Here is a 55,851-nt window from a genome sequence, read left to right as displayed (position 1 = left end):
AACCCGAGCCAGGGTTCCACCGGGTGGTTCAACGCACGGAGATGGGAGTACTGCGGGGACCGATAGTTGGTGGCTCAATGGCGAACATTAAACGCCGTTCCATGGATACGGCAACGAAAGAGTTCGTAAATTTCACTGTGAAGCACGGCACACATTCGTACATCGCCACATGCCTTGACGTGCATTGATGCAGTCGTAGAGTGCCCTGTCATGACGCCTTGACAGGAGATGGCCACGGGTAACGATCTGGGTCGCCTAACGACAAAAGACCACGCTTTCGCGTGGTCTCGAGTATTTGTCCGCAGCACACCTTCGTACCGCATTCGGCAATTCCAAGGCCGCTTATTACGTAGCGGCTACGTAGATAACGGGCTGATCACCCGTGGTGCGGTGGAACTTGCGACCGTAACCAATCGTCGGTGCCGGAGCCGCGTGAACCCTCGCCGCGTTCGTCACCGGTGGTCTCCGGGAGAACATCGCCAAAGATCCTCGCCAGTCGCGCCGCCTCGGCCGCTTTCCGTCGCAACTCCTGCGCCGAAGCCGGTTCCCGGCCCTGATCATCGGGGCCGGGAACCGCGTCGCGAGGGTCGGATGTCATTCGTCCAGACCGGACAGTTCGCCGATCACCTTGCTGGCCAGCGGGCCGAGGGTGGCCATGCCGTCGCGGACCGACGCGCGCGTGCCGGGCAGGTTCACCACCAGGGTGCTGCCGGAGATGCCTGCCACGCCGCGGGACAGGCCGGCGTCGAGCGAGCCCGCCACCCGGCCGGACGCGCGCAGCGCCTCGGTGATGCCGGGCAGTTCACGGTCGAGCACCTGCGTGGTGGCCTCGGGGGTGATGTCGCGCGGCGACATGCCGGTGCCGCCGACCGAGATCACCAGGTCGACACCGCCGATCACCGCGGTGTTGAGCGCGTTGCGGATCTCGACCTCCTCGGCCTGCACCGTCACCGAGGCGTCGACGAGGAAGCCTGCCTCGTTGAGCAATTCGGTGACGAGCGGGCCGAGCGAATCCACGCCGCCATGAGCCGTCCGATCGTCGACGACAACAACCAGTGCGCGCCCTGCCACGGGAGCATCGATGTCCATGGTCATCACCGTAGCGCCTACGCACGACAGGTTTGCGTTCGAACGCATCATCGGCCGCCTTCCGCCGCCGCGGCGGTGAGCGTGACCTCGACGGTCTTGGAGTTACCGCCCTGTTCGTCGGTGTAGGTCACCTTCACCTTGTCTCCTGGCTGATGTGAGCGGACGGCGGCGATCAGCGCGTCGCCGGAGTCGATGGGACGGTCGTCGAGGCGGGTGATGACGGCGCCCGCGGGGATGCCCGCCTTGGCGGCGGGGCCGTCGGGGGTGGCCTCCAGTACACGCGCGGCGGTGTCCTGCGGGCGCAGTTTGATGCCGATCTGGGCATAGGTGGCATGGCCGGTCTTGATCAGTTCGTCGGCGACCCGGCGCGCCTGATCGACCGGGATCGCGAAACCGAGGCCGATCGAACCGCTCTGGGTGCCGCCCGCCGCCTCGCCGCCGAGGCTGGCGATGGCGGTGTTGATGCCGATCAGCTTGCCCTGTCCGTCGACCAGCGCGCCGCCGGAGTTGCCCGGGTTGATCGCCGCGTCGGTCTGGATCGCGTCGATCACCGGGTTCACCTGGCTCGGCGTGCCCTCGCCGCTGGTCGAGACCGGGCGATTGAGAGCCGAGACGATGCCGGTGGTGACCGTGCCGGCCAGGCCCAGCGGCGAACCGATCGCGATCACCGGCTGGCCCACGGCCAGACCCTCGGAGGTGCCGAGTTCGATCGGGGTGAGGCCGGTCTTGCCGCTGACCTTGATCACGGCCAGGTCGGATACCGGATCCGCGCCGATCATGGTGGCCGGCGCGGTGCTGCCGTCGCTGAACACCACTTCCATCTTCGCCGAGGCACCCGCGCCCGCGGCGACGTGATTGTTGGTGAGGATCAAGCCGTCCGTGGACAGCACGACCCCGGAACCTTCGCCGGACGCGCGATTCCCCGCGACCTTGATCATCACGACACTGGGCAGCACCCGCTGCGCCACCGCCTGCGTGGACCCGGCGGGCGCGTTGGCGACATTGTTGACCGCGGGCTTCGGCGCCTCGAGCGCGTTGGTCACCGGCGCGGGACCCGAGTCGACGGCGAGCACTCCGACAACGCCACCGACACCACCGCTGACCAGAGCCAGCGCCGTCGCACCGGCGATCAGCCCGAGCCGCAACGGCTTTCGCTGCGGCGTCGGCGCGGGACCGAAGGCCTGGGGCGGCGCGCCGTGCGGCGGCTGACCACCCTGCGGCGGCCGGCCACCTAGCGCCATGGGGCCGCTGTAGGGCGCGGAACTCCCGAAGGGCGCATGGTCGCTGTGGGCCTGCTGTCCGCCGAAGGGTGCCTGCCCGCCGTGGGGCTGGTCGCGGTAGGGCGGCTGGTCGCCGAAGCCTGGCGCCTGCCCCTGCTGCCCGGCCGGCGGACCCGACTCGGCGGGATGGCCCGCGTCGCCCGGTCCGGTAGCGGCGGGCCGGTCAGCAGGGTGCTGGGGATCGTCGGTCATGGTGTCTGTCTCCTCACGCTTGCAGACCAGCTTCCTGACGGCTACTGAGAGGCGGCTGAGATCGGACTATCAGTTCCCCGTGACTCCCGCGATCACTCGGCGGCGGAGTCGTCGAGAACGGTCGGTGCCTCCCCCGGCAACACGATGCGCACCAGGGCGCCGCCACGATCGGAGGTGTCCACCGCGATGGTGCCGCCGTGTTTGGTCACCACCTGCTTGACGATGGCCAGCCCGAGGCCGGAACCGGGCATCGAGCGCGAGGCGGTCGTGCGGTAGAAGCGTTCGAACACCAGCTCACGTTCACCGGTGGGGATGCCGGGGCCCGCGTCGCCGACGGCCAATTCGAGAAGTCCCGGACCGGCCGGGCGCATGCTGATCCGCACGACCGCGTCGGGCGGACTCCACTTGGCCGCGTTGTCGAGGACGTTGAGGACGGCCCGTTCCAGCCCCGCCTCGTGCCCGTAGACGAACCAGGGCGCCAGATCGGCCACGAAGGTGATCCCCACCCGTCTGCGGCGCGCACGCTCGAGCGCACGCTCGGCCACCTCGCCGAGATCCACCCGCTCGTACACGGTTTCGGGGGCATCCTCACGGGCCAGGTCGACCAGGTCGCCAACCAGTGTCGACAGCTCACCGATCTGGGCGACCACATCGGCGCGCAATTCGGCCATGTCCTCGTCGGGCAGCCGGGGCGCGCCCGGCCTGCCCGAGGCGATGAGCAGCTCCATGTTGGTGCGCAGCGAGGTGAGCGGTGTCCGCAGTTCGTGGCCCGCGTCGGCGACGAGTCGGCGCTGACGATCGCGTGATTCGGCCAGCGCCCGCAGCATCGTGTTGAAACTCTCGGTGAGTCTGGCCAGTTCGTCGTCACCGGTCACCGGGATGGGCGTCAGGTCGTCGGTGCGGGCGACGCGCTCGGTGGCCGCGGTGAGCCGGGCGATCGGGCGCAGACCGGTGCGGCCCACCGCGGTTCCGGCGGCGGCGGCGAGCACGACGCCACACGCGCCGACCACGAACAGCAGCCAGGCCAGCTGATCGAGCACCTCACGGGTGCGGTAGAGCTTCTGCGAGATGATCAGCGTCGCGCCGCTGTGCGTGCGCGCGGCGAGTACCCGCTGGTCACCGACGGTGCGCAGCGAGGAATTGATCTTGCCGTCGGCCACCGCGAGCTCCTGGGCGCCGACCGGCGGAATCGTCTGCTGGGGTGGCATATACGGCTTGTGACCGGCATAGATCAGCGCGACGCCGACATCGTTGGAGAACAGCCCGGCCAGCACGATCGACTGGAAACCGGCGGTCTCGAAATTGTTGTTGATCATCGTCGCCGCCCTGGCCTCCAGCTGGGCGTCGACATCGGCGTAGAGCGCGCGCGCCACCATCGCGTAGGCGGCGATCGAGGTGACCGCGACCGCGATCAGCACCACCGACGCCGCCAGCAACGTCACCCGCCAGCGCAGGGACACCGAGCGGGTGAGCGGGGTCGGCGGACGCATCTCGCTCGCGTCCAGCGGCCTGCCGAGAACGGCGACCGCGGGTTCCTTGTGTGCCATCTCGCCCGCCTACGGAGGGGTCTCGCGGAGCACGTAGCCGACGCCACGCACCGTGTGGATCAGTCGTTCCTCGCCGTCGGCCTCGGTCTTGCGGCGCAAATAGCCGATATAGACCTCCAGCGCGTTGCCGGAGGTCGGAAAGTCGTAGCCCCAGACCTCTTCGAGGATTCGCCCGCGAGTGAGCACCCGGCGCGGATTGGCCATCAACATCTCGAGCAAAGAGAACTCGGTGCGCGTCAGACTGATCGCGCGTTCGCCGCGCGAAACCTCGCGGGTGACCGGATCCAGCGACAAGTCAGCGAACACCATCGCTTCCGACGCTTCACCGGGATCGGGCGTTCGACGACGCAGCAACGCCCGTAAACGCGCCAGCAATTCCTCCAACGCGAAAGGTTTCGGCAAATAATCGTCGGCGCCCGCGTCGAGCCCGGCCACGCGTTCGGACACCGAATCGCGCGCGGTCAAAACGAGAATCGGCAGATCGTCGCCCGTGCTGCGCAGCCTCCGGCACACTTCGAGGCCGTCCAGGCGCGGCATCATGACGTCGAGAACCAGCGCATCGGGCCTGGCCGCGGTCACTTTTTCGAGTGCGTCCAGACCATCGACGGCCAGGTCGACGGTGTAGCCGTTGAAGCTCAGTGACCGGCGCAGTGATTCCCGCACCGCGCGATCGTCGTCGACTACCAGAATGCGCATGTGCTGTAGTTTGCCGTGACCGACTGAGAACGTACTGAGAGGGTTCGGCGCGCCGAACGTCGTGTTCTCGGCGACGTGTGTTGTAGGTCTTGACAAACCTCAACGAATCGTCGTTGTGTCAGCGCATATTCGGCGAATTACAGACCGCGTGGCCCGGATTGCCGATGCCCACTCGGCACGGTATCTTTCCTGCGGTAAAAGAAGACCTCCAGTTGGTTCTGCGCTCGCATCGCTCCGCGACCTCCCCGCGCGGGCCGGGGTCACACGTGGAAGCAGAGGCAACGCACGCGGATGGAACCTGCATCGCGCTCCTGGCAATTCAGCCTGTCCAACTGGTCGGTTACGCGCAAGGTCGGTGTGGTGCTGGTGCTGCCGGTGATGCTCGCGACCACCTTCGCCGTGCTGCGGATCAACAACGAACTGCAGACGATGACGCAACTGGGCGCGGCCACCGAACAGGCCACCGTCATCCGTCCCGTCGTCAAATTCGCCACCGCGACCGAACAACTCGCCGTCGCCGCGACGGCCAACTGGGGTGCGATCGCCGACCCCCAGACCGACGCCGCGCTCACCACCTACGACCAGGCGCTCGCCGAGGTGCAGAGCGCGCTGCGCTCGGCCCGCATCGATCCGGGTGTCGCCAGTGAACTCACCGCGGCCACGACCACCGGCGCCACCCTGCGCAACACGGTGCGCGGCGGCTCCCCCGCGATGGTCGGCGAGCAGACCGACGAGATCGGCGAACGGATCGGCAACGCGCTGTCCAAGACCCCGCAGGTCGAGGACTTCGTCGTACAGCGCTACTTCCTGCAGCTGACCGCGCTGCACCAGGCCCGCCGGGTCCTCACCCGTGAGCGCACCCTGGTCGTCTCGCCCGAGTCGGGTCGCAGCCAGAGCGCGCGGTCGAAGATGCTCGTCGAGCTCGGCTCCGAAGCGAACATGATCAAGACCTACGGGATGATCCTGCCCGAGCACGCGGGCAGCCAGGCCGCGCTGCTCGACGCGGTGCAGACCCGGATCAGCGTGTTCAGCCAGAACAACGGCGATCCGACCACCAACGCGGCGGTGCTCAACACGCTCCAGGTGAGCGCCGACACCTACGCCTCCACGATCTCGGCGCTGCTCGACAACATCGACCACACCCTCGACAGCAACACCGCGACCGCCCAGACCGGCGCCCTGCGCGAGACCACCCTGGTGCTCGGCATGCTGCTGGCGGGCCTCGCGCTCGCGCTGGCCGTGGCCCGCACCCTGGTGGTGCCGGTGCGCAGGCTGCGCCGCGACGCGCTCGAGGTGGCGCACGTGAAGCTGCCCGACGAGCTGGCCGTGGTCCGCAGCGGCGGGGCGACGCCGGAGATCATGCCGGTGGGTGTGCACTCCACCGACGAGATCGGTCAGCTGGCCCGTGCCGTCGACGAGATCCACGAGCAGGCGCTGAATCTGGCGGGCGACCAGGCCCGCCTGCGGCTGCAGATCGGCAACATGTTCGAGACGCTGTCGCGGCGCAGCCAGTCGCTGGTGGAGCAGCAGCTCGCGCTCATCGAGGAACTCGAGCACGACGAGGACAACCCCTCGCGCCTGCAGACGCTGTTCCGCCTCGACCACCTCGCCACCCGCATGCGCCGCAACGGCGACAACCTGCTGGTGCTCGCGGGCACCGTGCTGCGCCGTGGTCATCTGCCGCCGGTGCCGCTGTCGGACATGCTGTGGAGCGCGGTCTCGCAGGTGGAGGACTACCAGCGGGTCGAGATCGGCAATGTGCCCGACGGTGTCGTGGCCGGTGAGTCCGCGGTCGATATCGAGCACCTGCTCGCCGAGCTCATCGACAACGCGCTGCGCTACTCCCCGCCGAGTACGTCGGTGGCGGTCATCGTCGGCCGGGCGGTCGACAGCGGCTACCTGATCGAGATCACCGACCGCGGTCTCGGCATGTCGGCCGACGATCTGCAGACGACCAACGACCGGCTCGCCTCCGGCGGTGAGGTCACCATCGAAACCGCCCGTCGCATGGGTCTTTTCGTGGTCGGCAGGCTCGCCAAGCGGCACACCATCACCGTCAGCCTGCGCCGCACCAGCGGTGCGGCCCCGCAACCCGGCATCACAGCCAGCGTGCATCTGCCCAGTGCGCTCGTCGCGCCGTCGCCGCCCATGGCGTCGGGTCCGCCCACCGGGCCGAACCCGATCGTGCCCGCCGGGATCGGGCCGTACGCGCTGACTCCGGCCGATATCACCGGCCCGAATCCGATCATGCCGACCGGACCTCGCCCCTTGGTTTCGCTCGACGCCGTGACCGATCTGGACCTGCCTGCCTCACCGCTTCCCGCGCTGCCGACGTTCGCGGGCCCGAATCCGCTGGTCCCGACCAATGGTGCAGGCACGCCCATAACCCCGCTGAGCAGCGTCGGTCTCCCGCAACGCGTTCCGGCCGCGGTACCGCCGCCGCCTCCGGCACCGGTCACCGTCGAACCCGACGAGGACGCGGCACCGGCGGGCCTGTGGGCAGAACACGATCACGATCACGACACCGACGATCTCCCGGTGTCGACCGATCCGCCGGCGCCCGCCCCCGACTCGTCGCCTTTCGGTCTGCCACAGCGCATCCCCGCGAGCGCGCTGGCCGAGCTCGCCGCGTCGTCCGCACCGGCCCCGACCCAGGAACCGGAACCGGCGCCGCGTCCCATCGACGTCGACCCGATGCCGACTACGAGCACCCGCTTGCAGCCGGTTTCCGGACCGGCACCGACCCCGATCTACCAGCGGATGGTCTCGGAGTGGCTCGTTGAACCCGCCTCCGCCCCTACCGAACCCGGTAGCGGCAACGGCGCGTCGTGGAGCGCCCCCGGCGACGCGGGCTGGTCGGCCGCCGCCGAGGCGGACCACCCACCCACGTCCTCGCGAACGAGCGGCGGGCTGCCGATTCGCAAGCCGGGCGCTCAGCTCGTCCCCGGTGGGCTCACTCCCGCGGAGGAAGCGGGCGCGCGCGACCCCGAGGAGATCCGCAACAACCTGACCCGACATCTCAGCGGCGTCCGTAGCGGCCGTGCCGAGATCCAGTACAACGACGGAGGCCTCGAATGAGCAACGCGCACCCCACAGACGAGAATCTGAACTGGTTGGTCGCCCGCTTCACCCGCGACGTACCCGGCGTCTCGCACGCGGTGCTCGTCTCGGCCGACGGACTGCTCCAGGCGACCAGTCCCCATCTACCCGCGGATCGCGCCGAGCAATTGGCCGCTGTCACCGCCGGTCTGGCCAGCCTGTCGATGGGTGCCGCGCACCTGTTCGACGGCGGCAAGGTGATGCAGTCGATCGTGGAGATGCAGCGGGGCTATCTGCTGGTGATGAGCGTCGGAAACGGTTCGCACCTGGCGGTTCTGGCCAACAAGAGCCACGACATCGGCCGCATCGGCTACGAGATGGCGTTGCTCGTCGACCGGGTGGGCTCGGCGGTTACCGCCACCGCCCGCTCCGCCGGCTGAGGTGAGATGTCGAGCCCTTACGGATCCGATCATCGGCCGACTACCCGGGTCAGGCCCTATGCCCTGACCTCCGGCCGCACCGAACCCGCGATCGCGCTGCCCTTGGAAGCGGTCGTCGAAACGGTTTCTTATACAGCGCACAACGACTGGTCCGCAGGCGATTTGCGGATCGAAATCGTGCGTCTTGCCACACATCGGCTCTCTGTCGTCGAGATTGCCGCATACCTTGGTCGCCCACTGGGTATGGTCCGGGTGATGATCGGTGATCTCGTAGTGGGCGGGATTCTTCGAGTGCATTCGACGCTGACCGAACAGGCGAGCTACGACGAACGCCGATCACTGATGGAGAGGACTTTGCGTGGACTCCGTGGCCTCTGATGGCATGCGCGCGCCGGCACAAGAACAACGGGTCGCGTCGACCAAGATCGTCGTGGCCGGCGGATTCGGCGCCGGTAAAACGACTTTCGTCGGTGCGGTGTCGGAGATCGTGCCGCTGCGCACCGAGGCGATGGTGACCCATTTCTCCGACGGCATCGACGATCTCGCCGAGACGCCGGAAAAAGAGACCACCACCGTGGCCATGGACTTCGGGCGCATCGTGCTGCCCGGAAACCTGGTGCTCTACCTGTTCGGCACCCCGGGCCAGAAGCGATTCTGGTTCATGTGGGACGACCTGATCCGTGGCGCCATCGGCGCGGTGGTGCTGATCGATACCCGCAGGCTGGAAGACAGTTTCGCCGCCGTCGACTTCTTCGAGGCGCGCGGGCTGCCGTTCCTGATCGCGGTGAACCGCTTCCCCAACGCGCCCCGCTTCCCCATCGCCGAACTGCGCGAAGCGCTCTCGGTGCGCGAGGGCATCCCGATCGTCGACATCGACGCGCGCAACGCCGTCGAGGTCCGTCAGGCACTGGCGGCGGTGACCGAATACGCCATCGCCCAGCTCGAGCCGCAACAGTTCGAAGGAGCGGGCAGGCGTGCCTGATCTGCTCGCCGCGACCGGTGCCGAGACATTCGCGCACGGCACCGGGATCGCGTGGCTCGCGCTCGACCTGTCGGCGCTCGGCGCGCTGGTGTCGTTCGCCTGCGTCCGGCATGCGAAGTACTCGATCCGGTTCCGGCTGATCTGGCTGACGATGGCCGCGGTCTCGCTCGGCGGGGTCGGGCTGTGGCTGGCGAATTCCGTCGCGCTGCTCGCGATGCGGGTGAACGAGAGCATCATGCGGTACAACGTCGCGCTCGGCGCGGCGGCGCTGGCCATCGCGGTGGTCGGCGTTCTGGCCGGATTGCTGATCAGTGGCCGGACCCCGCAGGTGCCGCGGCTGATCATCGGCGGGCTGACGATGGGGTTGAGCGTTGGACTCTCGACGTATCTGACCCTGGACGCGCTCGCCGTGCAGGGCACCGTCGACGAGTCGCTCGGCCTCATCGGGGTGTCGGTGCTGGTGTCGATGGCGCTGTGCACCGCGACCCTGTGGGCGTCGCAGGTGGTCCGGCGGGTGCCGATGCGGGTGCTGGTGTCGGTGCTGTTCGCGCTCGGCGTCGCGGCGGTGTACTACACGGCCATCGCCGCGCTGAACTTCTCGATCGATCCGGGTATCCGGACACCGGCCGGGATGCCGCTGTTCGACCTGGTGTTCCCGATGTTCGTGATCGGTGCGCTCGGCCTGACCGTGCCGATCACCGCGGTGCTGGTGGCACCGGATCGGCGCGATGTCGCGGCTCCGGTGCGTCAGCCCGTTCCGGCCCGGTGAAGGTAACCAGCTAACGTCCGGTTTGTCGGAATCTTTCCGGTCTTCCGCCCCGCTGATCCGAGCTCTCGCAACCTGCGGCGAACTGCCGCGAAAACCGCCTCTGAAGTGGCGATGAGCGGGTTCCCCATACTCGGGGAACCCGCCCTCCCGCACGAGAGTACAGACCTGTGCGGGACTCCGCATCAGTGGTTCGGGAATTTTCTTGTGGCGAAAAACAAACCGAGAGTTGGTAATTCGACCGTCAGCAAACTCTCCGCAAGCCCTGGAATACACCCGTGCCAAGTGGTGCGCGCCACATGGTTAACGGGGCGGTTGCCCCACACCCTCCTACAGGGCCCTGAACAGGCATAACAGCGCCGGAGTAAGTCCCCTGGACAGGGGGCAGCGCAGAACGAACCGCCGAGCACCCGGAAGCTCACCACGTGGTGCGCCAACCGAGTTATGGTCGCTGAAGGGCGCATTCGTCTCGCCCGGCACATCCAAGGTTCGTTCGAAGGAGTTCGTATGGCCGTCAACGTGGTGCTCGACAAAGTCCTCGACAAGGAATTCGAGAACAAGACGCTCGCCGAAATTCTCGCCGCGCCCCCGTCGGCGCTGGCCGGCCTCACCGAGGCGCACGACAAGCAGTTGCTCGAGGCGCTGAAGATCAAGACCATCGCCGACCTGGGCAACAACAAGTTCTTCCAGCTCGCCGCGGCCCTCGTGGCGCTGGCCGAGCAAGAAGGATGAGACGGGCCGCACACCCGCGACAGTAGAGACGACAATGGCCTGCCGGGCGGTTCCGGCAGGCCATTGTCGCCTCAGAGCCGGGCGGGGTCGATCATGCCTTTCCGTACCGCGTTGACGATGCGGCGCGGGACCCGGTACTCGACACCACCCACGGTCACCGGGACCAGTTGTGGCACTTCCGCTTTCCACTGTGCGCGTCTGCTGCGCGTGTTCGAGCGCGACATTCTGCGCTTGGGGACCGCCATGACTCAGCCTTCCTTGCCTGCGCGCGAGCGCTTTCCGTACTTGCGCTCGAACTTCTCGACCCGGCCCTGGGTGTCGAGGTTGCGGGCGGTGCCCGTCCAGAACGGATGCGAATCCGAGGTCACGTCGACGAGCATCAGCGGGTAGGTGTTCCCGTCGGCCCATTCGATCGTACGGTCGCTGGTCGCGGTCGACCTGGTCAGGAACTGTTTCCCGGTGCTCGCGTCCTCGAACACGACGGGGTGGTAGTCGGGGTGGATGCCCGCTTTCATGCCGTTTCTCCTCTCGGGTTTGTGCGCTCGCTCGCCGAGGCCGTTGCCTCGGTGGGATCGGCGCAGGGATCTTGGTGCCAGTCGCCGAAGGGGTCCCCCCACAACGCGACTCGTTCCGGCGCCCGGTCGACGAGCAGCAGTTCGTCGTCCTCGACCAGTGCCCAGTGCAGGGCGTGCCGGATCTCGGTGGGGTCGGCGTCGTGGGCCAGGATCACCAGCGAGACATCGCGGTCGCCGAACCGCGCGTCCCAGCCCAGCGCGCCCATCGCCCGCCGATCAGGGTCGGCGGCAGCCTGTTCCTCGGCGCTCATCGCGGCCAGCCAGCGACCGGCGCCGCCGACCCGAAGTCCGCCACCGGCCGACTCGAGCCAGACCACGTGATCGGGCTGGGTCGCCAGCCAGATCCGGCCGCGGGCGGTGACCACGCCGTCGAGGAGTACATCGAGGGCCTCGTGCAGCCGCTCGGGATGGAACGGCCTGCGCGCGGCGAATTCGACGATCGAGACGCCACAGTCGGTGCTCAGCGGCGGCTGCCCGCGCAACAGCGGTGCGTGCGCGTCGAAGATCCGGCCGCGGCGGGAGTCCGCGGGCACGCGAGTCAGCAACGCACCGATCTCGATGGCGTCGAAGCCGGATGGTTCGGGCAGCCAGGCGACCGGCGCGGCGGGCGCGAGGCGGGCGAGCACGGCCGCCAGCCGGTCGTGGTCGAGCGCGTCGGCGCCCGCGGTGAGTACCACCAGCGCGTCGGCGAAGTCGACCTGGCCGACGGCCACCTGCGCGACCGTGCGCTCGTCGTCGGCCGAGGCGAGCCCGCGATCGGCCAGTACCTCGTCGCCGGTGGCGTCGGCCAACCACTGCTGACCGTCCAGGCAGGTCAGCACGGCTTCGATCCGCACCGTGCGGCCCGCGGGCCCGTCGACGCGATCGGCTACTCCGCTGACCTCGACATGCTCGATCGCGTGGCACAGCGCCTCCGCCTCGATGCCCGGATCCAGCGCGAGCACGATCCGCTCGACATGGTCGCGCGTGGCGAGCGTGCACAGCATCGGCAGCAGATCGGCGCGCAGCGTGCACGACACGCACCCGTGCGCCAGTTCGAGCACCGTGGTGCTCACGGTGCCCGCGGTCCGCACCGTGCGCCGCACCACGCCCTCACGCAGTTCGGCGAGGTCGTGATGCACCACCACGGTGCCCGGGTCCTCGCTCAGCGTCGCCGCGATGTGCTCGACGCCGCCCATGGCGGGTCCGGAGAAGCCGGCCAGCAGCACCACGGGCGTTCTCCGGTCTGACTGGTCCAGCACCCGATACCCCTTTCGACAATGATTTTCATTTACCTCAGGGCGACTGTACAGTGCGGAATAATCATTGTCGAAAATGGTTGTCATAACCATGGAAGGAGGTCGCATGTCGGCCCACTGCCAGGTCACCGGTCGCAAGCCCGGCTTCGGAAAAGCCGTCTCCCACTCGCACCGGCGCACCAACCGACGCTGGAACCCCAACATCCAGCACAAGACCTACTATCTGCCCAGCGAGGGCCGCCGCATCACGCTGACGGTCTCCACCAAGGGCATCAAGACCATCGACCGCGACGGGATCGAGGCTGTGGTGGCCCGCATCCGCGCTCGTGGGGACAAGATCTAGGAGCTGAACATGGCCTCGAAAACCACCGATATCCGCCCGATCGTCAAGCTGAAGTCCACCGCGGACACCGGCTTCACCTACGTCACCCGCAAGAACCGCCGCAACGACCCCGACCGGCTGGTGCTGCGCAAGTACGACCCCGTCGTGCGCCGTCACGTCGACTTCCGCGAGGAGCGCTGATGGCGAAGAAATCCAAGATCGCCCGCAACGAGCAGCGCCGCGAGATCGTCGAGCGGTTCGCGACCCGGCGCGCCGAGCTCAAGGAGATCATCCGCAAGCCGAGCACCGGCGACGCCGAACGCTCGGCCGCCCAGGCCGAACTGCGCAACCAGCCACGCAATGCCAGTCCGGTACGATTGCGCAATCGGGACGCTGCTGACGGCCGCCCACGCGGCTATCTCCGCAAGTTCGGCCTCTCCCGTGTTCGTGTGCGCGAGATGGCCCATCGGGGTGAGCTTCCCGGGGTCCACAAATCGAGCTGGTAGAGACTCCCCAAACTGATTCGTGAGAAGGAATATCCCATGGCAGTGAAGCGAGCACCGTCCAAGAAGGCACGCGCCGACCAGGGGCGCAAGCCGAAGAAGAATCCGCTGATCGCCGCGGGCATCGAGTACGTCGACTACAAAGACGTCAACCTGCTGCGGACCTTCATCTCCGATCGCGGCAAGATCCGCAGCCGCCGCGTCACCGGCCTGACCCCGCAGCAGCAGCGTCAGGTCGCCGTCGCGGTGAAGAACGCGCGCGAGATGGCGTTGCTGCCGTTCACCACCACCAAGTAGCGCCGTGAACGCGAGAATGGCCCCGAAGCTGTTGCCTCGGGGCCACTTTCGTCAGTGTCCTACGGGATGGTCAGCACCTGACCGGCGTTGATCAGATCCGGGTTGTCGATGCCGGAGGCCGCGGCGATCTCCTGGTAGCGGTTGCCGTCACCGTAGAAGCGCTCCGAGATGGCCCACAGGGTGTCGCCCGACTCGACCGTGTAGGTCTGCGCGGCCGGCGGCGGCGGGACCTCTTCGGCGATCGGGGCGGCCGCGACCGGCTCCGGTGCGGGCAGCGGGTTGTCGGTGTTGGTGGCGGTGGCCCACGCGACCGAGCCGTCGGTGCCGTAGAGCACCACGTTGCGGTCGGGCTGCACCACCAGCTTCTCGACGTTCTTGCCGCTGGTGTCGGTCGCCCAGATGCGCGCGCCGCCACCGCTGTAGACGACGAAGTCGCCGTCGTGCTGCAGGGCCGCGCGCTGCGCGTCCTGCCCGTGCGTCATGGCGGCCCAGACGACGTTGCCGTCGGGCTCGGTGAGCACCAGGTTGCCATCCGGCTGCAGAGCCAGGGTGTACGCACCGCCGGTCAGGGACTGCCCCAGTCCCAGTTCTTCGCCTACGCGCAGCGTGTCGCCCACGTTGTTCCTTTCGAAGATCGCCAATTACAGAGCCCAACAGACGATGCCTGCCGATTGCCGCAGTGCCGCATCGCAGCCGAATGTAGTCGCCGCGGCGGGGAAATGGAGGAGTTATGCGCAGGGTTCGCGGAAAGTTCACGGTCGGGTCGTGCCGTCTAAGGTTGACACCATGACGACGATGTCGCGCTACACCGCCGCCGCGGCAGCCGTGGCCGTGCTGATCGCACCCCTCACCGCCTGCGGATCCTCGGATAACCCTGCGTCCCAACCGGATACGTCGATGACGAACACCCGCCCCGAAGACCCGAAGCCCGGCATCGGGCAGCCCTTCACCGCGGACCCCACTCTCGTCAACCCGAACCCGATTCCGTTCACGTCCTGGAACCGACTGAGCGACAACATGATCAGCGTCAACTTCCAGACCGGCAACCCCGAGTGCTACGCCGTGGACGCCACCGTCACCGAGACCGCCGAGGCGGTCACCGTCGCGCTGCGCTCCGGGACCCGAGCGGACTCCGTGAACAAGATGTGCACCATGAACGCCGTGTTCGGCACGCTGGAAATACCCTTGAGCTCGCCGCTGGGCGGCCGCCAGGTACTCGACGCCGGATAGACGAAAACGGGTGCCGCACCGAGGATTCGGCGCGGCACCCGAATCGGGTTCGACTCAGTGAGCGAAGTGGCGAGCGCCTGTCAGGTACAGGGTGACGCCGGCTTCCTTGCAGAGTTCGATGGTGTCCTTGTCGCGGATGGAACCGCCCGGGTGCACGATCGCGCGAACACCGGCGGCCACCAGGATCTCCGGCCCGTCCGAGAACGGGAAGAAGGCGTCGGAGGCGGCGACGGAGCCCTTGGCACGCTCCCCCGCGCGCTCGACGGCGAGCTTGCAGGAGTCGACTCGGTTGACCTGACCCATGCCGACGCCGACCGCGGCGCCGTCCTCGGCGAGCAGGATCGCGTTCGACTTCACCGAACGGCATGCGCGCCAGGCGAATTCGAGGTCGGCCAGGGTGGTGACATCGGCCGGGTCGCCCGCGGCGAGGGTCCAGTTGACCGGATCGTCGCCCTCGGCGTCGAGCACGTCGCGGTCCTGCAGCAGCGCACCGCCGCTGATCGGGCGCAGCTCCACGCCCTTGCGCTGCGGCGCGTCGGCCACCAGCACGCGCACGTTCTTCTTGCGCTGCAACACTTCCACGGCACCGGGCGCGTACCCGGGAGCGATGATCACCTCGGTGAAGATCTCGGCGACCTGCTCGGCCATCTCGACGCTCACCTCACGGTTGGCCGCGATCACACCACCGTAGGCGCTGACCGGGTCGGTGGCGTGCGCCTTGCGGTGCGCCTCGGCGATATCGCTCGCCACGGCGATGCCACACGGGTTGGCGTGCTTGATCACCGCGACCGCGGGCTCGTCGAAGTCGAACGCGGCCCGCCAGGCGGCGTCACCGTCGGTGTAGTTGTTGTACGACATCTCCTTGCCGTGCAACTGCTTCGCCTGCGCGATGCCGGCCGTGCCGTCGTTGCTGGTGTACAGCGCGGCGGCCTGGTGCGGGTTCTCGCCGTAGCGCAGCACCGCGGCGCGTTCCCACGAACCGGCGACCCAGCCCGGGAACTGCTCGGTCTCCTCGGCCACGGCGGGTACGGCGACCGAGCCCATCCAGCTCGCGACGGCCACGTCGTAGCTCGCGGTGTGCTGGAAGGCCTTGGCGGCCAGCGCGGTCCGCTCGGCGAGAGTGAACCCGCCGGACTTCACCGCGGCGAGCACGTCGTCGTAGTCGGTGACGTCGACGACCACACCCACCGACGGGTGGTTCTTCGCCGCGGCACGCACCATCGACGGCCCGCCGATATCGATCTGCTCCACACACTCGTCGACGCTCGCGCCACTGGCCACGGTCTGGGTGAACGGGTACAGGTTCACCACCACCAGCTGGAACGCCTCGACACCCAGCTCCACGAGCTGGTCGACATGCTCGGCGCGACGGGTGTCGGCCAGGATGCCCGCGTGCACGCGCGGATGCAGCGTCTTGACGCGGCCGTCGAGGGTCTCCGGGAACCCGGTCAGATCCTCGACCTTGGTGACCGGAATCCCGGCCTCGGCGATCTTGCCCGCGGTCGACCCGGTCGACACCAGCTCCACACCGGCCGCGTGCAGGCCGGTGGCGAGCTCGATGAGCCCGGTCTTGTCGTAGACGCTCACCAGCGCCCTCTGGATCGCCTTACGTTCACTCACCGGTGTGCTCGCTCACTGGTATTTCTGCCTTTCGTCCGTCGGAGACAATGCCTCGCGTCGCGACGGCGGCGATGACCTCCGCCAGTAACCGTCGCTCGACAACCTTGATGCGCTCCTGCAGCGTGTCCTCGTCGTCGCCGGGCATCACGGCGACCGCTTCCTGCGCGAGGACCGGGCCGGTGTCCACGCCCGCGTCGACCAGGTGCACGGTGCAGCCGGTGACCTTGACGCCGTAGGCGAGCGCGTCACGCACCCCGTGCGCGCCGGGGAACGACGGCAGCAGCGCGGGATGAGTGTTGATGAGCCGGCCGCCGAAACGTTCCATGAACGCGGGGCCGAGGATTTTCATGAAGCCCGCCAGGACCACCAGATCGGGCTTGTGCGCGTCGACAGCCTCGGTGAGGGCGACGTTCCAGGCTTCCCGATCGGCATAATCCGCGAGCGCCACCTTGAAATGCGGCACTCCGGCGGCGTCGGCGTGCGCGGTGGCCGGGCAGTCCCGGTCGACACCGACGGCCACGATCTGCGCCGGGTAGCCCGGCTCGCGGGCGGCGGCCAGCAGTGCGTTGAGCAGCGAGCCGGTGCCCGAGGCCAGAACGACGACGGTAGCCGGTGTTCTGGCGGGCTTCCACGGGGCAAACGAGGACGTCAGCGCTCTACTCCTGCGTGTGATCGGGCGGCGGCGATGGCGATAGGCGCCGGGTCGAGCTTAGCGACCGGGGGTCTTGTCCTCGTCCGGCAGGTCCGACTCGACCACTTCGACGTCGACGATGTCGTCGGCGGGCTCGTCGGTCGAGCCGGGTGCGGCGATGCTCACTTCGACGTCGTCGTCGAAGTCCTCGACCAGTTCGCCGTCGACTTCGACTGCGGGATCGTCGTATTCGACAGCGTCGGCGTACTCGTCGGGATCGTCCTCGTCGTCGTACTCGTCGTCGTCGTAGTAGTAGTCGTCGTCCTCGTAGTCGTCCGCGTCGTCGTATTCGTCGTACTCCTCGGCCGGCGCGGTCGGTGCCAGGAAGCGGCGGGCGAACACCATGCCGACGAAGCCGCCGAAACCGAACCAGGTGACCATCAGCACGACCAGCATCAGCAGATCGACACCGACCCACCCGATGGCGCCGAGCTGGCCGCTGCCGAGGATCGCGAGCACCAGGAACGTCAGCGTGGACAGCGCGGCGCAGGTGAGGGTCGCCCACGGCGCGCCGGGCCGATCGTCGCTGGTGCGGCCGAGTTCGATCCCGCCGAGCACGCCGACGGCGAGCGGGACCAGCAGCAGCGCCGCCCACCACGGGGACGCGGGCCCTTCCGGCACGGGAATCAGCGCGGGCAGCACCGGCATGTGCCCGCCGGTCACGCCGAACAGCCCGACCGAGCCCGCGCCGAACAGCACCGCGGCGCCGCTGAGGATCCCCGCCGCGCCGATCACTACGTTCGGCAGATAGAGCAGCGACAGCAAGGTCATACCCAGCACGTCGGTGACGTTGTGGGCCTGCTGAAAGGCACCGTCGAGCCGGCCCAGGTGCGCGAAGAAGGAGATCACGGTGGCCAGCGCGGCGCAGCCGAGCATGCGCAACACGGTGCGACGCGCGGCGCGGGCGCCGAGGACCGCCCATTCCGGGATCTCGACCGGCACCAGCGCGCACAGCGAACCCCACGCCCGGCCGGCGATCCCGGCGGCGGCCGCGAGCAGATACAGCACGAACACCCATCCGAACGCCGCGATCGGACCCGCCGATTCGAGCGGGGTGACGCCCGCGGCGTCGCCGGTGACGGCGAGGCAGACGGCGGTCATCAGCAGCGGCCCGGCCAGCACCGCACCGGTCAGCCAGCCCAGCTCGACGGGAGTCGGGCGGTTCGGGACGGCACGCGCGCATTCACGGGCGGCCAGCCAGACCAGCACAGCCGTCGGCACCAGCGGCAACAGGCCGAGTGTCGTGCGGCCGACCGTGAGCGGAACCTGGTGGGCGGCAAGCCATGTCGCGGCGACCGCGGCGGGCGCGCTGGTGAGATCGGTACCGGTGGTGAGCATGACCACGAGGACGAGCAGCACCGTCGTGGCCAAGGCGGTGATCGTCGGCCGCGCCGCGACCAGCAGCAGGGTTCGCGCCCGCTCGGGCGAGAGCGACCACCAGCCGGGCTCGTGCTCGGGCGGTGATGCGACTGTCTCCCCGGTGCCGCGTGACCCGGAGGTCCGGCGCACGAGGGCGTTACGGGAGCTCATGACAATTCAGCGTGGCAGCTTCCCCGGCGGCCGCGGGTCAGGCGCGCCGCGAGCCCACAGGCGTACCTGTGGGCTCGCGATCGAACCTTGACCACCGTGCGGCAGCCGTCGGTTCTACTTGTTGTCGTCGTTCGGACGGAACGCGGTGGTCGCGTCGGCCGCCGGGTCGGCGGTCTGCTCGCCACCGAACGGCTGCGGCTGGCCCGGCGACGACGGCTGCGCGCCACCGTAGGTCGGCGCACCGAACGGCTGGCCCTGCTGCTGTCCTCCACCGAAGGTCTGCGTCGCGCTCTCATCCGGACGCGGCTGTGCCTGCGGCGCCGAGCCGTACGGCGAGGGCTGCTGCTGCGGGGCACCGTACTGCTGACCGTACGGCGACTGCTGCGGCTGACCGTAGGACTGCTGACCCGGCTGACCGTAGGACGGCGGCTGCGCCTGCGGCACCGACGGCTGGCTCTGCTGGCCGTACGGCGACGGCGACTGCGTCGGGTACTGCCCACCGGTCTGGGCCTGGCCGTAACCGGTCTGCCCGTAAGGCTGCTGGCCGGTGCTCTGGCCGTACCCCTGCTGGCCGTAACCCTGCTGGCCGTACTGGCCGTACGGGTTCTGCTGCTGTTGCGGCTGGGCAGGTTTCGGCGCGGGCAGCTTGATGATGCCGAGCCCGAACAGCAATGCCAGCACCATCAGCACGGCGACGACGAACGAGAACGCGGCCACCACGAACGCGCCCCACTGCAGTTCCGTGCCCTCGCCCACGCTGATCAGCGACACCACGACGCCGAGGAACGAGGCCACGGCGAGTGCCGCGGCGACACCGAGGACGTTCTGCTTGGGCAGCAACGACAGCCCGGCCAGCAAAGCGGCGGCCAGGATCAGCGTCGCGAGGGCGCCGTTGCTCGACTCGAACATGCTGGCGGTGGTGGTCTCACGCAGCACGGAGAAGCCGACATACGGCGCGAAGCCGAGGAAGAAGGTGACGACGCCGAGTCCGGCGGCGGCCGCGGTCAGGATGAACGGCAGTCCTTTGCCATCCGAACCGGTCACGGTCGATGGCGAAGCCGCGGCGGCTCCGGTGCTCGGGCCCTGAGGCGCGGCGGGTGTCGCGGGTGTGTTGTACCCGGAGCCCCCGGTCGGGTATGACATGTCTCGTCGTCTCCTTGTCGAGTCGTGCGCATCGGTCGCGTCGAACTGACTGGTGCCTGATCCGATACCTGACGCTACTGCACGCTACGGCCCCGGTCATCACCTACCGATACAGGCTGTGGATAAACCACCGCCTGTGGATGAATCGACGAAGGCCGCCCAGGTTAAACCTGAAGGCGGCCTTCGACAGTGTGAGATTTCAGATCACGCAGAAGCGATAGACGCCTTCTCCAGGATCTCGCGAGCGAGCGCGGCGGTGGCGGACGGCGTCTTGCCGACCTTCACGCCTGCGGCCTCGAGCGCTTCCTGCTTGGCCTGCGCGGTGCCGCCACCACTGGAGACGATGGCGCCGGCGTGGCCCATGGTCTTGCCCTCGGGCGCGGTGAAACCGGCGACGTAGCCGACGACCGGCTTGGTCACGTTGGCCTTGATGTAGGCCGCGGCACGCTCTTCGGCGTCGCCACCGATCTCGCCGATCATGACGATGATCTTGGTCTCGGGGTCCTTCTCGAACGCCTCGATGGCGTCGATGTGGGTGGTGCCGATGACCGGGTCGCCGCCGATGCCGATCGCGGTCGAGAAACCGAAATCGCGCAGCTCGTACATCATCTGGTAGGTGAGCGTGCCCGACTTCGACACCAGGCCGATCGGGCCCTTGCCGGTGATGTTGTTCGGGGTGATGCCGACCAGCGCCTCGCCGGGGGTGATGATGCCGGGGCAGTTCGGGCCGATGATGCGGGTCTTCTCGCCCTTTTCGACGTTGTAGGCCCAGGCGTAGGCGGAGTCCTGCACCGGAATGCCCTCGGTGATGACCACGAGCAGCGGGATCTCCGCGTCGATGGCCTCGATGATGGCGTCCTTGGAGAAGGCGGGCGGCACGAACGCGATGGAGGTGTCGGCGCCGGTCTTCTCGATCGCCTCGGCGACGGAGGCGAACACGGGCAGCTCGATCGAGTTGCCGTCTTTGTCGGTGTGGGTGACCGTGGTCCCGGCCTTGCGCGCGTTCACGCCGCCGACGACGTTGGTGCCCGCCTTCAGCATCAGCGCGGTGTGCTTGGTGCCCTCGCCGCCGGTGATGCCCTGGACGATGACCTTGTTGTCCTTGTTCAGGAAGATGGACATGTTCGCTGTTCCTTACTTGGCGCTGAAGGCGAGTTCGGCGGCCTTGTCGGCGCCCTCGTCCATGGTCTGGGCCAGCGTCACCAGCGGGTGGTTGGCCTCGGCGAGGATGCGACGACCCTCTTCGACGTTGTTGCCGTCCAGACGAACGACCAGCGGCTTGGTGGCCGCGCCACCGAGCACCTCGAGCGCGCCGACGATGCCGTTGGCGACCGCGTCGCAGGCGGTGATGCCACCGAAGACGTTGACGAACACGCTCTTGACCTGCGCGTCGCCGAGGATGACATCCAGGCCCGCGGCCATCACGGAAGCCGAAGCGCCGCCGCCGATGTCGAGGAAGTTGGCCGGCTTCACGCCGCCGTGGTTCTCACCGGCGTACGCGACGACGTCCAGGGTCGACATGACCAGACCGGCGCCGTTGCCGATGATGCCGACCTCACCGTCGAGCTTGACGTAGTTGAGGTCGTTTTCCTTGGCCTTGAGCTCGAGCGGGTCGGTCGCGTCGACGTCGGCGAACTCGAGGTGGTCGGGATGCCGGTACTCGGCGTTCTCGTCCAGGGTGACCTTGCCGTCGAGGGCGAGGATCTCGTCGTTGGGAGTGCGCACCAGCGGGTTGACCTCGACCAGGGTGGTGTCCTCGTTGACGAAGACCTCCCACAGCTTCTGGATGGTCACGGCCGCGGCGTCGAGCACGTCGGCGGGCAGGTGGCCCTTCTCCGCGATCTCACGGGCGAAGGCCAGGTCGACACCCTTGACGGCATCGACGGCGATCTTGGCGAGGCGCTCGGGAGTCTTCTCCGCGACCTCTTCGATCTCCATGCCGCCCTCGACCGAACACATGGCCAGGTAGGTGCGGTTGGAGCGGTCGAGCAGGAAGGAGATGTAGTACTCCTCCGCGATGTCCTTGGCCTCGGCGACCAGGAGCTTCTTGACGATGTGGCCCTTGATGTCGAGGCCGAGAATGTTCTGCGCGTGCGTGAACGCGTCTTCCGGAGTGGCCGCGTACTTGACGCCGCCAGCCTTGCCGCGGCCGCCCACCTTGACCTGCGCCTTGACCATCACGGGCTTGCCGATTTCCTCGGCAATGGCGCGTGCTTCTTCGGCCGTGTCGCAAACACGACCCTCGGACGAAGGCACTCCGTGCTTAACGAAGAGCTCCTTCGCCTGATATTCGAAGAGATCCATGTACTCACCGTCTCGTCTGCGTTGCTATGACAACGTCTTTGTTGGCGGCCCGACGTCGGTAGCGGGTCGGATCGGACTGTAGCTAGTCACGGGGAGGGGTAAACGACCACGTTCATAGTAAGTGGCGCAGGTCACGACCCATAACGGGAGCCCCGGAAAACCGCTGGCCAAGGCTACTGGCGAGTAGTTTTTGGGCGTTTCACAACGCCTTGGCAGGTCGGGCCGCCTAAAACCGGAACCCCCCGGCATCTACTACGTTATGTCGTCGACAGACCTCACCCGAGATGCCGGAAAACGGTGAGATATTCCAAGGCGTTACGGTGACGAATGTCACACGCAGGTGTAGGTTTTCGACCAGCGCTTGCCACTCTGCAATCGCTTCGTTACCGTCAATGCGGTCGAAGTCACAACCAGGTCACGACAACCAGGTCACGACTGGCAGGTCAGGACTGAGGAGGACGACAAGCTTGAGGTACTTCAGTACTCGCTTGGAACAGCCGGCGAATCGGCACGGCCGATGAACCACCGCTCCACCCTTCCAGTCGAAGATCGCACCAACTCCGGCCACCGTTACCGGTATGCCGACGAATACACATCGCATCCGCAGGCCCGCCCAGCCCCCGCCGCCGCATGGCCGCAGACCGACGACGCGTGGCGCGACCAGAACTCGTGGTCCGACAACGCGGCGTGGACGCCCGCCGAAGACGAATGGACCGCGGACGAGTCCTATGACACCGGCACGTACGGCACCGACTGGGCGCCCGCGGCCGAAGAGACCACCGCGGAAGAATCCCCCGCGCCGCGTCGTGCCGACCGGCGGGGTGGCGCACACCGGGTCCCCGCACCGCCCGCCGCGCTGAAGGGCCGCGCCGCCGTCATCGCCGTCGCCGCCGGCGCGGTTGTCGCCGCGGGTCAGGCGGCCATGGCCGATCCGGGCCAGCCCGCGCACGGCATCGACTACGAGGCAGCGGGTCAGGTCCACGAGATCGCCGCCCAGTCCATGAGCACGGCCGACGTCGGCGACCCGGGCACCGGCGTGGCACCCCAGGTACTCGACGCCACCGCCATCGCCGACAAGAACCACTTCGACGACATCCTCGCCAAGGGCGCCAAGTTCGCCGAAGATCTCGCCGCCCAGGAATCCGCCAAGCTGCGGCCCCTGTTCGCCAAGTTCACCTCGGGCAACTACACCTCCGGTTTCGGCGCCCGCTGGGGTGTCCAGCACCTCGGCATCGACGTCGCGGGACCGATCGGCACCCCGATCTACGCGGTCGCCGACGGCACCATCATCGAAGCGGGTCCGGCGTCCGGATTCGGCATGTGGGTCCGCGTCCTGCACGACGACGGCACCGTCACCATCTACGGCCACATCGACACCGCCACCGTCTCGCAGGGCGAGCGCGTGATGGCGGGCGACCAGATCGCCACGATGGGCAACCGCGGCTTCTCCACCGGCCCGCACTGCCATTTCGAAGTCTGGCTCAACGGCACCGACAAGATCGATCCGGTCCCGTGGCTGGCCACGCGCGGCATCAGCCTCGGCGCCCAGCGCGACTAGGTGATGGGTGGCCATCTGGCTGCGTGACCAGTAGCACGCTTCCGCTCTGTCAGGGGCGGGGTTAGCGTTGCGGTATGGCTGGTACGACGAAGTACACGCAGTTCATCGGGCTCGCACCGGAATTGGTGTGGGGGGTGCTCGGGGATCTCGAGCAGTGGCCGGAGTGGAATCCCGGGGTGCGGTCGGTGCGGATGCACGGGCCGGTCGCTGTCGGCGTCACCGGTGACTACCTCCCCAACGGAAAAGTCTCGGCGCGGATTCACGAGCGGTTCGCGGAACCGTTCACCGTCACCGTGTTCGAACCGAATCGTGAGCTCGGCATCACCCAGCCCGAACCGGCGGGCACCATGTACCTCACCTGGCGGCTGACTCCGCGCGACGGCGGGACGGAGCTCACCCAGGAACTGCGGTTCACCGGGTCCTCCGCCGCCGCGGCCCGCACCGTCGTCCGCCCGTTCATCGAAACCGATGCGCGCGTGAACTTCTCGCGGCTGGCCCGGCTGGCCGGGCTCGCTCCCGTCGACGACGCGCTGAATGTCGTCATCGCCGGTGGCACCGGCGCGCTCGGCCTCCAGGTCGCCGCCGACCTGACCTGCCGCGGACAACGCGTCACCCTGCTGACCCGCCGCCGTAACCCGGATCTGCCGTTCCGGCAGACCGAATGGGACGGCCGCTCGGTCGGCTCCTGGTCCGCCGAACTACGCGAACCCGGCCGGCTCGCGGTGATCAACCTCGCCGGAAAGCTGGTCGACTGCAGGCCGACCGAACGCAACGTGGCCGAATTGCGCTCCAGCCGAGTCGATTCCACCACCGCTCTCGTCGCCGCGGCAGGCCTGCGCGACACCCCCGTCGACTATTGGATCCAAGCCAGCACCACGGCCATCTGGTCGGACGCGGGCGAAACCCGGTGCACCGAAACAACTCCTCTGCCCGTCGGCCTCCCCCAGATGACCGGCGTCGCCCAGCCGTGGGAGGAGGCGTTCGACCCCGCCCGCGCCGACCACTGGACGATCCTGCGGACCTCCATCGTCCTCGACCCCGACGCCCCCGCCCTCAAACGCCTCGGCCAGCTCACCAAGGCCGGCCTCGGCGGCCGCGTGGGCCCCGGCGATCAATGGTTCAGCTGGATCCACATCGAGGACTGGCTGGCCGTAGTCCGCGCTTGCCTCGGCCTCGATCCGGCCGTCACTCTCCCCGACGGCATCCTCGTAGCCGCCACCGAATTCCCGGTCCGCAACACCGAACTCATGGCCACCCTCCGCCGAATTCTGCACCGCCCCCCATCACCCCCCACGCCGAAGGCTGTGCTCACCGTCGGCGCCGTCTTCCTCCGCACCGATCCGGCACTCGGCCTCACCGGCCGCCACGCCACCTCCGAAGTCCTCCACAAGGTCGGCTTCGACTTCCGCTACCCCACCCTCGACGAGGCCCTGACCGACCTCTTCCCCCACTGACGCCACCCACCGAACACCGTCACAGCTTCACAATCGTCCGGCTGAACTGCGGAATCAACCGAATCTTGCCCGCCGTCCCGAAGTCGATAGTCACCGTAGCCAACGGCCCCACCCCATCAGCAGCCACCACCCGCCCCAACCCGTACTTGTCATCGGTAACCCGATCGCCCACGGCAAGAACGAGTTCCGTGTTGTTCCGCTTCACCGCCCCACCCGGCGCAGGCCTGCGCTCGCCGGATCCCCCACGCACACCGGGCCGCTGATCCCATCCGTTCCCACTGGTCCAGTCGCGATCGAACCCGCTGTCCTCGCCCCGGCGCCGCCCGCGCTGCACCGGCGAGATCACCGGCTCCAACCTGCGCCAATCCAGCAGATGCTGCGGAATCTCCTGCAAGAACCGAGATTCCGGGTTCGACACCGGCTGCCCCCAGCCGGACCGCACCACAGCGCGCGAGAGATAGAGCCGCTGGCGAGCCCGCGTGATCCCCACGTAGGCCAGACGACGTTCCTCGGCCAGTTCGCTCGGATCACCCAGCGCCCGCATGTGCGGGAATTGCCCGTCCTCCCAACCGGTCACGAAGACCACCGGGAATTCCAGGCCCTTGGCCGTGTGCAGCGTCATCATGGTGACCACGCCGGTGCCCTCGTCGGGGATCTGATCGGTATCGGCGACCAGCGACACCCGCTCGAGGAACGCGGCAAGCGACCCGGGCTCTGGTTCGCCGTCGCCCGCCTCCGGTACCAGCCCTTCCTCGCGCGCCGCCTCGGCATTGTTGAACGCCTCGGAACTGAATTCGCGTGCGACGCTGACCAATTCGTTGAGGTTGTCGAGCCGCGCGCCGTCCTGCGGATCGTCGGAAGCCTCCAGTTCGGCGCGATATCCGGTGCGATCGAGCACCGCCTCGACGACATTGCCCACATCGGGATAGTCGCTGTCGGCCCGCTTTCCCGCCACCCGGATCTCGTCGAGCAGATCGAGAAATCCCGCGATGGCCCGCTGCGCGCGGGTATTCAGCAGCGCGACCGTGCCGTCGGCGGCATCGCGCAGCGCCGCGGCGAAACCGATACCGCGCTGTTCGGCATGCACCGCCACGCACGCCTCCGCGCGGTCGCCGATACCGCGGCGCGGAGTGTTGAGAATGCGGCGCACACTCACCGCGTCTTCGGGATTCTCCAGCACGCGCAGGTAGGCCACCACGTCACGCACTTCTTTGCGCTCGTAGAATCGCACACCACCGACCACCTTGTACGGCAGGCCCATGCGGATGAAGATCTCTTCCAGCGCACGCGAATTGTTGTTGGTGCGATAGAACACCGCCACGTCGCCGTAGTTCGCGTCGCCCGTGTCGACGAGCCGATCGATCTCCTTGGCGACGAAGGACGCTTCGTCGTGCTCGTTGTCGGCGACGTAGCCGGTGATCAGTTCACCTTCGCCGGAATCGGTCCACAGTTTCTTCTCGCGCCTGCCCTCGTTGCGCGCGATCACCGCGTTGGCGGCGGACAGAATGTGCTGGGTGGAGCGGTAGTTCTGTTCCAGCAGAATGGTTTCCGCGTCCGGGAAGTCGCGTTCGAATTCCTCGATGTTGCGTATGGTGGCGCCGCGGAACGCGTAGATGGACTGATCGGCGTCGCCGACCACGCACAGCTCGCTCGGCTCGACCGCCTGTTCTTGCGCCTCGCTGTGGTGCCCGACCAGCTCACGCACCAGCACGTACTGGGCGTGGTTGGTGTCCTGGTACTCGTCGACCAGCACATGCCGGAACCTGCGCCGGTAGTACTCGGCGACCTGGGGATGGTTCTGCAGCAGCGCGACCGTCTCGCCGATCAGATCGTCGAAGTCCATCGCATTGGCTGTGCGCAACCGCCGCTGGTACTCGGCGTAGACCCGGGCGACCAGCGCGGGCAGTTCGGTGTCGTCGGCTTCCGCGTCGGCGGCGGCCTTTTCCGGACCGATCAGTTCGTTCTTCAGATTCGAAATGGCGGTCGACAGCAAACGCGCCGAATACTTCTTCGTATCGATCTCGAAATCGCGACTGATCATCGTGAGCAACCGACGAGAATCGTCGGCGTCGTAGATCGAGAAATTCGAGTTCAGGCCGGGCAGCAGGGCCGCCTGCATCCGCAGAATGCGCACACAGCTGGAATGGAAGGTCGACACCCACATGCTGGCGGCCCGCGGACCGACCAGCCCGGCGACCCGTTCCCGCATCTCGGCGGCGGCCTTGTTGGTGAAGGTGATGGCCAGGATCTCCCCGGTGCGGACGCCGCGCGCCGCGAGCAGATAGGCGATGCGGCGGGTGAGCACCGCGGTCTTGCCCGAGCCCGCGCCCGCCACGATCAGCAGCGGGGATCCCGCGTGCATCACCGCGGCACGCTGGGGCGGGTTGAGCCCGTCGAGTAGACGCTCGATCTCCTCGGCGCGCTGTTGTTCACGCTCCTGGCGACGCTGTGACTGTTCGGCGCTGTTCCTGGCCGCCGCCTGAGCCAGCGCGGACGCGCCGCTGCCACCACCGTCCCGAGGCGGTAGCGCGGCGCCCTTAGGCGCGGGCGCGGGTTCGCTGGGATCGGCGGCTGAGGCGTGGGGAGCGACCGTGATATCCATCGTCTGTCCACGCTACCGGCGGGCACCGACAAGCCGCGAACCGCCGCCACCGGGGTGACCGGCCGGCGACAGCCGGGCAAACTCCCGGTGAACCGGGCCCGGTCGACGCCGCCGACGCCTGGTGAACGTTCTCAGCGAATTCCTAAACAGAACTGTTTTGCCTCCCCAGCCGCCCGTGGCAGACTGAGCCGCATGGTCAGCGCTTCTCCGCATGCCCGGATCGGCAGCCGATCCGATATCGTGGCGGGGAGTACTGATTGCGCACTCCCGGGGGATCCAGTACTGCCCATCGGGAAAAGTTTCAGGGTGACGGAACAGATCGGGTAACAGGCCGTTCGGTTTGACCGATCCAAGTTCTGACACGAGGAGATGAATGATGAGCACCCCTGCTACGGCCACCGGCTCCGATTCGGCCCTGCCGCAATCCGAAGCCGAGATCGACAAGCTCCGCCTCGAGATCGATCAGCTCGATGCCACGATTCTCGCCGCGATCAAACGCCGCAGCGAGATCTCCCGGATCATCGGCCGCACCCGGATGGCTTCCGGTGGTACGCGCCTGGTCCACAGCCGTGAGATGAAAGTCCTCGAGCGCTTCAGTGAGCTGGGCCAGGAGGGCCACACCCTCGCCATGCTCCTGCTCCGCCTCGGCCGCGGCCGCCTCGGCCGCTAGCCCCAGACCACAAACCACGCGGCGGACCAGCCAGTTCGCCGCTTCCGAAAAGCCGCCCCGGGTGCGACACCATCCCCGGGGCGGTTATTTTTCTGCCCGGCTCAGGTCAGGGCGATGTACTTGGTGTTCAGGTATTCCTCGATGCCCTCGGTGCCGCCCTCGCGACCGAAGCCCGATTCCTTGACGCCGCCGAACGGGGCGGCGGGGTCGGAGATGACGCCACGGTTCACGCCGACCATCCCGCTCTCCATCGCCTCCGAGATGCGGAGCGCGCGGTCGAGATCTCGCGTGTAGACGTAGCTGACCAGCCCGTATTCGGTGTCGTTCGCGGCGGCGACACCCTCGTCCTCGGAATCGAACGCGACGATCGGGGCGACCGGGCCGAACACTTCCTCGCGCAGGATGCGCGCGGTCGGCGGGACATCGCCCAGGATCGTGGCCGGGTAGTACCACCCCGGACCGCCGGGCACTTTGCCGCCGATCAGCGCTCGCGCGCCCACGGCGACAGCATCGTCGACCAGGTCGCTCACGATCTCGCGCTGGTCCTCGCTCACCAGTGGGCCGAGGGTGGTCGCGGCGTCGGTGCCGGGGCCCATCACGACGGTGTCGGCCATCGCGGCGACGAACTTCTCGGTGAACTCGGCGACCACGCCGCGCTGCACGTAGAACCGGTTGGCCGCGGTGCAGGCTTCGCCGCCGTTGCGCAGCTTCGCCTGCATCGCACCGGCCACGGCGGCGTCGATATCGGCATCGTCGAACACGACGAACGGCGCGTTGCCGCCCAATTCCATGGACGTGCGCAGCAGCCGGTTCGCGGACGCCGAGACGAGCTTCTTACCGATTTCGGTGGAGCCGGTGAAGGTGAGCTTGCGCAGCCGCGGATCGTCGATCAGCGGGCCCGTGACGGCCCCGGAACGCTGGGTGGTGATCACCGACAGGACCCCGTCGGGCAGGCCCGCCTCGCTACAGAGCTTGGCCAGCGCCAGCATGGTCAGCGGCGTCGCCGAGGCGGGTTTGACGATCATCGTGCAGCCCGCCGCCAGCGCGGGGCCGATCTTGCGGGTGCCCATGGCCAACGGGAAGTTCCACGGCGTGATCGCCAGGCACGGTCCCACCGGCTGCTTGGCGACCATGATCCGCCCGGTTCCCGACGGCGCGTTCAGATACCGCCCGTGGATCCGCACGGCTTCCTCGCTGTTCCAGCGGAAGAACTCGGCGCCGTAGCGCACCTCGTTGCGGCTCTCCGACAGCGCCTTGCCCATCTCGAGCGTCATCAGCAGCGCGAATTCCTCCGCGCGCTCGGTGAGCTGCTCGAACACCGTCCGCAGGATCTCGCCCCGCTCCCGTGACGGCGTCGCCGCCCACGCCTGCCCCGCCGCGACGGCCGCGTCCAAGGCGCGCATCGCGTCCTCGGGGGTCGCGTCGGCCACCTGCGCGATCACTGTCCCATCGGCCGGATTGCGCACGTCGAAAGTGCCACCCCCGGTGGCCTCGACGGGTCCGGAGCCGATCCACAAACCCTTGGGTACGAATTCGAGTACATCGCGTTCAGACACTGTCCCGCCTCTCCGAGAATGTTGCGCGTCGTCCGGGAGCTCGACTGCCGGCTCTCGGCCTTGCGTCGCGTGCGCGGCACTGGGAGGCGGTGGGGCCTCGTGCCCGGCACACTCCCAGACCGTACCGGTGGTCTGTCGGGGTCGTCGACACCCGCGCGCCAGCCCGCCGGTTACGCGGTACCCTCGGCTCGTGAGCAGCAGCGACATCACCGCGTCGGCGGCCTGGCAGGCACTGCACAGCAACCACCGCACCGTTGCGCCGATGCACCTACGGCAGCTGTTCGCGGATGACCCGGACCGTGGTCGCGAGCTGACGACGCAGGTGGCGGACCTGCACATCGACTACAGCAAACATCGCGTGACCCGCGAAACCCTGCGCCTGCTCGTCGATCTCGCGCGCACGGCAGGTGTGCCGCAACGACGCGACGCGATGTACGCGGGCCAGCACATCAACACCTCCGAGGACCGCGCGGTCGGCCATATCGCCCTGCGCCTACCGGTCGGTGACCAGCTCTGCATCGACGGCACCGACGCCGACGCCGAGGTGCACGACGTCCTGCGCCGGATGGGCGAATTCGCCGATTCCGTGCGCTCGGGTGCGTGGCGCGGCGCGACCGGCCAACGCATCGAGACCATCGTCAATATCGGCATCGGTGGTTCGGATCTGGGCCCCGACATGGTGTATCGCGCACTGCGCCATTATGTCGACGCGGGCATCGGTGCCCGTTTCGTCTCGAACGCGGATCCCGCCGATCTGGTCGCCAAGCTCGCCGGGCTCGACCCGGCGACCACCTTGTTCATCGTCGCGTCCAAGACGTTCTCGACGCTGGAGACGCTCACCAATGCCACCGCCGCGCGCCGCTGGCTGGTCGACGCGCTGGGTGAGGAAGCGGTCGCCAAGCATTTCGTCGCGGTGTCGACGAATGCGGAACGGGTGGCCGCCTTCGGCATCGACACCACGCACATGTTCGGCTTCTGGGATTGGGTCGGCGGCCGCTACTCGGTGGATTCGGCGATCGGCCTCTCGGTGATGGTGACCATCGGCAAGGAGCAGTTCGCGGAATTCCTCAGCGGAATGCACGCCGTGGACAAGCATTTCGCCACCGCGCCGCTGGAGGAGAACGCGCCCGTACTGCTGGCGATGCTCGGCGTCTGGTACTCGAATTTCTTCGGCGCGGAATCCCGTGTGGTCCTGCCCTATTCGAACGATATGGCCCGATTCCCCGCCTATCTCCAGCAATTGACGATGGAATCCAACGGCAAGTCGGTGCGCGCCGACGGCACCCCGGTCACCTCCTCGACCGGCGAGATCTTCTGGGGCGAGCCGGGTACCAACGGCCAGCACGCCTTCTACCAGCTCCTTCATCAGGGCACGCGCCTGATCCCCGCCGATTTCCTCGGCTTCGCCAGGTCCACCGACGACCTGCCGACCCGCGACGGCACCGGCAGCATGCAGGACATCCTGATGAGCAACCTGTTCGCGCAGTCGAAGGTGCTGGCGTTCGGCAAGACCGCCGAGGAGATCCGCGCCGAGGGCACCGATCCGGAACTGGTGCCGCACAAGGTGATGCCGGGCAACCGGCCGAGCACCACGATTCTGGCGCCGGAGCTCACGCCGTCGGCGCTGGGTCAGCTGATCGCGCTCTACGAGCACCAGGTGTTCGTCGAGGGCATCATCTGGGGTGTCGACAGTTTCGATCAGTGGGGTGTCGAACTGGGCAAGCAGCAGGCCCTCGCCCTGATGCCGCTGCTGAGCGAACCGGAAAAGCCGGTGTCGGTGGGTGATTCGTCGACCGACGAGCTCATCGAGTGGTATCGGGCGCATCGCCGCTGAGCTCGTGCGCGGCCCGAGTCGCGGCCTGGATCCGGCCGGTCACGCTGGTGGTGATGATGGTGAGCAGGGTGCCGAGCACCACCAGGTCGAACACGATCTGCACCATCGTCACGATGCGCGCGGTCTGACCGACGGCGTGCACGTCGCCGAATCCGACGGTGCCGAGGGTGACGAGCGTGTAATAGAGCGCGTCGGTGCGAGTTTCGAGCCCGGCGAACTGATCCGGATGCAGCTGCTGCAAGCGGTAGTAGAACAGCGCGAACACCACGCCGACGATGCACACGAGCAGCAGCAATCCGTCGACCTGTGCTCCCGCGGCGGTCGGTTCCCGGAGATAGTTGTCGATCCGCCGCCAGACCAGCCAGCCCAGCCCGGCGATCCCGCCGACGAAGAGGAACACCCCCACCAGCCGCCCCGGCCACGCGTCGAGCTCGAACATCCAGCCCACCGGCACGCTGTAGTACAACACCACCGCGCACAACGCCGCCGCGCCGTTGCGCATCGCATGCCCGGGGAACCGCCGACCTCGCGTCATCACTCCATGATTGCCCCGACGCCGCCGATTTCCGTGCCACACGCGCCGTTCGCAACGAATCAGGTCACGCGATAGCCGTGCCCGACGGCGGTCAACACGTGGTCGGCGCGGTTCCTGCTCGCCGCGACGAGATCGGCGTTGCGCAGATCGCTCCCGCGCACCTTCTCCTGCGCCTGGCCCGGTGTTCGCCCGCCCGCGGTGTGCCGGTCGATGAGTCGTTCGGCGAGCACCTGTCGTGGCGCGTCCAGGTACCAGCACGCGTCGAGCAGCCCGCGGACCTCAGCCCATCCCGGCGCCTCGGCCTCGGTCAGCAGCAGGTAGTTGCCCTCGACGACGACCACCCGCTCGTCACACACGACAACACCGCCGTCGGTCGGCTCGTCGATCGCGCGATCGAACAGCGGCCACGGTACCGGCGCTCCGACCGGCGTTTCCCGCAGCAACCGCAGATCCGCGACGAACCCGCCTGCGTCGAAGGTATCCGGCTCACCCTTGCGCGCCAGGGCGTTGCGCGCCCGCAACACGTCGTTGCGCAGGTGATACCCATCCATCGGAGCTACCGCCGCGGGCCGTCCCGACCTGCTCAGCTCGACGCGAAGCCGCTGCGCCAGTGTCGATTTCCCGGCTCCGGGCGGCCCGGCGATCCCCAGCAGAATCCGCTCGTGGCCCACCGGGACCCGTTGCGCCAGTTCGCCCACCGACAGCACCTCGTTCGCCCAGGTCACGTGCCTACCCTACGCACCGGGCGTCAGCAGGCCAGGACGACGCGGATTCAGCGAACGTCGACGAAACCTCGTTCGATGATCGCACCGGTGTCCGCGCCGACGGGCAGGGTGCCGAAGGCGATGCCCCAGTCGGCGCCGAGACGGGTCGCGCAGAAGGCATCCGCGACGGCCGGGTGACCGTGCCGCACCAGCTGTGCGCCCTGGAGGACGAGTGCCATCAGTTCCACCACGCGGCGGGCCCGGTATTCGATATCGGACAGGTCGGTGAGTTCCTTGCCCACCCGGTCGATCGCGTCGTCGAGACGCGCATCGGCGCCGCGGGCGAGTCCGACCTCGGCGAAGTACGCCTCGACCGTTTCGGGCTGACGTCCCATGGCGCGCAACGCGTCCAGCGCCGCCACATTGCCCGACCCTTCCCAGATCGACATGAGCGGCGCCTCGCGATACAGCCGCGGCATGCCCGATTCCTCGGCATAGCCGTTGCCGCCCAGGCATTCCAGCGCTTCGGCGGCGTGCGCGGGAGCACGCTTGCAGACCCAGTACTTGGTGATGGCGAGCGCGATCCGGCGCAGCGCGGCCTCGGCCGGGTCGCTGCCCGCGCGGTCGGTGGCTCCGGCCAGGCGCATCATCACCGTGGTCGCGGCATCCGATTCGATGACGAGGTCGGCCAGCACATTGCGCATGGCGGGCTGGTCGATCAACCTGGCGCCGAAGGCTTCGCGGTGGCGGGCGTGATGGATCGCGGTGACCGCGCCGAGCCACATGCCGGTGGCCGAGCCGATCACGCAGTCGAGGCGGGTCATGTTGACCATCTCGATGATCGTCTTCACGCCTGCCCCCTCGGCGCCGACGAGCCAGCCGGTGGCGTTCTCGTATTCGATCTCCGAGGACGCGTTGGACTTGTTGCCCAGCTTGTCTTTCAGCCGCTGGATGCGGAGGGGGTTGCGGGTGCCGTCGGGCAGCACCCGGGGCAGCAGGAAACACGACAGGCCGCCCGGGGCCTGCGCGAGGGTGAGGAACATGTCCGACATGGGCGCCGAGGTGAACCACTTGTGCCCGACGATGCGGTACGAGCCATCGGGTTGCGGTGTGGCGGTGGTGGTGTTGGCCCGGACGTCGGAGCCGCCCTGCTTCTCCGTCATCGACATACCCGCGATGAGCCCGGCCTTGGTCGACGGTTCGCGCAAACCGAAATCGTAGGTGCGCGAACCGAGTAGCGGCTCGAAGCGAGCGGCCAGCTCGGGGTTGTGGCGCAGCGCGGGTACCACCGCGTAGGTCATCGAGATCGGACACATGTGTCCGGCGTCGGCGGCGCCCCAGGTGTAGAACTTGGCGGCGCGCGCGGTGTGCGCGCCGGGCCGCTCGTCGCGCCACGGCGAACCGTGCAGACCGTGTGTCACCGCGACATTCATCAGGTCGTGCCAGTGCGGGTGGAATTCCACCTCGTCGACGCGATTGCCCCACCGGTCGTGGGTGTGCAGCACCGGCGGGTACTCGTTGGCGAGCCTGCCCCACTCCTGCGCCTCGAAACCGCCTGCCAGCGCGCCGAGTTCGCGCACTTCGGCTTCGGCCCAGCCCGCGCCCTCACGGTGCAGGCCTTCCAGCAGCGCGGGGTTGCGCGCGGCGTCGAAGGGGATCAGTGGTGGCGCCTGGTTGAACACTTCGTGGGTCGGCATGTCCGGTAACTCCTTCGACTACAACGTTTCCGGGCGCGCACCGAGGGCGCGCACGGCGAAAGCGACCAATTCGGGGATGACGGTCTCGGCGTGCGGGGTGGCCGCCAACGGGCCGACGAGCACCTCGCCGATCGCGCCGACGAGGGCGGCGGCGGTGAGACTCGAGTCCTGGGCGGGCAAGCGCCCTTCGGCGACACCGTGCGCGATCGCGGTCTCGAACGATGCGGCGAACGCCCGCCGGAATTGCAGCCGCTGCGCGTCGACGGCGGCGTCGACGGGCTCGGCCAGCAGCACGTAGGCCAATTTCGGGTTCTTCATCGCGCGCCCGGCGAAGGTCTCCACGGCGGCGGTGACCCGCCCCACCACGTCGCCATCGGCCACCGCGGCGCGTACCGCGTCGACCTCGCGCGCGACGACCGTCTCGAAGACCGCGGCGACCAATTCGGCCTTGTTCTCGAACTGCTTGTACACGGTGCCGGTGGCGATGCCCGCCTCCGCGGCAACCGCGGCCATCGACAGCCCGGCGAACCCGTCACGCGAGAGCACGCGGGTGGCGCCCTGCACGATCAGCGCCCGTTGCGCGTCGAGCCGGGCCTGCACGGCCGGGGTCCTGCGGTACACCATGTGAAGAAGTGAACCACTAATTCACCTCTTCACACAAGGGCACCGTGGCCGTATGGTCGAAGAATGGAAACAGGTTCACCCGCCGAAACCAGCGGGCCCGCAGCGAGTGGGCCGGCGAGCACAGTGCGCGTCGACCGCACGGGGCCGGTCACGACCGTGATCCTGGATCGCCCGCACGCCCGCAACGCCGTGGACGGCCCGACCGCGCACGCGCTGGCGGAGGCGTTCCGCGCGTTCGACGCCGACCCCACCGCCTCGGTCGCCGTGCTGTGGGGCGAACACGGCACCTTCTGCTCCGGTGCCGACCTCAAGGCTCTCGGCACCGAGAACAGCAATCAGGCCGCCGAGGACGGTGACGGCCCGATGGGCCCGACCCGGCTGCGCCTGTCCAAGCCGGTGATCGCGGCGGTCTCCGGGTACGCCGTGGCGGGCGGGCTCGAACTCGCCCTGTGGTGCGATCTGCGAATCGCCGAGCAGGACGCTACTTTCGGCGTCTTCTGCCGCCGCTGGGGCGTCCCGCTGATCGACGGCGGCACCGTGCGCCTCCCGCGCATCGTCGGCGAAGGTCGCGCGCTCGACATGATCCTCACCGGCCGCCCGGTGAGCGCGCCCGAGGCACTACAGATGGGCCTGGTCACCCGGGTCGTGCCCACCGGCGACGCCCGCCGCGTCGCCGAGGATCTGGCCGCCCAGCTCGCCGCGCTGCCCCAAACCTGTCTGCGCACCGACCGCGCCGCCCTGTACGACCAGTACGGACACACCGAGGAGGAGGCGCTGCGCGTCGAATTCCGGCACGGCATGGCCGCCCTCACCGGCGGTGCGCTCGACGGGGCCGCCCGCTTCGCCGCGGGTGAGGGCAGGCACGGTAGCGCCGACCGCCGCTGATGGACCGTCTCACGGTCGTCGACGAGATCTTCCTGCGGACCCACCGCGGGATGGGCACCCCCATCGCGCTACAGGGTCTGTGGCGTACCCCTGATGCGATGGAACCCGCTCTGCTGCGAGCGATTCACGATCGCTTGCGCTCAGGCCGGCTCGGCCGCAGAGTGGTGAACCCACGGGTTCCCGGCGCTCGCCGTGCCTGGCACCCCAACACCACCGCCCACCCCCTCGATCTCCTCCCGAACCACACCGAGATCGCCGAGACCGACTGGCCGGCAACGCCGATCGCCCACGATTCCGGTCACTGTGCCGGCCCACTTCCCGCCCACGCGATCCTGGCCTGGGCCGACCGCCTCGGCACCGACCTGGACCCGGAGTTCGCGCCCGGCTGGCGCCTGTCCGCCGCTCGCCTCGAGGACGGCGGAACCGTTGTCGCCCTGACGTGTTCGCATGCCCTGGCCGACGCCCGTGGCCTGATCCACGCCGTCACCGTCGCCCTGCGATCCCTCGATCCGGCGCACGATGCGTCGAACGGCTTACTCCCTGTCTGCGAAACACGCTGCCGAACCACATCTTCGGAGTGGAAGGATGCGTCCTCCCAATGGGCCACCATCGTCGGCGGCACTGCCCGCGCGTTGTTTCGCAAGCTCCCCCGGCGTTCGGCACGACCGACCACGGACCACGTTGCGCGCGAACCGGGAGTCAGCAACGCCCCGCCCCTGAATCCCGGGTCGCCCGGCGACCGGCACCCGCACCCCCTCCTGTTGAGCTTCGATGCCACCCACTGGGACATCACCGCGAGCACCCTTGGCGGGACCCCGAACAGCCTGTTCATTCATGTGATCGCGAACATCCTGTGGCAGAACGGCTTCCCGAACCCGGTCATCACGGCGAGCCTGCCCGTCGACACACGCGACGAACCGCGAGTCGACAACGATCTCGCGATGACCGAGATCGCCATCCACCGCACCGACACTCCCGCGACGATTCGCGACAGGGCCAGGTCCGCCTATCAGCGCCGGATGTCCAGCCCCGCGGGCCTGCCCGAGGAGATCCTCCAGGTGATCCCCGACCGCTGGGCCTACACCCTCAGCAAGGGCGCGGGCGAGCGAGACATCCTGTGCTCCAACATCGGATCGCTGCCCGACGCGGTACGCAGAGTCGGCCCGCACGACTGCACCCGAGTGGCCGCCCGCGCGATCCACCCCGGCATCACCGACTTCCCCCGGACCCAGCTCGCGGGCTACCTCTCCCAGCTCCGCGACACCTACACGCTCGCCCTGGTGAGCCTCGCCGCCGACAACGACTCCCTGCCCGACGCCGTCGACAAGGCTTGCGCCGCAATCGGATTACACCCCGCGACCTGGTAGTCAGCCGGCGGCTATCCCCGTGAGCAGGGCACGCAGCCCCCACTCGAACTGATCCTCGGAGTTCCACGCCGCCATCGCGTCCACCTGCGCCGCGGAGCGTGGCCAGCGATCGGCATCGAGCAGGGCCAGCCCCTCGCGACGGTGCGCGACCCGCTCGGATTCCGGGGTGAGCGGCGGCTTTCCGTCGGTCTCGGCCACCGTGAGCGCGATCCCGCCCAGCACCTGCACGATCACCGCGTATACCCCGTGCGCCTGCCTCGCCTGCGGCAACCCGCCCCTGGCCAGGCATCCGAACATCGCTTCGCCGACATCGCTGGCGGCAGGCCCGTCCATCGGCCCCGACATCATCAACAGCGCGACCGCCGGATGCGCGAGCAGCTCGGCGCGCAGGCCGAGCGCGAACCGGACCACCGCGCCGGTCCACTCCACGCCGGGGTCGCGCAGGGGTTCGAGGGCAACCGCCGAGAGCACGCGTTCGATCACGGCGCGCTCCAGATCGGCCCGGCTCGCCACGTAGGTGTACACCGCGTTGGGGTTCACCCCGAGCTTGCCCGCCACCGCCCGGATCGACAGCGCCCCGGTCCCGCCCTCATCGAGGAGCTGCAGGGCGATATCGACCACCTGCTCTTCGGTGAACGAGCGCCGCGCCGGCCTCGCCGCGCCGCCACCTGTTGACTTCGCCTTCGACATGCGGTGGACTGTACCCCGTACAGCTACCTGTACCCCGTACAGCCAGAATGGATTCTCGTGCGAAACAAGCCATGGACCACCATCACGCTGCTGATCGGCGCCCCGATTCTGATGAACCTCGCCTTCGTCGGCCTCGGGACGACGTTCGACTACCCCGACGTCCTGCAATTGCCCGCCACCGAGGTCCTCGCCCGATTCCGGGCCGAGCAGACCACGATCGTCACTCTGTTCACCCTCTTGGCGGCCGCAGCCTGCGCTTTCATCCCGCTGTCCGTCCTGATCGGCCGCCTGGACGACTCCCCCACGATGCGCTGGGCGGTGCGAGCGGGCATCGCCGCCGCCCTCGTGCAAACGATCGGCCTGCTGCGCTGGCCGCTACTGGTCCCCACCCTGACCGACACGGACGCCTTCGAGCGACAGCACACCCTGCTCGGCACCCTCCTCGGCGAAACCGCCGGGTACACCCTCACCGCGATCTGGACCGCGCTGGTCATCGCGGCGCTGCGCACCCCGCGGTGGTTCGCCGTGCTCGGCTACACCAGCGCCGCGGCCATTGCGACCGGGGTCGTCATCCCGCTCGGGATCGAGCCCGCCGCGCTCGTCAACTTCCTCGGCTACGTGTGGTGGAGTGTGTGGCTGCTGGCCTTCGCGGCTCTGCTCGGCCGTGGCGCGATCGCGCGTCAGGTCGCCGTCATCCCGACGAGCAGCACGCGAAGTCCCCAGACGAACTGATCCACGGAGGTCCAGGCGGCGATCTCCTCCAGGTGCGCCGCGGTGCGCGGCCACCTGGCCGGATCCAGGTCGTGCAGCGCCGCGCGGCGCGTCGCGATCCGCTCGGATTCCCCTGGCAGCGGCGGCTTTCCGTCGGTTTCGGCCACATCGAGGGCGATCGAACCGAGCACGTACACCACCACCGCGTACACCCCGCGCGCACGGGTGGGCGCCGGTAGGCCGCCGCGGGCGAGGCAGACGAACAGTGACTCGGTCATCTCGCGCGCCACCGGCCCGTCGGCCGACGGACTGTCCATCGGCCCCGACATGATCAACTCCGCGACCGCCGGATGGGCGAAGAGCCGGCCGCGCATGCTCAGTGCGAACTGGATCACCGCCGCGGTCCACTCCACACCGTCGTCGGTGAGGGGACCGAGCGTCACCGACGACAGCACGTCTTCGATCACCGTGCGTTCGAGGCCGTCCAACCCGCCGACGCGGGCGCGCACCGCGTCCTCGTCGACCCCGAGCCGTCGCGCCACCGCCCCGACGGACAGGGCCCCCGCACCGTCCACATCCACGACGGCGAGTGCGGCGTCGACGATCCGCTGCTCGGTGAGCGAGCCGTCACCGCCGTCCGTACCTGGGGTTTTCGCCTCCGGCATGCGTCGCACTGTACCCCGCGAACCCGCACGGAATCCGTCGCCGATCAGGGTGTCAGGCCCAGCCGGGTGGCCAGCCACGGCAGCTGATCACGCAACGCGAACTCCCACACCGCGAAGCTGTGTCCGCCGGGCAGAATCCGCAGCCGCACATCCATCCCCGCGTCCTTCGCCGCCTGATACATCCGCTCCACCTGCGGCCGGTACATCTGGTCATCGGCACCGACCACGAACGCACCGGCGGAGTCCGGATACGCCCGCGTCCGCAGCAGATCGAGCGGATTGACCCGCAGCAGCGCCTCGGTATCCCCGCCGAACGCGGCGTCCACCGTGCGCTGACGGTCGCCAAGGGTCGGCTCGTCCTCACCGGACATGTCGAGGAAGGTGGGATAGACGGCGGGGTAGTTGGTGGCGAGTTGCAGTGCGCAGGTGCCGCCGTAGGAGAGTCCGCCCACCGCCCAGGAACGCGGGTCCGGGTCGATCTGCAAGGTCGCTCGCGTCCAGTTCGGCACGTCGACGGCCAGGTACGTGGCGACATTGCCGAGCTTCGAGTCCAGACACAGCGGGTTCGCCAGCTGGGAGCCGGTCCCATCGGCCACCACGACGACCGGCGCGAGCCCGTTGTGCGCGCGGGCGAACGAATCCATGGTCTCGGCCAGCTGCCCACCGACGAACCAGTCCTGCGGCGCGCCCGGCTCACCGGCTAGCAATACCAGTACCGGCAGCAGCGGCCGCGGATCCGCGAAATAGGCGGGCGGCAGATAGATCTGGGCATCGCGCGCGGTGAAACCGGACGCGGTCGGCGGCACCGTCGCGGTCAGTACTCGCCCGCCGTCGGGCAATCCGCCGGGCGCGGGCCAGGCCGGCTCGAGCGGACGCGCGCTGATCACCTGCTCGCGCCGGGTCAGCTCACCGGCATCGATCCGGTCGACCTGTTCGCCCCCGAACGCCGCACCCACCGTCGGATACCACGCGTACTCCAGGTTGATCCTGACTCCCACCGCCACCAGCACCGCCACGGCCGCGAGCACGGTCACCACGCCGGTCCACACGGTCCGGCGCACCAGGATTCGCGGCACCACCAACAGCACCGCGGCCACCGCGATCCCGATCAGCACGTAGACCGACACGGCGATCGGGTCGGGAAAGGGCCGCCACACCTCCTCGACGAACAGGTACAGCGCCACGGTCAGCACCACCGCGGACAGCACCACGATCGGCATGATCGTGGTGACATATCGCCGTACGCGAGGTAACAGCAACCAAACCGCACCCACGGCGCCGAGGACCGTCAACGCCACCGGAAGCCAGCCGGTGAGCAACGACAGATCGGTGATTCGCGTCATCTCTGACCTCCACAGATGTCACTTCGACAGCCCTGGCGCGCGCATCGCGGTCCTGGTACGGCCGCGATGACATACGGTACACAGACGACGTCACCGCGCCGGTGCGGCGCACTCGCAGCAAAGGGTGGTTCCATGAACGACAACGCGGCTGCCCCCGCATCGGCGCTCTCGCGCGGCGTCGCCCTGGCGCACACCATGATCCGCCGGATGCCGTTCACCCTCGGCTTCCTCGCAGTGGTCGCGATCCTCGGCGTCGCCTGTGGCGGCCTCTGGCGCAGGCTCGACCAGCGTTCCTGGTTTCCCGAGATCGCCTACGGCTGGCCCCCGCTCACCGAGGGCAAGTGGTGGACGCCGCTGTCCGGCTGGTTCTTCGGACTCACCCCCTTCCAATACTTCTGCATGGCAGTCGTTTTCGCGGCGGCGGTCGGCTGGACGGAATGGCGTCTGGGCACCGTGCGTACCGCACTGGTCTGCCTGTCGGGCCAGCTGATCGGCATCCTCGGCGCGTCGGTGACGGTCGGGCTGCTGGCCCACACCCATCTCGGTTGGGCGGACCGGCTTTCCGAGGTCCGCGACGTCGGATTCTCCACGGCCGCGTTCTCGGCGCTGGCCGCGGTCTCGGCGACCCTGCGTTCGCCGTGGCGGCTGCGGGTGCGCGCCGTGCTGACGGCGCACGTGGCGATCACGTTCCTGTTCGAATCGACCTTCGCCGACCTCATGCATCTCCTCGCGATCGCCGTCTGGCTGCCCGCGGGCGAAAAGTTGTTCAGCCGCACCGAACACGGCTTCTGGCCACGCACCCGGCGGGAGGTGCGCATGCTGGCCTTCATCGGGCTGCTGGTGATCGCGACGGCCTCGGTGGCGGTGTACTTCTTCCCCAGCGACAGCCTGCTCGGTCCCACCGAGAACGAACGCGGCTCGCTGTGGAGCACGATCCTGACCGTGGTGGTGATCACGGTGGTGGCCGGGCAGCTGCGTCGAGGCAGGCGCTGGGCGTGGTGGGGCACTCTGGCCTACGGCCTGGCGCATGTGGTGTTCACGCTGGTACTGCTCGGCGTGGCCATCGGCACCGACTTCGAGACCAGCGGCGCGGTGACCTTCGGAACCGGTCTGCTGTGGGCGGTCGAGGTGGCGCTGCTCTACAGCGGTCGCGGCGCCTTCCGGGTGCCCGTCCGGCGCAAGATCACCGACGGCGCGCTCACCGGCACCGATCCCGGACACGCGGTGCGCGCCCTGCTCGCCCGTTATGGCGGCAGCACCATGTCGTGGATGACGACCTGGCCGGAGAACAAATACTGGTTCGCCGCCGACGGTGAACGCTGCGTCGCCTATCAGCGCCACGCGGGCACCGTCATCGTGCTCACCGATCCGATCGGCCCCGCGGATCTCTTGCCCGCCACCATCGCCGGGTTCACCGATCGCTGCGAAGCCGACGGACTCGTGCCCTGCCTGTTCTCCACTACCGAGGCGGTCGCCGAGATCGCCGGCGAACTCGGCTGGCGCAGTGCGCAGATCGCCGAGGACACTATCGTCGACCTGCCGCAGCTCGAGTTCAAAGGCAAAGCGTGGCAGTACATCCGGTCCGCGATCAACAAGGCGAACAAGGAGGGCATCGAGTTCCGGCTCGTCGAGCTGGCCGATGAGCCGTTCGCGGTGATCGCCCAGGTGCGCGCCATCTCCGAGGAGTGGGTGGGCGAAAAGGGCCTGCCCGAAATGGGATTCACACTCGGCGGCGTGGAGGAGGCGCTCGACCCGGCCGTGCGGGTGGGGCTGGCCGTCGATGCCGAGGGCAGCGTGCACGGCGTCACCTCGTGGTTGCCCGTCTACGCCCCCGGCGACGAGATCCGCGGCTGGACCCTCGACGTGATGCGCAGGCGCCCCGACGGTTTCCGGCCGGTGGTGGAATTTCTCATCGCCTCGTCCTGTCAGGTGTTCAAAGAGGAAGGCGCCGAGATCGTTTCGCTCTCGGGCGCACCGCTGGCCCGTAGTGCGAGTACCGACGGCGCCGAGCCCATCGACCGTCTGCTCGAAGGGCTCGGCGCCGCGATGGAGCCGTACTACGGCTTCCGGTCACTGCACACGTTCAAGGCCAAGTTCCAGCCCCGCCACGAGCCGGTGTACCTGTGCTACCGCGACGAGGCGGACCTGCCCCGCATCGGCCTCGCCCTGACGAAGGCATACCTGCCCGAGGTCTCGGCCAAGGACCTGATGACTCTCGGGGCGTCCGGCAGATAGACGACGGCCGCGCGGATCTCAACGCACGGGCACCGCGATCGGCGTGACCCGCGCGATGACGTCGGCGGGCACCTCGATGCCGGGTTCGAGGTTGCCTGCCGGGACCGGCTCGCCCCACACCTGTCGCAGCGGCAGCACCCCCGCCCACACACCGCCGGTCACGATGTCGCCCTCGTCGTCGTTCGGCCCACCCGAACGCACCTTCACCGAGGCCTCGGTGAGGTCGAGCGCGAGCACCATCGTGGCCGCCATCTCCTTGCGGTTGGGCGGGCGTACCCGCTCCCAGGCTCCGGGCGCGGCGTGCTCGACGATCACCCGCAGCGCGTTGTCGCGCTCGGTCTCGTCGGTGACCAGCACCGCCCTGCCCCGGATCACCGCGGAGCGGTAGTTCATCGAGAAGTGCATGGCCGAGCGCGCGTACACCAGCCCGTCGACGTGGGTCACCGTCAGGGAGATGTCGGTGTCGATGGCGGCGCGCAGATTGCCCGCGCCGGTGGATCCGTGCAGGTAGAGGGTGTCGCCGACGCGACCGTAGATGGTGGGCAGCGCCACCGGCGATCCGCCGAGCAGCACGCCGAGGTGGCAGACCAGGCCCGCGTCGAGCACGGCGTCCAGCGCCGCGCGGTCGGTGGCGCCGCGTTCCTTGGAGCGCGTCAGCGTGGTGCGCGGGGTCGGCGACAGCGGGTTGCGGTGGAGGTCGTGCGTGCTCATAAGATGAGCTTCGCCGAAGAAGTGGACTGTGCGTAGGTCCAATTCAATAGAAATTCAACAGGCCAATTCGAGGTGGACGATGCTCGACGACCTTCCGATCCCGCTCGACCGCACCGCCCAGGAACCGCTGTCGGTGCAGGTGGCCGATGCCCTGCGCGCCGCGGCGACCGACCGGGTGCTGCGCATCGGCGACCGCCTGCCGTCCTCGCGCGCCCTGGCGCGGCGACTCGGGGTGAGCCGGGCCGTGGTGGCGGGCGCCTACGACCAGTTGCACGCGGAAGGCTGGCTGACCGGCAGACACGGCTCCGGCACCTACCTCAGCACCGCCCCCGCCACCGCGCCGGCGTCCACCGGCGCGGGCCACGGCGCCGATCCCGACGCGGGCCTGCTCGATCTGGGTCCGGGCGCACCGTGCGCCGAAGCGGTCGACTCCGCCGCGTGGCGGCGCGCGTGGCGGGCGGCAGGCGATCAAGCTCCCGAGGCCCGCAAGAACCGTGCGGGCGAACCGGACTTCCGGGCGGCGGTCGCCGATCACCTGCTGCGCCACCGGGGCCTGGCAGCCGGTGCCGGATCGGTGGTGCTGGCCACCGCCGGCACCAGCGCGGCGGTGGGCGAGCTCGCCACCGCGCTGCTTCGTCCCGGCGACACCGTCGCCATCGAGGATCCCGGCTACCTGCGCGCGGCGGGCGCGCTCCGCGCCGTCGGCATCGAGGTGCTGCCGGTGCCCGTCGACGCGGGCGGTTTGTGTGTGGATCGGATTCCGCCGGGTGTGCGCGCGGTGTATTGCACACCGGCACACCAGTTCCCGCTCGGTGCGATGATGCCGGCGTCGCGCCGGGTCGAGCTCATCGAATTCGCGAGAAGGACAGGCACTTTCATCATCGAGGACGACTACGACGGCGAATTGCGTTACGACACCGCGCCGTTGCCGCTGCTGGCGGCGATGGCACCTGATGTGGTGGTCCATCTCGGCACCACCAGCAAGATCATCGCCACCACCCTCGGCGTCGGCTGGCTCGTCGCCCGCCCCGGCATCACCGACGCGGTGCTCGCCCACCGCGCGCAGATCGGCAGTTCCCCGAGCCCCGCCGGGCAACGGATCCTCAGCGAGTTCGCCCGCCACGGCGACCTGTCGCGGCACCTGCGCCGCCTCCGCAGAGTCGTCCCGCCACGACGCGCCCTCGTCGTCGACGAACTCACCCGCCGCGGGCTCCCCGTCATCGGCGACGACGCCGGCTCGCACGTCGTCGTCGAGCTCCCCGGCCCCGCCGCCGAGCGCCACGCCGTCGACGCCGCCCGCGCCCGCGGCGTCCTGCTCGACGGTCTGGCCCGCCACCACCTCGGCGAACCACATCACTTCGGCGTCGCCATCGGCTACACCGCGCTGAACAGCGCCGACCTCGCCCGCGCCATGCCCATCGCGGCCGACTGCCTCGCCGAAGCGGCCCGCCCCGCCGGACCCGCGCGGTCGTAGCATGGACCAGGAACCGGCACGACCCCCTCCGACTATCGAAGTGGTGAGAGCATGACTGATCAGGACATTCTGGCGCGGATCAAACAGCTGGTCGACGACGAGCACTCTCTGCGAGCCAAGGCCACCGCGGGCCAGATCGACCCGGTAGCCGAACGCAAGCAGCTGGCCGAACTGGAAGTGATGCTCGATCAGGCATGGGATCTGTTGCGGCAGCGGCGCGCCCGCAGCGGCTCCGGCGAATCTCCCGAGGACACCGGGCTGCGTTCCCCCCGTGAGGTCGAGGGCTATCTGCAGTGACCGAGGTCGAGTACGACGTCATCGTCATCGGCGCGGGCCCGGCGGGTGAGAACGCCGCCGCCTACGCCATCGCGGGCAGCGACCGCACCGCCGCCCTCGTCGAGCGGGAACTGTTCGGCGGCGAATGCAGCTACTGGGCGTGTATTCCCAGCAAGGCACTGCTGCGCCCCGGCGCCGTACTCGGCCTCGGCGAGGCGATGCCGGGGGTGAGCGCGAGCGGCCCGCAGGTGGCCGACGTCCTCGCCCGCCGCGACGCCTTCGTGCACGACCACGACGACAGTTCCCAGGTCGAGTGGGCGAGGACGACCGGCATCCACCCCGTCCGCGGCGCGGGCCGGCTGGTCGGCGAACGACTCGTCGAGGTCGACACCGAGGACGGCGTGCAGCTCTTGCGCGCCCGGCACGCCGTGGTCCTGGCGACCGGCACCACCGCCACCATCCCGGACATTCCCGGCGTGCGCGAGGCGCTGCCGTGGACTTCCCGTGACACCACCAACCTGACCGTCGTCCCACGCCGGGTGGCCATCATCGGCGGCGGTGTCGTCGCCTGCGAAACGGCCACCTGGCTGGCCGAACTCGGCGCCGAGGAGGTGACTCTGCTGGTCCGGGGCGACCGCCTGCTGCCACGCAGCGAGTCGTTCGCTTCGGAGCTGGTGCTGCGGGGCTTGCGCGACACCGGCATCGTCGAGGTGCGGTTCCACACCGAACCGCTGCTGGTCTCGCGCCACGACCCCGAGGACACCGGCGTCGGCCGCCTCCACGGCGGTCCGGTGACCCTGGTGCTCGGCGACGGCGAACTCGAGGTCGACGAACTCGTCGTCGCCACCGGCCGCACCCCCGCCACCGCGAATCTCGGCCTCGACGCGGTGGGGCTGCCCGCCGGCTATATCGAGGTCGACGATCAGCTGACCGCACGCGAAGTGCCGGGCGACTGGCTCTACGCCGTCGGCGATGTGAATCATCGTGTGGCGCTGACACATATGGGCAAGTACCAGGCCAGGGTGTGCGGCGACGTGATCGCCGCCCGCGCGGCGGGCAAGCCACTGGACGGCTCGCGGTTCGCCGCGAGCGCCGACCACCAGCAGGTGCCCCAAGTCGTCTACACCGCACCGGAACTGGCCTCCGTGGGCCTCACCGAACACCAGGCGCGCACCGCCGGACACGCGGTGGACACGGTCGAGCTCGATATCGCCGTCGCGGGCTCCGCGCTCTCGCGTGACGACTTCCACGGCCGCGCGAAACTCGTGATCGATACCGCCGCCGACCGTATTCTCGGTGCCACCTTCGTCGGCCCCGAGATGGGCGAGCAGTTGCACGCGGCCACCATCGCGGTGGTGGGACGGGTGCCCATGGAGACCCTGTGGAACGCGGTGCCCGCCTTCCCGTCCGTCAGCGAATTCTGGCTCCGGCTGCTGGAAGCCTGGCGCGAGAAGACTATTTGAGCAGCCGCGACATCCGCCGATCGGCGAGCACCTTGCCGCCGGTCTGGCAGGTGGCGCAGTACTGGAAGGACCGCTCCGCGTAGGACACCTCACGCACGGTGTCACCGCACACCGGGCACGCCTGCCCGGTTCTGGCGTGTACCCGCATGCCCGAACGCTTTTCGCCCTTCAACCGGGCCGCGTCCTGTCCCACCGAACGATCGACCGCGTCGAGCAGCACCGTGCGCATCGCGATGTACAACCGCGAAACCTTTTCCGCCGACATCGTTCTGGTGTTCGCGAACGGGGAGATCTGCGCGGTGTGCAGGATCTCGTCGGAATAGGCGTTGCCGATTCCGGCGATCAGAGTCTGGTCCACGATCGCGGTCTTGATCCGCTGCGACGTGCTTTTCAGCAGCGCGGCGAATTCGTCCTCGGTCAGTCCGAGCGCGTCGGGTCCGAGCCGCGCGATCCCCGGCACCATCGCCGGATCCTCGACGACATACACCGCCAGCCGTTTCTTCGTCCCCGCCTCGGTCAGGTCGATCGCGGGCGTGGCGCCCTCCGGCGTGAAGAAATGCACGCGCAGCGCCAGCGGGCTCTTTCCGCCCGGCTTGGGCGGCAACGGATTCGGCTCATCGACCCAGCGCAACCATCCACCGCGCGACAAATGCGTGATCAACCACAGTCCGCCACAATCCATTCCGAGGAATTTCCCCCACCGCCCCGCACCGGTGACATCGCGGCCGGACAGTGCGGTGACCGGCGGATCGAAGGTCTTCACCGCGCTCAGGGCCGCCACGTCCACGCGGCCGACCACAGCGCCGACGGCATGATCCCGAAGGAACTGCGCCAACGCCTCTATTTCCGGCAGTTCGGGCACGATTGCCAGTTTAGCTATTCATCGTGCGTCGGCGCGGGATCCGTCGCGGAGCAAATAGACATCCATGATCCAGCCCTTTTCCGCGCGCAGTTCCGCGCGGCAGGTCACGATGCGGTTCTCGACTTCGCGCAGATTTCCTTCGATCAGGACTTCGTCGGGCATGCCGAGATAGGCGCCCCACCAGATGTGGATATCGTCGCCACGAACCTCGGTGAACGAGCATTCACCGTCGAGCATCACCACGGTCGAACCGGGTCCGAGCCCTTCCTCGCGCAGTCTGCGCCCGGTCGTGACGTGGACGGGCTCGCCGATCCGGTGCAGCACCATGCGGTGCCGGGCGGCCAGCGCGGCGATGCTGGTGACGCCGGGGATCACCTCGTAGCCGAAGTCGGCCCGCCCACGCGCCAGCACGTGCTCGACCATGCGCAGGGTGCTGTCGTAGAGCGCCGGATCCCCCCACACGAGGATCGCGCCGATGCCGTCCACCTCGTCGAACGCGGCTTCGAGGAGCTCGGAGCGGCGTTCGTGCCAATCCACGACCACACCGGCGTAGTCAGCGGGGGTGCGCTCACGCGGCGGATCGGCGATCTCGATGATCCGATGCGGCGTGTCCACGTGTTCGGCCAGGATCGTGGTGCGCACGTCGACGAGCTCCTGTTTCTCGGCGCCCTTGCCGATCACGAAGAACGCCTCGGCCTTCCGCATGGCCTTGATCGCCTGCACCGTCACCTGGTCGGGGTCGCCGGCGCCGATGCCGATCACGTAGAGCTTGCGCATAGCCGAAGAGCTTGCCAGGTGCCGATCCGTTGGGCCGACCCCCGTAGAATCGCCAGACGTGGCCACCCCTGATACGCAGTACGAGGATCTGCTCCGGCACGTTCTGGAGCGAGGCACGCCAAAGGCCGATCGCACCGGCACCGGAACCCGCAGCATCTTCGGTCACCAGCTGCGCTACGACCTGGCTGGGTCCTTCCCGCTGATCACCACCAAGCGGGTCCATATGAAGTCCATCGCCTACGAACTGCTGTGGTTCCTGCGCGGCGACTCCAATGTCTCCTGGCTGCGCGAACACGGCGTGACCATCTGGGACGAGTGGGCCGACGCCAAGGGTGAACTCGGCCCCGTCTACGGCGTGCAGTGGCGCTCGTGGCCCACCCCCGACGGCACCCACATCGACCAGATCGCCCAGGTGCTGCACACCCTGCGCACCGACCCCGACTCGCGCCGGATGATCGTCTCGGCCTGGAACGTGGCCGACCTGGACAAGATGGCGCTGGCCCCCTGCCACGCCTTCTTCCAGTTCTATGTCGCCGACGGCAAACTGTCCTGCCAGCTGTACCAGCGCAGCGCTGACCTGTTCCTCGGTGTGCCGTTCAATATCGCCAGCTACGCCCTGCTCACGCTGATGGTCGCCCAGCAGACCGAGCTCGAGCCGGGCGAGTTCATCTGGACCGGCGGCGACGTGCACATCTACGACAATCACACCGACCAGGTCCGCGAGCAGCTCACCCGCGAGCCCTACCCGTTCCCGACGCTGCACCTGCGGCCGGCGACGAGCCTGTTCGACTACGCCTACGAGGACATCGAGCTGTCCGGCTACCAGCATCACCCCGGCATCAAGGCGCCGGTGGCGGTGTGAAGCGGATCGGCCTGATCTGGGCGCAGGCGAACGACCGGGTGATCGGTGTCGACAACACCATTCCGTGGCGGGTGCCCGAGGACATGGCGAATTTTCGCGACACCACCATGGGGCACCCGGTGATCATGGGCAGACGGACGTGGGATTCGCTGCCCGCGAGCTTTCGCCCGCTGTCGGGTCGCCGCAACATCGTGGTCACCCGCCAACCGGATTGGGCGGCCGACGGGGCGGAACGCGCCGCATCCGTGCCCGACGCGCTGACGATGACCGGCGAGTCCGACACCTGGGTGGCGGGCGGCGGCGAGATCTACCGCGCGGCGCTACCGTCGGCGACGACGCTGCTGGTCACCGAGGTCGACACCACCGTGGCGGGCGACGCCTTCGCCCCGGTCATCGGCCCGGAATGGCATGCCGACGACGCCCCGTGGCTGATCTCGAAAACCGGTCTGCGCTACCGCATTCGCCACTACACCCGCGGCTGACAACACACGGCTAACGGTCGCGGCAAAACGCCCGAACGCGTGGGCGCCGTCGGGCATACTCCTGGCAAGACCTGCCCGCGAGATGCCTGCGAAAGGCCCGATCCATGGACAAGAAATCGCTGACCGCCGTGGCCCGTCAACAGCTCAAGCTGGCGGCCACGTCGACGAGCGGCCGGAGTTCGCAAACCCTCATCGGCGGCCACACCCACGCGCTGCGGCAGACGGTCGTCGCACTCGCCGGGGGACAGAGCCTGGCCGAACACGACAATGCGGGAGACGCCACCATCCAGGTGCTCTCCGGCACGCTGGTGCTGATCGCGGGCACCGACGAGTGGAAGGGGTCGGCGGGCGATCTGCTCGTGGTGCCGCGCGCCCGCCACAGTGTCAAAGCTGTCGACGACGTCACATTTTTGCTGACCGTCGCGAAATAGCAGGTCGATCGTCCGAAAATGCCTGACACCTCGAGGCGTTGATCGGACCTGTCGGTGCGGAGCCGTACTGTGGACGCCATGGGTGAGCCACAGCCGATCCTCGATCCACTCACGCCGTCCGCGATCTTCCTTGTCGCCACCATCGACCCCGGTGGCGAATCCGCGGTCCGCGACCTCCTGGCAGACATCTCCGGATTGCGCCGTTCGATCGGTTTCCGGGTGCCCGGTGAAGGATTGACCTGTGTCACCTCGATCGGCTCTGCGGCCTGGGACCGGCTCTTCGCCGGCCCGAAACCCGCTGAGCTGCACGAGTTCCCGGGTTACAACGGCCCGATCCACAGCGCACCGGCCACCCCCGGCGACCTGTTCTTCCACATCAGGGGCGAAACCCAGGGCCCGTGCTTCGAACTCGCCATGGTGATCGGTGCCCGCCTCCAAGGCGCGGCGACCATCGTCGACGAGACAGTCGGCTTCCGCTATTTCGAACAGCGCGACCTGCTCGGCTTCGTCGACGGCACCGAGAACCCGGAAGGTCGAGGCGCGGCGGCGGCGGCGCTGATCGGCGACGAGGACCCCGAGTTCACCGGCGGTAGCTACGTGATCGTGCAGAAGTACACCCACCCGCTCGACCAGTGGAACGCGCTGTCGATCGAGGAACAGGAGCGGGTGATCGGGCGGACCAAGCTCGCCGACTACGAACTGCCCGACGACGTGAAACCCGCCGACTCGCACGTCGCGGTGAACACCATCACCGACCCCGACGGCACCGAACGCCAGATCGTGCGCGCCAACATGCCGTTCGGCACCATCGGCACCGGCGAGTTCGGCACCTACTACGTGGGCTACGCCGCCACCCCGAGCGTCACCGAACTCATGCTCGAGCGGATGTTCCTCGGGACCGGCGAGGCGGCCTACGACCGCATCCTCGACTTCTCCTTCGCCGTCACCGGCACCCTCTTCTTCACTCCCACCGTGGATTTCCTCGATGACCTGCCCGACGCACCCGACACGGCAGGCACCGAGATCGAGCCGGCGACCCTGCCGGAAATCGACCCCGTCGAACGCGCGAACGAGGCGGCGGCAGCTCGCCCTGACGGCTCCCTCGCAATCGGCACGATGAAAAGGAGTATCTGAATGAACAACCTGCATCGCGAACTGGCGCCGATCACCGACGAAGCCTGGTCGCAGATCGAGGAGGAGGCGACCCGCACGTTCAAGCGCAATATCGCGGGCCGCCGGGTCGTCGATGTGTCGGGACCGCACGGTTTCGACTTCTCGGCCCGCAACCTCGGCCGGGTCACCCCGATCGATTCGCCCGACGACGGCGTGCAGGCCCGTCAGCGCGTGATCCAACCGGTGATCGAGCTGCGGGTGCCGTTCACCCTGCAGCGCGCCGAACTCGACGACATCGCGCGTGGAGCCGACGACGCCGATTTCGACAACCTCAAGGACGCCGCGCAGAAGATCGCCTTCGCCGAAGACCGTGCGATCTTCGAGAGCTACGCTGCGGCGGCCATCACCGGTATCCGCGAGGCCTCCTCGAACCCCCCCGTCGCGCTGCCGAGCAACGTCGTCGACATTCCCGATGCCATCTCGCACGCCCTCACCGGCCTGCGTCTGGCCGGCGTCCAGGGTCCGTACTCGGTGGTGCTCAGCGCCGAGCTGTACACCCAGGTCAGCGAGACCTCCGATCACGGTCACCCGATCCGGACTCACATCGAGCGGCTGATCGACGGCGAGATCATCTGGGCGCCTGCCATTTCCGGCGGTTTCGCGCTCACCACCCGCGGCGGCGACTTCGAACTCGCGCTCGGTCAGGACCTGTCGATCGGCTACCTCAGTCACGACGCCGAGACCGTGCAGCTGTACTTCCAGGAGACCTTCACCTTCCTCGTCGACACCTCGGAGGCGGCGGTGTCGCTCGGCTCGTGAACCCGCGGCGGTGCGCACCGCTAGGGTGAGCCACGAATCGTGATTCGCCGATCGGCGCGAGCATCGGGCCCGGCGAGCTGGAGAGGGAGGTCCGCATGTCGGTCGTGCGTGCCGGTGTGGTGTCCACCAGGCGGAGCCTGTTCTATTGCTTGATCGGAGTCCTGGTCACCACGGGCGTCGTCGGGTTGTTCCTGGCGATGTTCGGGGTGAACCGGGTGATCACCGGGCTGCTGGTCGGGGCGGTCGGCGGGTTCGCGGCGGGTATCGCGCTGTTTGTCCGTGACGTCATCGAGCTGCACGAGCACGCGATCTACGCGCGGACCCCGTTCCGCTCGTCGACCGTGCCGTGGGACCGTGTCGTCGCGGGCCGCTTCACCCTCGACGAGCACGCCCGCTGGGCACTGGCACTCGACCTGAACGGCGAGTCGGCCGATGAACTGGTGCTGCTGTCCATCCCACCGGTGATCCGCCCCGTCACCGGCGCCTACGACATGCGCAAGCGCGAACAGGTGAGCGAGATCCGGGAAATGCTGCGCGCCAAGCGAATCCCGATCACCGTGCTGCCCGAGATCGCGGGCGCGCTCAACCAGTACTGGCAGATCGCCCCGCCGACCGCCCGCTGATCACGCGGGCGGACGGCCGCCGGTCTCCCCGAGTCGTCGCAGCAAGGCCTCGGCCGCGGCGCGCACTGCGCCGATATCGCCGCGATGTCCGACGATCCGCACCACCCCGTCCGGGATGACGCACTCGGCGTCGGCGCCCGCGGCGCCCTCGTCGTACCTGATCGCGATCACCGTCTCCACCAGCCGGAACGGCAGGATCCTCGAGTCGTCGGATTCCCCCGCAGCCGTGGACGCCGCGGCCGCCAGACGCTCGTAGTGCCCGCGCAGTTCGTCACGTCGGCGCCGGAACGCGACAAAGCGTTCCGTGCGCAACTCGGGCAACAGGTACAGCGCGCCCAGGTTCCAGCGCGCCGTGCGCAATTGGCGTACGTCGAACAGGGCCAGTGCGTACAGCTGGGTCACCGCGTTGTCGGGCTCGGTCATCATCCGCTGGGCCAATTCGACCGGGCCCGCGACTGTTTCGGCCAGCAGCGCGTCGAGGATGTCGTCCTTGGCGGCGAAGTGGTGATACAGCGAAGCCTGGCGGATACCGACCGCGTCGGCCACTGCCCGCGTCGAGGTGTTGGCATACCCCTTGGTGGTGAAGAGCTCCGCCGCCGCGTCGAGGATCTCCGCGCGCGGCGTAGTTCCCTGCCTGCGCCGCTGTTCCAGCCGGGGACGCCCGGGACCGAGATTCGCCACACCGGAGATTCTGTCATCGGGCCACGACCTGCATCGCAGCGGGCAGCTCACCGGCGCGAACGCTCGAAGGTCGAATTTCTGTCATTTGACAGAAACTCAGGCAACGCAGAAGTTACCGCGGGGCGCTCAGTCGATACACGCACGACACCGTTCGAGCGATCGCGCGCGCAAAACTATCGACTGATAGATATTGGCCGCACCGCCGAAGGACACCGACATGGCCACGACACTCGAATCCCCCTCCGTTCCACCTGAACTCGGCCGCGACAGCGCGGATCTGGCAGCTTTCGGATATCAACCGGTCCTGCACCGCAAACTGGGGCGCTACGCGTCCTTCGCGGCAGGTTTCTCGTTCGTCTCCATCCTCACCACGATCTTCCAGTTCTTCGGCTTCGGCTATTCGTTCGGCGGCGCCGCCTTCTTCTGGACCTGGCCGCTGGTGTTCGCGGGCCAGTTCCTGGTCGCGCTGAACTTCGCCGAGCTCGCCGCCCGCTACCCGATCTCCGGCTGTATCTATCAGTGGTCACGTCGGCTGGCAGGTGGGCTGATCGGCTGGTTCGCCGGCTGGATGATGGTGATCGCGCAGGTCGTGACCGCCGCCGCGGCCGCCATCGCGCTCCAGGTGGTGCTGCCCTCGATCTGGAGCGGATTCCAGCTCATCGGCACCGACACCGCGCTCACCTCCCGCGACGGCGCGATGAACGCCGTGCTGCTCGGCAGCGTGTTGCTCATCGTCACCACTACCATCAATGTGATCGGCATCGACCTGATGTCGAAGATCAATTCGATCGGTGTCACCGTCGAGATCGTCGGCGTGCTGGCGATCATCGCGCTGTTCTTCGCCAACACCGAGCGCGGCCCCGATGTGGTGTTCCAGACCGACCAGGCCTCCCCCGGCCCGTACTGGGCGGCGTTCCTGGTCTCCGGCCTGATGGCCGCCTACGTGATGGTCGGATTCGATTCCGCCGGTGAGCTTTCCGAAGAGACCAAGAACCCGCGCAAGGTCGCGCCCCGCACCATCCTGCTCGCCCTGGCCGTATCGGCGCTGGGCGGCGGTCTGATGCTGCTCGGCGCGCTGATGGCGGCACCGAGCCTGTCCGACGGCGAATTGTCCACCGGTGGGCTGGCTTACGTCATCACCTCGAAACTGAACAGCCCCGCGGGATCGGTACTGCTCGGTTGCGTCGCGGTCGCGGTGATCGTCTGCACCCTCGCGATCCAGACCGCGGGCTCACGCCTGATGTTCTCGATGGCCCGCGACGGCAAACTGCCCTTCGCCAAGGCCCTTTCGACCGTGCACCCCCGCTTCGGCACCCCCGTGTGGCCCGCCGTCGCGATCGGTGCCCTCGGCATCGGCCTGCTGGTACTGAACCTCGGCAACCCCGCCATCTTCGCCACCCTCGCCAGCGTCTGCATCGTCAGCCTGTACCTGGCCTACCTGCTGGTCACCGTGCCGCTGCTGCTGCGTCGCATTCAGGGCTTGCCCGCCCCCGACGACAAAACCCTGTTCCACCTCGGCCGCTGGGGCATCCCGATCAACGCCCTCGCCGTCGTCTGGGGCATCGCCATGGTCATCAACCTGGCCTGGCCCCGCCCCGAGGTCTACACCCCCGCCGGCGGCAGCTGGTGGCAACTCTGGGCAGGCCCCCTGTCAGTGGCCGTAATCCTCACCGCCGGCGCCATCGTCTACCGCGCCGTAGTAGCACCCAAGACCCCCACTCCCCTCACCGAACCCGCCCCCGCCACACCCTGATCCGCCACAACCAGCCAGCCCGCCCCTCCAACAACCACACCGCTCACACCCAGCCCGTCCCCTCCTCCACAACCCACCGCGGGCACCCAGCCTGTCCCCGACTTCAACAACCCACCACGCGCACACCCAGCCAGTCCCCGACTCCACCCACACCCAGCCTGTCCCCGACTTCAACAAC

General features: G+C 68.5%; 57 protein-coding genes. 29 read left to right on the top strand and 28 right to left on the bottom strand.

Translation table 11 applies throughout. The annotated features are described in order from the left end of the window. Window positions 1-376: 376 nt before the first annotated feature. From ACFWFP_RS32585 to ACFWFP_RS32565, 5 genes are all read right to left on the bottom strand, one after another. Entirely contained in the window at window positions 377-598 is a 222-nt protein-coding gene (locus ACFWFP_RS32585) for a hypothetical protein (RefSeq protein WP_379301543.1), read from the bottom strand. Further along, window positions 595-1,137, bottom strand: coding sequence for a MogA/MoaB family molybdenum cofactor biosynthesis protein (locus ACFWFP_RS32580; protein WP_194826720.1), 543 nt, complete (start codon window positions 1,135-1,137; stop codon window positions 595-597). Before ACFWFP_RS32580 ends, ACFWFP_RS32585 begins: the two co-directional genes overlap by 4 nt. Next, the gene (locus tag ACFWFP_RS32575) at window positions 1,137-2,561 is read right to left on the bottom strand and encodes a trypsin-like peptidase domain-containing protein (protein WP_379301541.1); all 1,425 of its coding nucleotides are present in this window, start codon (window positions 2,559-2,561) and stop codon (window positions 1,137-1,139) included. Before ACFWFP_RS32575 ends, ACFWFP_RS32580 begins: the two co-directional genes overlap by 1 nt. A 92-nt stretch (window positions 2,562-2,653) precedes the next feature. Then, window positions 2,654-4,108, bottom strand: coding sequence for an ATP-binding protein (locus ACFWFP_RS32570; RefSeq protein WP_379301539.1), 1,455 nt, complete (start codon window positions 4,106-4,108; stop codon window positions 2,654-2,656). A gap of 9 nt (window positions 4,109-4,117) precedes the next feature. Continuing rightward, window positions 4,118-4,804, bottom strand: coding sequence for a response regulator transcription factor (locus ACFWFP_RS32565; RefSeq protein ID WP_358071318.1), 687 nt, complete (start codon window positions 4,802-4,804; stop codon window positions 4,118-4,120). A gap of 291 nt (window positions 4,805-5,095) precedes the next feature. Here ACFWFP_RS32565 and ACFWFP_RS32560 point away from each other — a divergent pair, with 291 nt between their 5' ends. The 6 genes from ACFWFP_RS32560 (at window position 5,096) to ACFWFP_RS32535 (ending at window position 10,763) form a co-directional block, all read left to right on the top strand. After that, entirely contained in the window at window positions 5,096-7,882 is a 2,787-nt protein-coding gene (locus tag ACFWFP_RS32560) for an ATP-binding protein (RefSeq protein WP_379301537.1), read from the top strand. After that, window positions 7,879-8,283 carry a roadblock/LC7 domain-containing protein gene (locus tag ACFWFP_RS32555; RefSeq protein WP_056813970.1) on the top strand — a complete coding sequence of 135 codons (405 nt, stop codon included), beginning with the start codon at window positions 7,879-7,881 and terminating at the stop codon, window positions 8,281-8,283. Before ACFWFP_RS32560 ends, ACFWFP_RS32555 begins: the two co-directional genes overlap by 4 nt. Window positions 8,284-8,289: 6 nt before the next feature. Beyond that, on the top strand, window positions 8,290-8,661 hold the full coding sequence (locus ACFWFP_RS32550) for a DUF742 domain-containing protein (RefSeq protein ID WP_056813973.1): 372 nt from the start codon (window positions 8,290-8,292) through the stop codon (window positions 8,659-8,661). A 4-nt stretch (window positions 8,662-8,665) separates the two neighbouring features. Then, window positions 8,666-9,265 carry an ATP/GTP-binding protein gene (locus ACFWFP_RS32545; protein WP_067449734.1) on the top strand — a complete coding sequence of 200 codons (600 nt, stop codon included), beginning with the start codon at window positions 8,666-8,668 and terminating at the stop codon, window positions 9,263-9,265. Further along, window positions 9,258-10,034 (top strand): hypothetical protein, encoded by a 777-nt coding sequence (locus ACFWFP_RS32540; RefSeq protein ID WP_379301535.1) that lies wholly within the window; start codon window positions 9,258-9,260, stop codon window positions 10,032-10,034. The genes ACFWFP_RS32545 and ACFWFP_RS32540 overlap by 8 nt, the downstream gene beginning before the upstream one ends. Window positions 10,035-10,538: 504 nt before the next feature. Next, a complete protein-coding gene (locus ACFWFP_RS32535) occupies window positions 10,539-10,763 on the top strand; it encodes a hypothetical protein (protein ID WP_379301533.1) in 225 nt (74 codons plus the stop codon). A 71-nt stretch (window positions 10,764-10,834) separates the two neighbouring features. On the opposite strand, the gene rpmF is transcribed toward ACFWFP_RS32535, so the two are convergent. Genes rpmF through mrf form a run of 3 tightly spaced genes read right to left on the bottom strand, consistent with a single transcriptional unit; the run spans window position 10,835 to window position 12,579 of the window. Continuing rightward, entirely contained in the window at window positions 10,835-11,008 is a 174-nt protein-coding gene (gene rpmF / locus ACFWFP_RS32530; RefSeq protein WP_378635926.1) for a 50S ribosomal protein L32, read from the bottom strand. Window positions 11,009-11,011: 3 nt separating this feature from the next. After that, window positions 11,012-11,278 (bottom strand): type B 50S ribosomal protein L31, encoded by a 267-nt coding sequence (locus ACFWFP_RS32525; protein ID WP_379301531.1) that lies wholly within the window; start codon window positions 11,276-11,278, stop codon window positions 11,012-11,014. Further along, on the bottom strand, window positions 11,275-12,579 hold the full coding sequence (gene mrf / locus ACFWFP_RS32520; RefSeq protein ID WP_379301529.1) for a ribosome hibernation factor-recruiting GTPase MRF: 1,305 nt from the start codon (window positions 12,577-12,579) through the stop codon (window positions 11,275-11,277). Before mrf ends, ACFWFP_RS32525 begins: the two co-directional genes overlap by 4 nt. A 103-nt stretch (window positions 12,580-12,682) precedes the next feature. On the opposite strand from mrf, the gene rpmB reads away from it, so the two are divergent. The 4 genes from rpmB to rpsR are packed head-to-tail and all read left to right on the top strand — an operon-like array spanning window position 12,683 to window position 13,698. Then, entirely contained in the window at window positions 12,683-12,919 is a 237-nt protein-coding gene (rpmB, locus tag ACFWFP_RS32515) for a 50S ribosomal protein L28 (RefSeq protein WP_194826729.1), read from the top strand. Window positions 12,920-12,928: 9 nt separating this feature from the next. Beyond that, window positions 12,929-13,099 (top strand): 50S ribosomal protein L33, encoded by a 171-nt coding sequence (gene rpmG, locus ACFWFP_RS32510; RefSeq protein ID WP_379301527.1) that lies wholly within the window; start codon window positions 12,929-12,931, stop codon window positions 13,097-13,099. Then, window positions 13,099-13,404, top strand: coding sequence for a 30S ribosomal protein S14 (rpsN, locus tag ACFWFP_RS32505; protein ID WP_379301525.1), 306 nt, complete (start codon window positions 13,099-13,101; stop codon window positions 13,402-13,404). The genes rpmG and rpsN overlap by 1 nt, the downstream gene beginning before the upstream one ends. 36 nt (window positions 13,405-13,440) lie before the next feature. Then, entirely contained in the window at window positions 13,441-13,698 is a 258-nt protein-coding gene (rpsR, locus tag ACFWFP_RS32500; protein WP_067449582.1) for a 30S ribosomal protein S18, read from the top strand. Between the two features lie 59 nt (window positions 13,699-13,757). Here the strand turns inward: rpsR and ACFWFP_RS32495 are convergent, their stop codons facing one another. Further along, window positions 13,758-14,315, bottom strand: coding sequence for a LysM peptidoglycan-binding domain-containing protein (locus ACFWFP_RS32495; RefSeq protein ID WP_379301523.1), 558 nt, complete (start codon window positions 14,313-14,315; stop codon window positions 13,758-13,760). 169 nt (window positions 14,316-14,484) lie between these two features. Here ACFWFP_RS32495 and ACFWFP_RS32490 point away from each other — a divergent pair, with 169 nt between their 5' ends. Then, window positions 14,485-14,928, top strand: a complete 444-nt coding sequence (locus ACFWFP_RS32490) for a hypothetical protein (RefSeq protein ID WP_379301521.1) — start codon at window positions 14,485-14,487, stop codon at window positions 14,926-14,928. Window positions 14,929-14,982: 54 nt separating this feature from the next. On the opposite strand, the gene purH is transcribed toward ACFWFP_RS32490, so the two are convergent. The 6 genes from purH to sucC all read right to left on the bottom strand — a co-directional run bounded on the left by purH (window position 14,983) and on the right by sucC (window position 22,216). Continuing rightward, entirely contained in the window at window positions 14,983-16,548 is a 1,566-nt protein-coding gene (gene purH / locus ACFWFP_RS32485) for a bifunctional phosphoribosylaminoimidazolecarboxamide formyltransferase/IMP cyclohydrolase (protein WP_379301519.1), read from the bottom strand. Further along, window positions 16,541-17,221: a phosphoribosylglycinamide formyltransferase gene (purN, locus tag ACFWFP_RS32480; protein ID WP_379301573.1), complete on the bottom strand. Its 681-nt coding sequence runs from the start codon at window positions 17,219-17,221 to the stop codon at window positions 16,541-16,543. The genes purH and purN overlap by 8 nt, the downstream gene beginning before the upstream one ends. Window positions 17,222-17,257: 36 nt before the next feature. Next, window positions 17,258-18,769, bottom strand: a complete 1,512-nt coding sequence (locus ACFWFP_RS32475) for a DUF6350 family protein (protein ID WP_379301517.1) — start codon at window positions 18,767-18,769, stop codon at window positions 17,258-17,260. Window positions 18,770-18,883: 114 nt separating this feature from the next. Beyond that, window positions 18,884-19,912, bottom strand: coding sequence for a DUF5336 domain-containing protein (locus tag ACFWFP_RS32470; RefSeq protein WP_379301515.1), 1,029 nt, complete (start codon window positions 19,910-19,912; stop codon window positions 18,884-18,886). 204 nt (window positions 19,913-20,116) lie between these two features. Then, the gene (gene sucD / locus ACFWFP_RS32465; protein WP_379301513.1) at window positions 20,117-21,034 is read right to left on the bottom strand and encodes a succinate--CoA ligase subunit alpha; all 918 of its coding nucleotides are present in this window, start codon (window positions 21,032-21,034) and stop codon (window positions 20,117-20,119) included. 12 nt (window positions 21,035-21,046) lie between these two features. Continuing rightward, complete coding sequence (gene sucC / locus ACFWFP_RS32460; RefSeq protein ID WP_379301511.1) at window positions 21,047-22,216, bottom strand: ADP-forming succinate--CoA ligase subunit beta; 1,170 nt, start codon at window positions 22,214-22,216, stop codon at window positions 21,047-21,049. A 517-nt stretch (window positions 22,217-22,733) separates the two neighbouring features. Here sucC and ACFWFP_RS32455 point away from each other — a divergent pair. Together ACFWFP_RS32455 and ACFWFP_RS32450 are read left to right on the top strand one after the other, a co-directional pair. Next, window positions 22,734-23,774: a M23 family metallopeptidase gene (locus tag ACFWFP_RS32455; RefSeq protein WP_379301509.1), complete on the top strand. Its 1,041-nt coding sequence runs from the start codon at window positions 22,734-22,736 to the stop codon at window positions 23,772-23,774. 74 nt (window positions 23,775-23,848) lie between these two features. Next, window positions 23,849-25,228: a DUF1731 domain-containing protein gene (locus ACFWFP_RS32450; RefSeq protein WP_379301507.1), complete on the top strand. Its 1,380-nt coding sequence runs from the start codon at window positions 23,849-23,851 to the stop codon at window positions 25,226-25,228. Between the two features lie 19 nt (window positions 25,229-25,247). On the opposite strand, the gene ACFWFP_RS32445 is transcribed toward ACFWFP_RS32450, so the two are convergent. Further along, complete coding sequence (locus ACFWFP_RS32445; RefSeq protein ID WP_379301571.1) at window positions 25,248-27,590, bottom strand: UvrD-helicase domain-containing protein; 2,343 nt, start codon at window positions 27,588-27,590, stop codon at window positions 25,248-25,250. A 616-nt stretch (window positions 27,591-28,206) separates the two neighbouring features. On the opposite strand from ACFWFP_RS32445, the gene ACFWFP_RS32440 reads away from it, so the two are divergent. Beyond that, complete coding sequence (locus tag ACFWFP_RS32440; protein WP_067449740.1) at window positions 28,207-28,500, top strand: chorismate mutase; 294 nt, start codon at window positions 28,207-28,209, stop codon at window positions 28,498-28,500. 101 nt (window positions 28,501-28,601) lie between these two features. Here ACFWFP_RS32440 and ACFWFP_RS32435 read toward each other — a convergent pair whose 3' ends face one another. After that, window positions 28,602-30,056, bottom strand: a complete 1,455-nt coding sequence (locus ACFWFP_RS32435) for an NAD-dependent succinate-semialdehyde dehydrogenase (RefSeq protein WP_379301504.1) — start codon at window positions 30,054-30,056, stop codon at window positions 28,602-28,604. Window positions 30,057-30,246: 190 nt separating this feature from the next. Between ACFWFP_RS32435 and pgi the strand changes: the two genes are divergently transcribed. Beyond that, a complete protein-coding gene (gene pgi / locus ACFWFP_RS32430) occupies window positions 30,247-31,890 on the top strand; it encodes a glucose-6-phosphate isomerase (protein ID WP_379301502.1) in 1,644 nt (547 codons plus the stop codon). Here the strand turns inward: pgi and ACFWFP_RS32425 are convergent. Genes ACFWFP_RS32425 through ACFWFP_RS32410 form a run of 4 tightly spaced genes read right to left on the bottom strand, consistent with a single transcriptional unit; the run spans window position 31,859 to window position 35,450 of the window. Beyond that, window positions 31,859-32,425, bottom strand: a complete 567-nt coding sequence (locus ACFWFP_RS32425) for a potassium channel family protein (protein ID WP_379301500.1) — start codon at window positions 32,423-32,425, stop codon at window positions 31,859-31,861. The genes pgi and ACFWFP_RS32425 overlap by 32 nt on opposite strands. A 59-nt stretch (window positions 32,426-32,484) precedes the next feature. Further along, complete coding sequence (locus tag ACFWFP_RS32420; protein WP_379301498.1) at window positions 32,485-33,150, bottom strand: nucleoside/nucleotide kinase family protein; 666 nt, start codon at window positions 33,148-33,150, stop codon at window positions 32,485-32,487. Window positions 33,151-33,197: 47 nt separating this feature from the next. After that, window positions 33,198-34,826: an acyl-CoA dehydrogenase family protein gene (locus tag ACFWFP_RS32415; RefSeq protein WP_379301496.1), complete on the bottom strand. Its 1,629-nt coding sequence runs from the start codon at window positions 34,824-34,826 to the stop codon at window positions 33,198-33,200. 18 nt (window positions 34,827-34,844) lie between these two features. After that, on the bottom strand, window positions 34,845-35,450 hold the full coding sequence (locus tag ACFWFP_RS32410) for a TetR/AcrR family transcriptional regulator (RefSeq protein ID WP_379301494.1): 606 nt from the start codon (window positions 35,448-35,450) through the stop codon (window positions 34,845-34,847). A 63-nt stretch (window positions 35,451-35,513) separates the two neighbouring features. Here ACFWFP_RS32410 and ACFWFP_RS32405 point away from each other — a divergent pair, with 63 nt between their 5' ends. Beyond that, window positions 35,514-36,335, top strand: a complete 822-nt coding sequence (locus tag ACFWFP_RS32405; RefSeq protein ID WP_379301492.1) for a crotonase/enoyl-CoA hydratase family protein — start codon at window positions 35,514-35,516, stop codon at window positions 36,333-36,335. Continuing rightward, window positions 36,335-37,702, top strand: coding sequence for a hypothetical protein (locus ACFWFP_RS32400; RefSeq protein ID WP_379301490.1), 1,368 nt, complete (start codon window positions 36,335-36,337; stop codon window positions 37,700-37,702). The genes ACFWFP_RS32405 and ACFWFP_RS32400 overlap by 1 nt, the downstream gene beginning before the upstream one ends. Here the strand turns inward: ACFWFP_RS32400 and ACFWFP_RS32395 are convergent, their stop codons facing one another. Beyond that, window positions 37,703-38,392, bottom strand: coding sequence for a TetR/AcrR family transcriptional regulator (locus ACFWFP_RS32395; protein WP_379301488.1), 690 nt, complete (start codon window positions 38,390-38,392; stop codon window positions 37,703-37,705). Between the two features lie 57 nt (window positions 38,393-38,449). Here ACFWFP_RS32395 and ACFWFP_RS32390 point away from each other — a divergent pair, with 57 nt between their 5' ends. Then, on the top strand, window positions 38,450-39,124 hold the full coding sequence (locus tag ACFWFP_RS32390; protein ID WP_379301486.1) for a DUF4386 domain-containing protein: 675 nt from the start codon (window positions 38,450-38,452) through the stop codon (window positions 39,122-39,124). Here ACFWFP_RS32390 and ACFWFP_RS32385 read toward each other — a convergent pair. Then, the gene (locus tag ACFWFP_RS32385) at window positions 39,073-39,768 is read right to left on the bottom strand and encodes a TetR/AcrR family transcriptional regulator C-terminal domain-containing protein (protein WP_379301484.1); all 696 of its coding nucleotides are present in this window, start codon (window positions 39,766-39,768) and stop codon (window positions 39,073-39,075) included. The genes ACFWFP_RS32390 and ACFWFP_RS32385 overlap by 52 nt on opposite strands. 44 nt (window positions 39,769-39,812) lie before the next feature. After that, window positions 39,813-41,111 (bottom strand): alpha/beta hydrolase, encoded by a 1,299-nt coding sequence (locus ACFWFP_RS32380; RefSeq protein ID WP_379301482.1) that lies wholly within the window; start codon window positions 41,109-41,111, stop codon window positions 39,813-39,815. A gap of 132 nt (window positions 41,112-41,243) precedes the next feature. Between ACFWFP_RS32380 and ACFWFP_RS32375 the strand changes: the two genes are divergently transcribed. Further along, window positions 41,244-43,346: a bifunctional lysylphosphatidylglycerol flippase/synthetase MprF gene (locus ACFWFP_RS32375; protein ID WP_379301480.1), complete on the top strand. Its 2,103-nt coding sequence runs from the start codon at window positions 41,244-41,246 to the stop codon at window positions 43,344-43,346. Window positions 43,347-43,364: 18 nt separating this feature from the next. Here ACFWFP_RS32375 and ACFWFP_RS32370 read toward each other — a convergent pair whose 3' ends face one another. Next, window positions 43,365-44,057 (bottom strand): pyridoxamine 5'-phosphate oxidase family protein, encoded by a 693-nt coding sequence (locus ACFWFP_RS32370; protein ID WP_379301478.1) that lies wholly within the window; start codon window positions 44,055-44,057, stop codon window positions 43,365-43,367. A 79-nt stretch (window positions 44,058-44,136) separates the two neighbouring features. On the opposite strand from ACFWFP_RS32370, the gene ACFWFP_RS32365 reads away from it, so the two are divergent. Genes ACFWFP_RS32365 through ACFWFP_RS32355 form a run of 3 tightly spaced genes read left to right on the top strand, consistent with a single transcriptional unit; the run spans window position 44,137 to window position 47,270 of the window. Continuing rightward, entirely contained in the window at window positions 44,137-45,531 is a 1,395-nt protein-coding gene (locus tag ACFWFP_RS32365) for a PLP-dependent aminotransferase family protein (protein ID WP_379301476.1), read from the top strand. Window positions 45,532-45,582: 51 nt separating this feature from the next. Further along, window positions 45,583-45,828, top strand: a complete 246-nt coding sequence (locus ACFWFP_RS32360) for a DUF2630 family protein (RefSeq protein WP_379301474.1) — start codon at window positions 45,583-45,585, stop codon at window positions 45,826-45,828. After that, on the top strand, window positions 45,825-47,270 hold the full coding sequence (locus ACFWFP_RS32355; protein WP_379301472.1) for a dihydrolipoyl dehydrogenase family protein: 1,446 nt from the start codon (window positions 45,825-45,827) through the stop codon (window positions 47,268-47,270). The genes ACFWFP_RS32360 and ACFWFP_RS32355 overlap by 4 nt, the downstream gene beginning before the upstream one ends. Here ACFWFP_RS32355 and ACFWFP_RS32350 read toward each other — a convergent pair. Further along, window positions 47,263-48,132 carry an Fpg/Nei family DNA glycosylase gene (locus ACFWFP_RS32350; RefSeq protein WP_379301470.1) on the bottom strand — a complete coding sequence of 290 codons (870 nt, stop codon included), beginning with the start codon at window positions 48,130-48,132 and terminating at the stop codon, window positions 47,263-47,265. The genes ACFWFP_RS32355 and ACFWFP_RS32350 overlap by 8 nt on opposite strands. A gap of 18 nt (window positions 48,133-48,150) precedes the next feature. Continuing rightward, window positions 48,151-48,909, bottom strand: coding sequence for a precorrin-6A synthase (deacetylating) (gene cobF, locus ACFWFP_RS32345; RefSeq protein ID WP_379301468.1), 759 nt, complete (start codon window positions 48,907-48,909; stop codon window positions 48,151-48,153). 58 nt (window positions 48,910-48,967) lie between these two features. Between cobF and ACFWFP_RS32340 the strand changes: the two genes are divergently transcribed. From ACFWFP_RS32340 to ACFWFP_RS32315, 6 genes are all read left to right on the top strand, one after another. Beyond that, window positions 48,968-49,771, top strand: coding sequence for a thymidylate synthase (locus ACFWFP_RS32340; protein WP_379301466.1), 804 nt, complete (start codon window positions 48,968-48,970; stop codon window positions 49,769-49,771). Then, the gene (locus ACFWFP_RS32335) at window positions 49,768-50,253 is read left to right on the top strand and encodes a dihydrofolate reductase (protein ID WP_379301464.1); all 486 of its coding nucleotides are present in this window, start codon (window positions 49,768-49,770) and stop codon (window positions 50,251-50,253) included. The genes ACFWFP_RS32340 and ACFWFP_RS32335 overlap by 4 nt, the downstream gene beginning before the upstream one ends. A gap of 104 nt (window positions 50,254-50,357) precedes the next feature. Continuing rightward, on the top strand, window positions 50,358-50,684 hold the full coding sequence (locus ACFWFP_RS32330) for a cupin domain-containing protein (RefSeq protein WP_379301462.1): 327 nt from the start codon (window positions 50,358-50,360) through the stop codon (window positions 50,682-50,684). A gap of 78 nt (window positions 50,685-50,762) precedes the next feature. Next, window positions 50,763-51,818: a Dyp-type peroxidase gene (locus tag ACFWFP_RS32325; protein WP_379301460.1), complete on the top strand. Its 1,056-nt coding sequence runs from the start codon at window positions 50,763-50,765 to the stop codon at window positions 51,816-51,818. Then, entirely contained in the window at window positions 51,819-52,616 is a 798-nt protein-coding gene (locus ACFWFP_RS32320; RefSeq protein ID WP_379301458.1) for a family 1 encapsulin nanocompartment shell protein, read from the top strand. A gap of 95 nt (window positions 52,617-52,711) precedes the next feature. Continuing rightward, window positions 52,712-53,239 carry a hypothetical protein gene (locus ACFWFP_RS32315; protein ID WP_379301456.1) on the top strand — a complete coding sequence of 176 codons (528 nt, stop codon included), beginning with the start codon at window positions 52,712-52,714 and terminating at the stop codon, window positions 53,237-53,239. Here ACFWFP_RS32315 and ACFWFP_RS32310 read toward each other — a convergent pair whose 3' ends face one another. After that, on the bottom strand, window positions 53,240-53,920 hold the full coding sequence (locus ACFWFP_RS32310) for a TetR/AcrR family transcriptional regulator (RefSeq protein WP_379301454.1): 681 nt from the start codon (window positions 53,918-53,920) through the stop codon (window positions 53,240-53,242). Between the two features lie 217 nt (window positions 53,921-54,137). Between ACFWFP_RS32310 and ACFWFP_RS32305 the strand changes: the two genes are divergently transcribed. Then, window positions 54,138-55,673, top strand: coding sequence for an amino acid permease (locus tag ACFWFP_RS32305; protein ID WP_379301452.1), 1,536 nt, complete (start codon window positions 54,138-54,140; stop codon window positions 55,671-55,673). Window positions 55,674-55,851 lie beyond the last annotated feature (178 nt).

Origin of the sequence: Nocardia sp. NPDC060249 (genome assembly GCF_042728755.1) — a bacterium.
In the GTDB taxonomy this organism is placed as follows: domain Bacteria; phylum Actinomycetota; class Actinomycetes; order Mycobacteriales; family Mycobacteriaceae; genus Nocardia.
Note: the sequence above shows the minus strand (reverse complement) of the source record. Positions and strands in the feature narration are given on the sequence as shown.

Bases quoted from the DNA above. Each gene is read 5' to 3' on its own strand.
- ACFWFP_RS32525 (WP_379301531.1), bottom strand. From the start codon at position 11,278: ATGAAAGCGGGCATCCACCCCGACTACCACCCCGTCGTGTTCGAGGAC.
- ACFWFP_RS32405 (WP_379301492.1), top strand. From the start codon at position 35,514: ATGGAAACAGGTTCACCCGCCGAAACCAGCGGGCCCGCAGCGAGTGGG.
- ACFWFP_RS32455 (WP_379301509.1), top strand. From the start codon at position 22,734: ATGAACCACCGCTCCACCCTTCCAGTCGAAGATCGCACCAACTCCGGC.
- ACFWFP_RS32475 (WP_379301517.1), bottom strand. From the start codon at position 18,769: ATGAGCTCCCGTAACGCCCTCGTGCGCCGGACCTCCGGGTCACGCGGC.
- sucD (WP_379301513.1), bottom strand. From the start codon at position 21,034: ATGTCCATCTTCCTGAACAAGGACAACAAGGTCATCGTCCAGGGCATC.
- ACFWFP_RS32400 (WP_379301490.1), top strand. From the start codon at position 36,335: ATGGACCGTCTCACGGTCGTCGACGAGATCTTCCTGCGGACCCACCGC.
- ACFWFP_RS32360 (WP_379301474.1), top strand. From the start codon at position 45,583: ATGACTGATCAGGACATTCTGGCGCGGATCAAACAGCTGGTCGACGAC.
- ACFWFP_RS32550 (WP_056813973.1), top strand. From the start codon at position 8,290: ATGTCGAGCCCTTACGGATCCGATCATCGGCCGACTACCCGGGTCAGG.
- ACFWFP_RS32415 (WP_379301496.1), bottom strand. From the start codon at position 34,826: ATGCCGACCCACGAAGTGTTCAACCAGGCGCCACCACTGATCCCCTTC.
- ACFWFP_RS32410 (WP_379301494.1), bottom strand. From the start codon at position 35,450: ATGGTGTACCGCAGGACCCCGGCCGTGCAGGCCCGGCTCGACGCGCAA.
- ACFWFP_RS32490 (WP_379301521.1), top strand. From the start codon at position 14,485: ATGACGACGATGTCGCGCTACACCGCCGCCGCGGCAGCCGTGGCCGTG.
- ACFWFP_RS32450 (WP_379301507.1), top strand. From the start codon at position 23,849: ATGGCTGGTACGACGAAGTACACGCAGTTCATCGGGCTCGCACCGGAA.
- ACFWFP_RS32545 (WP_067449734.1), top strand. From the start codon at position 8,666: ATGCGCGCGCCGGCACAAGAACAACGGGTCGCGTCGACCAAGATCGTC.
- rpsR (WP_067449582.1), top strand. From the start codon at position 13,441: ATGGCAGTGAAGCGAGCACCGTCCAAGAAGGCACGCGCCGACCAGGGG.
- ACFWFP_RS32370 (WP_379301478.1), bottom strand. From the start codon at position 44,057: ATGAGCACGCACGACCTCCACCGCAACCCGCTGTCGCCGACCCCGCGC.
- ACFWFP_RS32385 (WP_379301484.1), bottom strand. From the start codon at position 39,768: ATGCCGGAGGCGAAAACCCCAGGTACGGACGGCGGTGACGGCTCGCTC.
- rpmF (WP_378635926.1), bottom strand. From the start codon at position 11,008: ATGGCGGTCCCCAAGCGCAGAATGTCGCGCTCGAACACGCGCAGCAGA.
- ACFWFP_RS32325 (WP_379301460.1), top strand. From the start codon at position 50,763: ATGGGTGAGCCACAGCCGATCCTCGATCCACTCACGCCGTCCGCGATC.
- ACFWFP_RS32425 (WP_379301500.1), bottom strand. From the start codon at position 32,425: ATGACGCGAGGTCGGCGGTTCCCCGGGCATGCGATGCGCAACGGCGCG.
- ACFWFP_RS32365 (WP_379301476.1), top strand. From the start codon at position 44,137: ATGCTCGACGACCTTCCGATCCCGCTCGACCGCACCGCCCAGGAACCG.
- rpsN (WP_379301525.1), top strand. From the start codon at position 13,099: ATGGCGAAGAAATCCAAGATCGCCCGCAACGAGCAGCGCCGCGAGATC.
- ACFWFP_RS32570 (WP_379301539.1), bottom strand. From the start codon at position 4,108: ATGGCACACAAGGAACCCGCGGTCGCCGTTCTCGGCAGGCCGCTGGAC.
- rpmB (WP_194826729.1), top strand. From the start codon at position 12,683: ATGTCGGCCCACTGCCAGGTCACCGGTCGCAAGCCCGGCTTCGGAAAA.
- ACFWFP_RS32395 (WP_379301488.1), bottom strand. From the start codon at position 38,392: ATGTCGAAGGCGAAGTCAACAGGTGGCGGCGCGGCGAGGCCGGCGCGG.
- ACFWFP_RS32330 (WP_379301462.1), top strand. From the start codon at position 50,358: ATGGACAAGAAATCGCTGACCGCCGTGGCCCGTCAACAGCTCAAGCTG.
- ACFWFP_RS32580 (WP_194826720.1), bottom strand. From the start codon at position 1,137: ATGCGTTCGAACGCAAACCTGTCGTGCGTAGGCGCTACGGTGATGACC.
- ACFWFP_RS32305 (WP_379301452.1), top strand. From the start codon at position 54,138: ATGGCCACGACACTCGAATCCCCCTCCGTTCCACCTGAACTCGGCCGC.
- sucC (WP_379301511.1), bottom strand. From the start codon at position 22,216: ATGGATCTCTTCGAATATCAGGCGAAGGAGCTCTTCGTTAAGCACGGA.
- ACFWFP_RS32445 (WP_379301571.1), bottom strand. From the start codon at position 27,590: ATGCACGCGGGATCCCCGCTGCTGATCGTGGCGGGCGCGGGCTCGGGC.
- ACFWFP_RS32470 (WP_379301515.1), bottom strand. From the start codon at position 19,912: ATGTCATACCCGACCGGGGGCTCCGGGTACAACACACCCGCGACACCC.
- ACFWFP_RS32380 (WP_379301482.1), bottom strand. From the start codon at position 41,111: ATGACGCGAATCACCGATCTGTCGTTGCTCACCGGCTGGCTTCCGGTG.
- ACFWFP_RS32440 (WP_067449740.1), top strand. From the start codon at position 28,207: ATGAGCACCCCTGCTACGGCCACCGGCTCCGATTCGGCCCTGCCGCAA.
- rpmG (WP_379301527.1), top strand. From the start codon at position 12,929: ATGGCCTCGAAAACCACCGATATCCGCCCGATCGTCAAGCTGAAGTCC.
- cobF (WP_379301468.1), bottom strand. From the start codon at position 48,909: ATGCGCAAGCTCTACGTGATCGGCATCGGCGCCGGCGACCCCGACCAG.
- ACFWFP_RS32560 (WP_379301537.1), top strand. From the start codon at position 5,096: ATGGAACCTGCATCGCGCTCCTGGCAATTCAGCCTGTCCAACTGGTCG.
- ACFWFP_RS32315 (WP_379301456.1), top strand. From the start codon at position 52,712: ATGTCGGTCGTGCGTGCCGGTGTGGTGTCCACCAGGCGGAGCCTGTTC.
- ACFWFP_RS32585 (WP_379301543.1), bottom strand. From the start codon at position 598: ATGACATCCGACCCTCGCGACGCGGTTCCCGGCCCCGATGATCAGGGC.
- ACFWFP_RS32575 (WP_379301541.1), bottom strand. From the start codon at position 2,561: ATGACCGACGATCCCCAGCACCCTGCTGACCGGCCCGCCGCTACCGGA.
- ACFWFP_RS32320 (WP_379301458.1), top strand. From the start codon at position 51,819: ATGAACAACCTGCATCGCGAACTGGCGCCGATCACCGACGAAGCCTGG.
- ACFWFP_RS32555 (WP_056813970.1), top strand. From the start codon at position 7,879: ATGAGCAACGCGCACCCCACAGACGAGAATCTGAACTGGTTGGTCGCC.
- ACFWFP_RS32535 (WP_379301533.1), top strand. From the start codon at position 10,539: ATGGCCGTCAACGTGGTGCTCGACAAAGTCCTCGACAAGGAATTCGAG.
- ACFWFP_RS32565 (WP_358071318.1), bottom strand. From the start codon at position 4,804: ATGCGCATTCTGGTAGTCGACGACGATCGCGCGGTGCGGGAATCACTG.
- ACFWFP_RS32375 (WP_379301480.1), top strand. From the start codon at position 41,244: ATGAACGACAACGCGGCTGCCCCCGCATCGGCGCTCTCGCGCGGCGTC.